The sequence below is a fragment of the Brevibacillus sp. MER 51 genome (assembly GCF_023714195.1).
Lineage (GTDB): Bacteria > Bacillota > Bacilli > Brevibacillales > Brevibacillaceae > Brevibacillus.
On record NZ_JAMAUS010000021.1, the window covers coordinates 1 to 56123 of the forward strand.

61 protein-coding genes and 1 riboswitch (1 of these 62 running past the window's edge) are annotated in these 56123 nt (G+C 47.4%); of the genes, 36 read left to right on the top strand and 25 right to left on the bottom strand.

The genetic code is table 11. The annotated features are described in order from the left end of the window. The first annotated feature begins 247 nt into the window (after positions 1–247). On the top strand, positions 248–1159 hold the full coding sequence (locus tag M3630_RS27305) for an aminoglycoside phosphotransferase family protein (protein ID WP_251254180.1): 912 nt from the start codon (positions 248–250) through the stop codon (positions 1157–1159). Between the two features lie 71 nt (positions 1160–1230). Here M3630_RS27305 and M3630_RS27310 read toward each other — a convergent pair whose 3' ends face one another. The 6 genes from M3630_RS27310 to M3630_RS27335 form a co-directional block, all read right to left on the bottom strand. Then, positions 1231–2286 (bottom strand): TolC family protein, encoded by a 1056-nt coding sequence (locus M3630_RS27310; RefSeq protein ID WP_251254181.1) that lies wholly within the window; start codon positions 2284–2286, stop codon positions 1231–1233. Positions 2287–2499: 213 nt separating this feature from the next. Continuing rightward, positions 2500–2646 (bottom strand): hypothetical protein, encoded by a 147-nt coding sequence (locus M3630_RS27315; protein ID WP_173609072.1) that lies wholly within the window; start codon positions 2644–2646, stop codon positions 2500–2502. Then, positions 2639–2830, bottom strand: a complete 192-nt coding sequence (locus M3630_RS27320; protein WP_173609071.1) for a hypothetical protein — start codon at positions 2828–2830, stop codon at positions 2639–2641. The genes M3630_RS27315 and M3630_RS27320 overlap by 8 nt, the downstream gene beginning before the upstream one ends. 136 nt (positions 2831–2966) lie before the next feature. Continuing rightward, on the bottom strand, positions 2967–3839 hold the full coding sequence (locus M3630_RS27325; protein WP_251254182.1) for a hypothetical protein: 873 nt from the start codon (positions 3837–3839) through the stop codon (positions 2967–2969). A 218-nt stretch (positions 3840–4057) separates the two neighbouring features. Further along, positions 4058–5506 (bottom strand): amino acid permease, encoded by a 1449-nt coding sequence (locus M3630_RS27330; RefSeq protein ID WP_251254183.1) that lies wholly within the window; start codon positions 5504–5506, stop codon positions 4058–4060. Between the two features lie 112 nt (positions 5507–5618). Then, positions 5619–5804: riboswitch (Lysine riboswitch) on the bottom strand. An 84-nt stretch (positions 5805–5888) separates the two neighbouring features. Next, positions 5889–6383 carry a DinB family protein gene (locus tag M3630_RS27335; RefSeq protein WP_251254184.1) on the bottom strand — a complete coding sequence of 165 codons (495 nt, stop codon included), beginning with the start codon at positions 6381–6383 and terminating at the stop codon, positions 5889–5891. A 168-nt stretch (positions 6384–6551) separates the two neighbouring features. Here M3630_RS27335 and M3630_RS27340 point away from each other — a divergent pair, with 168 nt between their 5' ends. Further along, positions 6552–7109: a CGNR zinc finger domain-containing protein gene (locus tag M3630_RS27340; protein ID WP_221867456.1), complete on the top strand. Its 558-nt coding sequence runs from the start codon at positions 6552–6554 to the stop codon at positions 7107–7109. A gap of 32 nt (positions 7110–7141) precedes the next feature. Here M3630_RS27340 and M3630_RS27345 read toward each other — a convergent pair whose 3' ends face one another. After that, positions 7142–7942: an inositol monophosphatase family protein gene (locus tag M3630_RS27345; protein WP_251254185.1), complete on the bottom strand. Its 801-nt coding sequence runs from the start codon at positions 7940–7942 to the stop codon at positions 7142–7144. Positions 7943–8194: 252 nt separating this feature from the next. Between M3630_RS27345 and M3630_RS27350 the strand changes: the two genes are divergently transcribed. Further along, positions 8195–8947, top strand: a complete 753-nt coding sequence (locus tag M3630_RS27350; protein WP_251254186.1) for an alpha/beta fold hydrolase — start codon at positions 8195–8197, stop codon at positions 8945–8947. Here M3630_RS27350 and M3630_RS27355 read toward each other — a convergent pair. The 3 genes from M3630_RS27355 to M3630_RS27365 all read right to left on the bottom strand — a co-directional run bounded on the left by M3630_RS27355 (position 8925) and on the right by M3630_RS27365 (position 10402). Continuing rightward, positions 8925–9323: a hypothetical protein gene (locus M3630_RS27355; protein WP_106841359.1), complete on the bottom strand. Its 399-nt coding sequence runs from the start codon at positions 9321–9323 to the stop codon at positions 8925–8927. The genes M3630_RS27350 and M3630_RS27355 overlap by 23 nt on opposite strands. Before the next feature lie 35 nt (positions 9324–9358). Beyond that, on the bottom strand, positions 9359–9883 hold the full coding sequence (locus tag M3630_RS27360) for an ImmA/IrrE family metallo-endopeptidase (RefSeq protein WP_173609064.1): 525 nt from the start codon (positions 9881–9883) through the stop codon (positions 9359–9361). A gap of 72 nt (positions 9884–9955) precedes the next feature. Then, positions 9956–10402: a helix-turn-helix domain-containing protein gene (locus M3630_RS27365; protein WP_173609063.1), complete on the bottom strand. Its 447-nt coding sequence runs from the start codon at positions 10400–10402 to the stop codon at positions 9956–9958. 180 nt (positions 10403–10582) lie between these two features. Between M3630_RS27365 and M3630_RS27370 the strand changes: the two genes are divergently transcribed. From M3630_RS27370 to M3630_RS27400, 7 genes are all read left to right on the top strand, one after another. Beyond that, a complete protein-coding gene (locus tag M3630_RS27370) occupies positions 10583–10777 on the top strand; it encodes a BhlA/UviB family holin-like peptide (RefSeq protein WP_012684855.1) in 195 nt (64 codons plus the stop codon). Positions 10778–11019: 242 nt separating this feature from the next. After that, complete coding sequence (locus M3630_RS27375; RefSeq protein ID WP_251254187.1) at positions 11020–11562, top strand: phosphotransferase; 543 nt, start codon at positions 11020–11022, stop codon at positions 11560–11562. Beyond that, on the top strand, positions 11495–11887 hold the full coding sequence (locus tag M3630_RS31265) for a phosphotransferase (protein WP_353057268.1): 393 nt from the start codon (positions 11495–11497) through the stop codon (positions 11885–11887). Before M3630_RS27375 ends, M3630_RS31265 begins: the two co-directional genes overlap by 68 nt. Positions 11888–11981: 94 nt before the next feature. Continuing rightward, the gene (locus tag M3630_RS27385) at positions 11982–12914 is read left to right on the top strand and encodes a hypothetical protein (RefSeq protein ID WP_251254189.1); all 933 of its coding nucleotides are present in this window, start codon (positions 11982–11984) and stop codon (positions 12912–12914) included. 190 nt (positions 12915–13104) lie between these two features. Beyond that, complete coding sequence (locus M3630_RS27390) at positions 13105–14271, top strand: dicarboxylate/amino acid:cation symporter (protein WP_251254190.1); 1167 nt, start codon at positions 13105–13107, stop codon at positions 14269–14271. 189 nt (positions 14272–14460) lie between these two features. Continuing rightward, complete coding sequence (locus M3630_RS27395) at positions 14461–14850, top strand: hypothetical protein (protein WP_232773585.1); 390 nt, start codon at positions 14461–14463, stop codon at positions 14848–14850. A 414-nt stretch (positions 14851–15264) separates the two neighbouring features. After that, positions 15265–15726, top strand: a complete 462-nt coding sequence (locus M3630_RS27400; RefSeq protein ID WP_173609058.1) for a hypothetical protein — start codon at positions 15265–15267, stop codon at positions 15724–15726. 97 nt (positions 15727–15823) lie between these two features. Here the strand turns inward: M3630_RS27400 and M3630_RS27405 are convergent, their stop codons facing one another. Then, entirely contained in the window at positions 15824–16261 is a 438-nt protein-coding gene (locus tag M3630_RS27405) for a Dps family protein (protein ID WP_237900111.1), read from the bottom strand. A gap of 87 nt (positions 16262–16348) precedes the next feature. Between M3630_RS27405 and mobA the strand changes: the two genes are divergently transcribed. Further along, positions 16349–16981: a molybdenum cofactor guanylyltransferase gene (gene mobA, locus M3630_RS27410; RefSeq protein ID WP_251254191.1), complete on the top strand. Its 633-nt coding sequence runs from the start codon at positions 16349–16351 to the stop codon at positions 16979–16981. Positions 16982–17077: 96 nt separating this feature from the next. Here the strand turns inward: mobA and M3630_RS27415 are convergent, their stop codons facing one another. Both M3630_RS27415 and fdhD read right to left on the bottom strand, forming a co-directional pair. Continuing rightward, positions 17078–17533 (bottom strand): hypothetical protein, encoded by a 456-nt coding sequence (locus M3630_RS27415; RefSeq protein ID WP_251254192.1) that lies wholly within the window; start codon positions 17531–17533, stop codon positions 17078–17080. 150 nt (positions 17534–17683) lie between these two features. Then, complete coding sequence (gene fdhD / locus M3630_RS27420; RefSeq protein ID WP_173609054.1) at positions 17684–18481, bottom strand: formate dehydrogenase accessory sulfurtransferase FdhD; 798 nt, start codon at positions 18479–18481, stop codon at positions 17684–17686. A gap of 403 nt (positions 18482–18884) precedes the next feature. Between fdhD and M3630_RS27425 the strand changes: the two genes are divergently transcribed. The 7 genes from M3630_RS27425 to M3630_RS27455 all read left to right on the top strand — a co-directional run bounded on the left by M3630_RS27425 (position 18885) and on the right by M3630_RS27455 (position 26261). Beyond that, positions 18885–20159, top strand: coding sequence for an L-lactate MFS transporter (locus M3630_RS27425; protein ID WP_285862619.1), 1275 nt, complete (start codon positions 18885–18887; stop codon positions 20157–20159). A 53-nt stretch (positions 20160–20212) separates the two neighbouring features. Continuing rightward, the gene (locus tag M3630_RS27430; RefSeq protein WP_012684864.1) at positions 20213–20578 is read left to right on the top strand and encodes a Na-translocating system protein MpsC family protein; all 366 of its coding nucleotides are present in this window, start codon (positions 20213–20215) and stop codon (positions 20576–20578) included. A 195-nt stretch (positions 20579–20773) separates the two neighbouring features. Next, positions 20774–23122 carry an FdhF/YdeP family oxidoreductase gene (locus M3630_RS27435; RefSeq protein WP_251254193.1) on the top strand — a complete coding sequence of 783 codons (2349 nt, stop codon included), beginning with the start codon at positions 20774–20776 and terminating at the stop codon, positions 23120–23122. 42 nt (positions 23123–23164) lie between these two features. Further along, positions 23165–24424 carry a molybdopterin molybdotransferase MoeA gene (locus M3630_RS27440; protein ID WP_251254194.1) on the top strand — a complete coding sequence of 420 codons (1260 nt, stop codon included), beginning with the start codon at positions 23165–23167 and terminating at the stop codon, positions 24422–24424. A 3-nt stretch (positions 24425–24427) separates the two neighbouring features. After that, complete coding sequence (gene mobB / locus M3630_RS27445) at positions 24428–24943, top strand: molybdopterin-guanine dinucleotide biosynthesis protein B (RefSeq protein WP_251254195.1); 516 nt, start codon at positions 24428–24430, stop codon at positions 24941–24943. 130 nt (positions 24944–25073) lie between these two features. After that, positions 25074–25562: a DUF2199 domain-containing protein gene (locus M3630_RS27450; protein WP_251254196.1), complete on the top strand. Its 489-nt coding sequence runs from the start codon at positions 25074–25076 to the stop codon at positions 25560–25562. A gap of 162 nt (positions 25563–25724) precedes the next feature. Beyond that, positions 25725–26261 (top strand): pyridoxamine 5'-phosphate oxidase family protein, encoded by a 537-nt coding sequence (locus tag M3630_RS27455; protein WP_251254197.1) that lies wholly within the window; start codon positions 25725–25727, stop codon positions 26259–26261. On the opposite strand, the gene pdxR is transcribed toward M3630_RS27455, so the two are convergent. Then, on the bottom strand, positions 26239–27681 hold the full coding sequence (gene pdxR / locus M3630_RS27460) for a MocR-like pyridoxine biosynthesis transcription factor PdxR (protein WP_251254198.1): 1443 nt from the start codon (positions 27679–27681) through the stop codon (positions 26239–26241). The two genes, M3630_RS27455 and pdxR, sit on opposite strands and share 23 nt — an antisense overlap. 232 nt (positions 27682–27913) lie before the next feature. On the opposite strand from pdxR, the gene hmpA reads away from it, so the two are divergent. Then, positions 27914–29131: an NO-inducible flavohemoprotein gene (gene hmpA, locus M3630_RS27465; RefSeq protein WP_251254199.1), complete on the top strand. Its 1218-nt coding sequence runs from the start codon at positions 27914–27916 to the stop codon at positions 29129–29131. A gap of 27 nt (positions 29132–29158) precedes the next feature. On the opposite strand, the gene M3630_RS27470 is transcribed toward hmpA, so the two are convergent. After that, positions 29159–29668: a Crp/Fnr family transcriptional regulator gene (locus M3630_RS27470; RefSeq protein ID WP_251254200.1), complete on the bottom strand. Its 510-nt coding sequence runs from the start codon at positions 29666–29668 to the stop codon at positions 29159–29161. A 164-nt stretch (positions 29669–29832) separates the two neighbouring features. On the opposite strand from M3630_RS27470, the gene M3630_RS27475 reads away from it, so the two are divergent. The 7 genes from M3630_RS27475 to M3630_RS27505 all read left to right on the top strand — a co-directional run bounded on the left by M3630_RS27475 (position 29833) and on the right by M3630_RS27505 (position 38373). Next, positions 29833–30774, top strand: a complete 942-nt coding sequence (locus M3630_RS27475) for an MBL fold metallo-hydrolase (protein WP_221867770.1) — start codon at positions 29833–29835, stop codon at positions 30772–30774. 125 nt (positions 30775–30899) lie between these two features. Then, positions 30900–32690, top strand: coding sequence for a M3 family oligoendopeptidase (locus M3630_RS27480; RefSeq protein WP_251254201.1), 1791 nt, complete (start codon positions 30900–30902; stop codon positions 32688–32690). Positions 32691–32870: 180 nt separating this feature from the next. Further along, positions 32871–33833 carry a metal-dependent hydrolase gene (locus M3630_RS27485; RefSeq protein ID WP_251254202.1) on the top strand — a complete coding sequence of 321 codons (963 nt, stop codon included), beginning with the start codon at positions 32871–32873 and terminating at the stop codon, positions 33831–33833. Positions 33834–34217: 384 nt separating this feature from the next. After that, positions 34218–35138, top strand: coding sequence for an ArsR/SmtB family transcription factor (locus tag M3630_RS27490; RefSeq protein WP_251254203.1), 921 nt, complete (start codon positions 34218–34220; stop codon positions 35136–35138). A gap of 51 nt (positions 35139–35189) precedes the next feature. Further along, positions 35190–36437, top strand: a complete 1248-nt coding sequence (locus M3630_RS27495) for an MDR family MFS transporter (protein ID WP_251254204.1) — start codon at positions 35190–35192, stop codon at positions 36435–36437. A gap of 371 nt (positions 36438–36808) precedes the next feature. Beyond that, complete coding sequence (locus M3630_RS27500; protein ID WP_251254205.1) at positions 36809–37981, top strand: bis-aminopropyl spermidine synthase family protein; 1173 nt, start codon at positions 36809–36811, stop codon at positions 37979–37981. A gap of 53 nt (positions 37982–38034) precedes the next feature. Beyond that, positions 38035–38373, top strand: a complete 339-nt coding sequence (locus M3630_RS27505; protein ID WP_237900120.1) for a DoxX family protein — start codon at positions 38035–38037, stop codon at positions 38371–38373. A 46-nt stretch (positions 38374–38419) separates the two neighbouring features. Here M3630_RS27505 and helD read toward each other — a convergent pair whose 3' ends face one another. The 6 genes from helD to M3630_RS27535 form a co-directional block, all read right to left on the bottom strand. Beyond that, positions 38420–40780 carry an RNA polymerase recycling motor HelD gene (gene helD / locus M3630_RS27510; RefSeq protein ID WP_251254206.1) on the bottom strand — a complete coding sequence of 787 codons (2361 nt, stop codon included), beginning with the start codon at positions 40778–40780 and terminating at the stop codon, positions 38420–38422. Positions 40781–41034: 254 nt separating this feature from the next. After that, on the bottom strand, positions 41035–41658 hold the full coding sequence (locus M3630_RS27515; RefSeq protein ID WP_251254207.1) for a DUF6143 family protein: 624 nt from the start codon (positions 41656–41658) through the stop codon (positions 41035–41037). 125 nt (positions 41659–41783) lie between these two features. Continuing rightward, positions 41784–42419 carry a hypothetical protein gene (locus M3630_RS27520; protein ID WP_251254208.1) on the bottom strand — a complete coding sequence of 212 codons (636 nt, stop codon included), beginning with the start codon at positions 42417–42419 and terminating at the stop codon, positions 41784–41786. A 12-nt stretch (positions 42420–42431) separates the two neighbouring features. Then, positions 42432–43562 carry a DUF4179 domain-containing protein gene (locus tag M3630_RS27525; RefSeq protein WP_251254209.1) on the bottom strand — a complete coding sequence of 377 codons (1131 nt, stop codon included), beginning with the start codon at positions 43560–43562 and terminating at the stop codon, positions 42432–42434. Beyond that, on the bottom strand, positions 43531–44100 hold the full coding sequence (locus tag M3630_RS27530; protein ID WP_251254210.1) for an RNA polymerase sigma factor: 570 nt from the start codon (positions 44098–44100) through the stop codon (positions 43531–43533). Before M3630_RS27530 ends, M3630_RS27525 begins: the two co-directional genes overlap by 32 nt. Before the next feature lie 133 nt (positions 44101–44233). Beyond that, on the bottom strand, positions 44234–44608 hold the full coding sequence (locus tag M3630_RS27535) for a DUF423 domain-containing protein (protein ID WP_173609034.1): 375 nt from the start codon (positions 44606–44608) through the stop codon (positions 44234–44236). 197 nt (positions 44609–44805) lie between these two features. Here M3630_RS27535 and M3630_RS27540 point away from each other — a divergent pair, with 197 nt between their 5' ends. After that, positions 44806–44988 carry a hypothetical protein gene (locus M3630_RS27540; protein WP_173609033.1) on the top strand — a complete coding sequence of 61 codons (183 nt, stop codon included), beginning with the start codon at positions 44806–44808 and terminating at the stop codon, positions 44986–44988. 134 nt (positions 44989–45122) lie between these two features. Then, positions 45123–46544, top strand: coding sequence for a SpoVR family protein (locus M3630_RS27545; RefSeq protein ID WP_232773599.1), 1422 nt, complete (start codon positions 45123–45125; stop codon positions 46542–46544). A gap of 68 nt (positions 46545–46612) precedes the next feature. Here M3630_RS27545 and M3630_RS27550 read toward each other — a convergent pair whose 3' ends face one another. The 3 genes from M3630_RS27550 to M3630_RS27560 form a co-directional block, all read right to left on the bottom strand. Further along, positions 46613–46978: a hypothetical protein gene (locus tag M3630_RS27550; protein WP_251254211.1), complete on the bottom strand. Its 366-nt coding sequence runs from the start codon at positions 46976–46978 to the stop codon at positions 46613–46615. Positions 46979–47452: 474 nt separating this feature from the next. Further along, a complete protein-coding gene (locus tag M3630_RS27555; protein WP_251254212.1) occupies positions 47453–48220 on the bottom strand; it encodes an SDR family NAD(P)-dependent oxidoreductase in 768 nt (255 codons plus the stop codon). A 24-nt stretch (positions 48221–48244) separates the two neighbouring features. Beyond that, positions 48245–48946: an SDR family oxidoreductase gene (locus M3630_RS27560; protein ID WP_173609029.1), complete on the bottom strand. Its 702-nt coding sequence runs from the start codon at positions 48944–48946 to the stop codon at positions 48245–48247. A 201-nt stretch (positions 48947–49147) separates the two neighbouring features. Here M3630_RS27560 and M3630_RS27565 point away from each other — a divergent pair, with 201 nt between their 5' ends. From M3630_RS27565 to M3630_RS27580, 4 genes are all read left to right on the top strand, one after another. Continuing rightward, on the top strand, positions 49148–50080 hold the full coding sequence (locus M3630_RS27565) for a 3-hydroxyacyl-CoA dehydrogenase family protein (RefSeq protein ID WP_251254213.1): 933 nt from the start codon (positions 49148–49150) through the stop codon (positions 50078–50080). Positions 50081–50321: 241 nt separating this feature from the next. Further along, entirely contained in the window at positions 50322–52301 is a 1980-nt protein-coding gene (locus M3630_RS27570) for a methyl-accepting chemotaxis protein (protein WP_251254216.1), read from the top strand. Between the two features lie 114 nt (positions 52302–52415). Beyond that, a complete protein-coding gene (locus M3630_RS27575; RefSeq protein WP_251254217.1) occupies positions 52416–52952 on the top strand; it encodes a GNAT family N-acetyltransferase in 537 nt (178 codons plus the stop codon). 94 nt (positions 52953–53046) lie between these two features. Then, entirely contained in the window at positions 53047–53388 is a 342-nt protein-coding gene (locus tag M3630_RS27580; protein ID WP_251254219.1) for a GRAM domain-containing protein, read from the top strand. Positions 53389–53456: 68 nt separating this feature from the next. On the opposite strand, the gene M3630_RS27585 is transcribed toward M3630_RS27580, so the two are convergent. Continuing rightward, positions 53457–53726, bottom strand: a complete 270-nt coding sequence (locus M3630_RS27585) for a hypothetical protein (RefSeq protein ID WP_064201727.1) — start codon at positions 53724–53726, stop codon at positions 53457–53459. A 167-nt stretch (positions 53727–53893) separates the two neighbouring features. Here M3630_RS27585 and M3630_RS27590 point away from each other — a divergent pair, with 167 nt between their 5' ends. The 4 genes from M3630_RS27590 to M3630_RS27605 form a co-directional block, all read left to right on the top strand. Next, positions 53894–54115, top strand: coding sequence for a hypothetical protein (locus M3630_RS27590; RefSeq protein WP_251254220.1), 222 nt, complete (start codon positions 53894–53896; stop codon positions 54113–54115). Positions 54116–54152: 37 nt separating this feature from the next. Continuing rightward, entirely contained in the window at positions 54153–54449 is a 297-nt protein-coding gene (locus M3630_RS27595; RefSeq protein ID WP_251254221.1) for a hypothetical protein, read from the top strand. Positions 54450–54552: 103 nt separating this feature from the next. After that, positions 54553–55254 (top strand): TerC family protein, encoded by a 702-nt coding sequence (locus tag M3630_RS27600; RefSeq protein WP_173609022.1) that lies wholly within the window; start codon positions 54553–54555, stop codon positions 55252–55254. Positions 55255–55256: 2 nt separating this feature from the next. Next, positions 55257–56123, top strand: the 5' portion of a protein-coding gene (locus M3630_RS27605) for a LysR family transcriptional regulator (protein ID WP_251254223.1). The gene runs 6 nt beyond the window's last position; the window shows 867 of its 873 coding nt (coding positions 1–867); its start codon is at positions 55257–55259; its stop codon lies beyond the right edge, outside the window.

Below are 56123 nucleotides of genomic sequence, written 5' to 3' on the forward strand. Positions count from 1 at the left end.
GCAGTCTACCACGCCCGCCTCTCCATATAAAGCAACAAGAAAAAAGAAAAAACGGGGCCGTCATGCTATTGACAGTCCTCGTTCATATCAGTGAAGCTGAAATTCCCCGCCATTTTTTCCGAAGCTGGGATGGGCTCCAGAGGCGCTTGACTGGAAATGCGCTTCTTCTTACGCAGCTGTGGTAAGGGAACACCTTGAAAGCTAATGCAAGAGGATGTTCTGCAAGTAGTTCGAGGAGGAGATCCTAATGATTTCACTGCCAACCCAATTTACCGAAACAATTATGGGGGTACATAAAGAAGCGGGGCGTCTCTGGCTGGATTCCTTTGATGAACTACTTGCCGATTGCGAAGCACGGTGGTCTCTAAAGGTGCTTGCGCAATTTCCACTCTCCTATAACTTTGTCGCACCAGTTGTGTTGAAGGATGGAACAAACGCAGTACTGAAGCTGGGAGTGCCTGGCGTGGAATGGCAAAGAGAGCTGGCAGCGATTCGGGGTTTTGCAGGGCGGGGAATGGTGCAGCTTCTCGATGCTGACGAGGAAAAAGGGATGATGCTTTTGGAGCGCATCGTGCCAGGAGAGACACTGGACAAGCTGAGTAGCGAAGACGAGCGAATTCAATGCTTGGCGACGTTAATCAAAAGAATGCATACACCCATTTCAAGGGTTAGCAAGCTTGCGTCGAGGTTCCCGACGATAGCAGACTGGGCTGTGGGACTGGAACAGATTCGCCCCCATTTCCAAGGGGGGACAGGACTGATTCCTGAGCAAATGGTGGAGCAGGCCATGCAATGGTACAAAAAGCTTCTCCCCACACAAAAAGAACCGTGCTTGCTGCATGGTGATCTTCATCATGAAAATATTTTGCGTGCAGAAAGAGAGCCGTGGTTGGCAATTGATCCGAAAGGACTGATTGGGGAGACGGAATACGAGGTGATTCCGTTTTTGCTGAACCATTTGCCAGAGGATGGGCTAGAAGAGGTAATGAAACAGCGGGTCGATGGGCTGACGAAGGCGCTGTCCTTGCAAAAAGAGAGAGTGTTAGCATGGGCGTATTGCCACAGTGTGCTGTCAGCTTGGTGGTTCATAGAGGATTTTGGTGCAGACGGTGGTCGTTTAGTGATGCCGAGAGTTTTTGAGAGGCTGTTAAATGAGTAAAGGCTTCACCCTGTGGGATGAAGCCTTCTTTATTTTAAATGAATAAACGAGATCTTTCGTGATACGAAATATTAATAGCCAGTTGACTGATTCAACGTGGCAGCAGCGAGATTGTATTGATAAACCGATTCGATTGCTTTTGTTTCAGAGTCAAACAGGTTTGCTTCGTCTTCCATCAATTCTTTCATCGATGCTTTCCCTAATCTATATTGATCGATTGTTGCCTGATAGCGCTCCAATGCGGTTTCTTTCTTTGTTGTACTTTCCTCTAATGCCTTTTTCGCTGCGAGTAGCTTCGTATAGTTGTCACTTACCTCTTGACCGATTTTCTTCTGTGTTTTTTGTTTTTGCAGTTCTGCTTTTTTGTGCTCATTTTTTGCGATTGTACCTTTATGTGTGCTGAGCGCGGAATACTCTGCCGTGTAATCAATTCTTACTTGGGCAAAGTCTATTTCTGCTTGTGCCTTGATCATCTCAGGACGTTTTTCAAAAGCTTTTGCTTGCCATTGCTCCAAGGAAAGCAGCTCGCCGTGAGTCAGATCAGTGGAGATCATTTTCCATTGTCTGTCTGCTTTTTCGTTCAATAAATCGTTGAGCTTGGCCAATGTTTGTTTGTAGCTGGCTTCAAGGGCAGCGAGATTTTTGTGAGCTTCTGTTTCTTGGGAGTCCAACCAGTACTGTCTTTGCAAGCTTTTCTTTTGCGCTTTGATTTTGGCCTCTAATGATTGGACCTCGAAGAATGCTTTTTGCACTTGCAATTGAACGGTGTTTTTTTGCGTATTCAGGGCGACTTCATCGACAACCACTTCTTTGACCGCTTTGGCAGCGTCTTCGAATTTCTTTTTGGCATCAGCCAGAGTCATGATGTCAGCTTTTTTGATTTCTTCTTTTTCTCTCAGTGTAATGGAGGTTTCGTACTTCGTAATATCTAATTCAAGCCGAAGCAGCTCCAGATCGACGCTGTTCTTTATTGCCTGTTCGACTGCGAAATCTAGCGACAAAGGGGAAACATCCGTCTGTTCAGCAGTGGCCACAAGTGGAGCAGCCAGAGCCGAATGGGCGCCACCTGTGAGGAGAGAAGTGACTAATGTTGTGCTGTAAATGTGTTTGAAGAGCCTGGATTTCATGGGGCAACCTCCTGATCATATATAAAAGAATTTGATAACGATTCTCATTATCAAATCCATGAAAAGTATATATTTCCAACTGAAATTCGTCAATAAAAAAATGTTTTTCACTATGTTCTTGGTCGAAATCAAAAGGAATCCCCTTCCGGAAAAGGCAAAAGGAGTATCTGCCTGTTTCCCAGAAGGGGATTTGCTTTTCTAATGGGAAAAGAACTATTCTTTGTCCCTGTTTTCTTTGTTTTCCGCAGCCGACTTGGCAGTTTGGTTCAATGTCCCTTCCTTTGGTGTAAGGGAATAACCATGCATATTGCTTCCGTTATAACCCATGTCAGGCTTTTCTTTTGAGATACGATCAGTCATTTGCTTCCCCCTTATTTTGTCCAGTGGGTGTAGAGTCTTGCTGCACATACGGATTGTCGATGTCATTTGGTTCCTTGTCCAGATTGGTACGGATCGCGAGGATTGGACTAGTTGGAGGTTGAGCGATCAGTCTGTCATCCAATTGTTTGAAATCAGGCAGGTCGTTTTCGCGATTGTCATCCATGTTCGTCTCCTCCTTTACGGGTTAGTATGTCCACCATCTGCCTGTCAATTTCCTTAAATGGAAAAGGAAACGGCACAAAAAAAACAGCCCCAGTCCCAGAGAAGCTCGGGCGGAGGCTGTAGATCATCTTGTGCAGTTAACTCGTTTTCTTGGACAGGATCTTCATAAAAGAGGCAAGATTCGTTTGAAGCAATGGTGTAAAGGAAGAAAAGGAAGCATTTTCAGCGAGCGTATTCATTTGACGAACAAATTCCGTGGTGTCCTTTGTATTTACATTCTCAAAACGGTTAGCGATTTTTGTATTTTTTAAATCAGAGAGAAGTGTAGCTTTTTCGTTCCGGTATTGTGCAATCCAGTCTGGACGATGTTGCAGCTTTTTGACGAATTGAATCAGCATGCTTACTTTCTCTGTTTGATTGGTGGTAGCCGCTTGCATTTTTTTGTAGGCTTCCGGGTCATACCGCTCCATCAGCTTGGATGGATTGACATAGTCGTTCGGCGCCCCATGTGGTTTTTGCGGAAGCTCTACGTAGCTGACACTGCCAGTCGCAGGGTCAACTTTTCGTGTTTTGGCAACGCCAGCGAGCAGATGGAGGGTATCCAAAAATTCAGCAGCATTTTTTTCATCAGCCATGTATTGGTCTGCCAAATATTTGCCTTGGGTTAATCCGACCTCTACCAAAGCAGCTCTTTCTTCATCGGTGTAGGTGGATTGGGAGTTGAAAAAATTACGTTCGAGGATCTGATCAAAGGCCTTGCGAGCTTCAGGTGGTTTATCTGCGAAAATTTTATCCAAGCGCTCGTTAATCTCTGTGCTAAAGAAAAATTGGACGCTGTGATGTTCGATGGCATCAGCAGGGAGCTCGCGTGCTTTGTGAGAACGAAGATCTACTGTATCGTGCTCGGGCAATCTGGGCAATTCTAAACGAGTTCCTGTCACCATTTTGGGTGCAAGTTGGTTAGTGGATAGCTGGGGGGGTAGGTAGCGGTTATTCGATTGGATGTGCATGTTCTACTCTCCTCACATGGATTCAAGTTCAGTCGTGAAGGCAGGAGATCATGGTTACCTTTTATCAGATGACTAGTATGAGTTGCGAGAACGGAAGGAAACGGATCTCTATTGCTTCTTTTCTATACTATCGGCTCTTTTCGGGCAATTATTAATATACTGTTTAGCATGAAAAAGGACTCCCGTTCAGATAACGGAAGTCCGTATTTTTTCTGCGATTATTTCGTGTATTCATCCATGCTGAAGTCAACTTGTTCAAGAGGGACGAGCTTTGTCTTTTGCGTGACTTTATAAGCGAGCCAAATGATTAAGAACAGAGGCAAACCAATGTAAGAGACCGCGACGCCATACCAGTCGATCGTTCCACCCAAGAATGCGGAGTAATTTTGCCCCAAAATAACGATACAGCAAATGATGAAGGCAAAAATCGGTCCAAACGGGAACCACTTTGCCCGATAAGGCAATTCGCTTAAGTCACGGCCCTGAGCGATAAACGCTTTGCGGAAACGGTAGTGACTAATGGCAATTCCCAGCCAAGCGATGAAGCCTGACATACCAGACGCATTCAAAAGCCATACGTACACTTCGCCTTCCCCAAACAGAGAGGACAGAAAAGCAAGGGCGCCGATGAGCGCAGTCAAGATCAAGGCATTGATAGGTACGCCATTACTTGTTACTTTTGCGAACCATTTTGGTGCTTTTCCTTCCTTCGCCAAGTTCCACAGCATGCGTGTAGAGGCGTACATGCCAGAGTTACCAGCAGACAATACAGACGTGAGAATAACGGCATTCATGACGGATGCTGCAAAAGCAAATCCGGCATTTTCAAATACAATCGTAAACGGACTGATCGCAATATCCGTCAGGTCGCCACTGATCAGATTTGGATTATCGTATGGAACCAACAACCCGATGATCAAAATAGCGAGGATGTAGAAGAGCAGGATGCGCCAAAAAATTTGACGGATGGCCTTCGGAATGTTGCGGGCAGGGTCTTCGCTCTCTCCAGCTGCGACACCAACCAGCTCCGTCCCTTGGAAAGAGAATCCGGCAATCATAAAGACACCGAGCAGGGCCATGAAGCCGCCATTGAATGGCGCGTCGCCTTTGGTGAAGTTTTGGAAGCCAACTGCTTGACCACCCATAATGCCAAAAATCATCAACACACCGACAATAATAAAGATGATAACCGTTACTACTTTAATCAAGGCAAACCAATATTCAGATTCTCCATAGGCTTTCACAGACAGGAGATTCAAGGCGAACAGCAATCCGAGGAACAAAGCGCTCCACACTATCGCTGGGGTATCTGGGAACCAATATTTCATAATAAGTGCGGAAGCTGACAGCTCGACGGCAATGGTAATGGCCCAGTTGTACCAGTAGTTCCAACCGAGAGCAAAGCCGAGAGATGGATCGACGAACCGTGTGGCATACGTCGAAAATGAACCGGAAACAGGCATGAAGGCCGCCATTTCCCCCAAGCTGGTCATTAAAAAGTAAACCATGATACTAATAGCGAGATAGGCGACTAACGCTCCACCTGGTCCGGCAGAGTGAATCGAGCCCCCGCTCGCGAGAAACAATCCCGTCCCAATCGACCCGCCAATGGCGATCATCGTCAGGTGTCGGGCTTTTAAACCACGTTGCAATTGATTTTGTGACATAAGCTGCTTGCACGACCTTTCTTGATTTTTGAGAAGGAAGGTCGGAAATTAAAAAACCGCCATAGCCAAAAAATGGCATAGGGCGGTATCATCCAATCCCCACCAAGCCTTCACTGAAGATAGCTCACCACGTTTGCTTGGCGTGCAAACGTGACAGTTCTGCCCCTTTCGAGTACAGCCCCAACCCAATCGCACAGAGACGCGATATGGGCTTCGGCGGATTTTCCTTACCTGGAGTCATTGATTTTCTCTGAATCTCGTACAGGATGATATAAAAGCCGCGACCTCTATCCTCACCGTGAAAGATGAGGATAACATGTATGAAATTATGTGATTCATCAAATATAAAGGATTGTTCGGGATTAATCAATGTGAAATTTTGTTATTCAAATGAGCGTCTGGCAGGCCAAGAGCCTTGCAGCTTGCGAATTTGGACAATTTGTCCCGTATGAAACGCATCATGCAAGACAAGACTCATGACGTTTTGGTAAATCGGTGTATAGGTAGCCTTCTCGTTTAGCTCTTCATCCGTCAGCAAGGAAAGCTGTTCATGAATGTTGCGATGGACGCTTTCCATTCGCAAAAGGGTAGCTTGCCAAGCGTCTTCGTCATCAGGACCGCCGGATGGGGTGAAGGTATCATCGTTCGTCTCGGCAGAGCCATGAAATTCGGTGTCCAAAAGACGATGCAACAGACGTTCTTTGTAATAAAGAAGATGACTGACGTTTTCCCAGATTGTGTTAGCTGCTTCTCCTACAGGGCGCCAGCTAGCCTCCGCTGCTGATACTCCGGAAAGCACTTCTTTTAAGGGGGGATACCAGTCTTCCTTCTCATACGCACATTCCCATCCGTGCAAAAGCAATTCCTTCCGATTCATACGCTTCCTCCTCGTCTGTGAAACAGATTGATGAAACGCTATAATAACAGTAAGAAACGAGTGTGTAACCAGTTAATTTAATTATGGTGGTTACAAATAGAGATTACCATATCCTGTATGGTCATACAAGAGAGAAAAATGAAGGGTTTCGTCAGGAGAGATGATGCCATGGACTGGCTTTGTATCGATTTTTTAAATAGTGATTGGAGGGATTGGCGCGGTTCTGGTCGTTGGGAAAATCGTCTGGAGAACCAGGAATGGCTGTCATCCTTTTTGCAAACATACAAGCTAACCGCTCCGCTACCTATGGATGAGGAGTATGCTGTGTCTCTTTTGCAGTTGCGCGAACGTTTGAGACGTATGCTGGAAACCGTTGTGCATGGGGACCGATTCCAAGAGGAGGACCTTGTGGAATTGAACAAAGTATTGGCCCTCGCCCCATTTCATAGGCAGGTGTTGTTTGTAGAGGAGGAGGGCGGCTACAGGCAAAAGCAATCCAGCTCAACAGAGGGCTGGCCGCTTGTCATGACACAAATTGCTGCTTCTTTCGCGGAGTTGCTTGCCCCACAGCATCTTGAGCGAATCAAAATATGTGACAACGAGGATTGCCGCTGGGTGTTTTATGATGAAAGCCGCAACCGGGTGCGCCGCTGGTGTGATGACAAAATGTGCGGAAACTTGATGAAGGTCCGCCGTTTTCGTGAACGGAAAAAGGAAAAAGGGTGAAGCGCTAAAGCTCACCCTTTTTATCTGTTCATTTATGAAGCTGGGGTCAATTGGACCAGCTTAGGGTAGATGGACGAACCTGCTGCTACGATGCCTGAGCTTTTCCAGCAAAAATCGTTTCCTTGCGTATCCGTAATTTTGCCTCCGGCTTCCTGGACCAAAAGTGCACCAGCCAGCCAATCATACACCCCTTCACCGTATTCCCAGTAACCGTCGAGTCGCCCGCATGCCACATAGGCCAGATGGAGTGATACCGCGCCTTGCATGCGGATGGCAAAAGCCTCTGGCATCACTCTTGTCAAGGAATTTGCTGTATACTTACCGACCAAGTGGTTCATTGGCTCGGAGGAAGCAAAGAGTGTACCTAAAATGCACTCACTCAGCTGCGATTTGGCTGAGGTACTGATTTTTTGTCCGTTTAGAAAAGCTCCACCCCCGTCAATTGCTGTAAACAGTTCATCACGGCATGGATCATAGACAAAAGAAACAACCGTGCGTCCTCCGTCAATCAGGCAGAGGGAAGTAGCCCACATCGGCATACTTTGCAGAAAATGAACTGCTCCATCGATTGCATCCATCACCCAGTAAGGACTTGCGAATTCAGGCTGTTCCTGTGCAGCCAGATCGAATTCCGCGTCAGAGAATTCATAGGTGGGAAAACGCTCGGATAATGATTGCTTCAATCGAGCTTCAACCACGGCATTTACCTCTTCAAAGCGTTTAGCCATTGCTTCCTTGCTGTGGCAGGGCGCGCCATTTTCAAATTCCACTAGCAGCTCCTTTCCAACACTTCTTACCAGTTCCTCGCAAAATTGTACATCCTGTAAATTCATAACAATTCTCATCCCTTCTCTTTTTGGTAAAAATCGAGTAGTTTCCATACTTTTCAGCAAGTTCAGGACCAAAATCAGTCTCAGTCTCGATATGCTGCACGAGAAATTAAGTAGTATGTTTGAATACTACTATGAAAAGATTAGTTCGTCAACACCACGAAAATGTCGAGATTCACAAGTTATGCACATGTGCAGAGTGTTTGAGACATAATAAGTAGCATCATACGTGGGAACGGAAATGAGGTGGGTAGGATGAGTCAAGCACGCAAAAAATGGTTTCAGGCACTGGTATTGGTGACACTAGGGGCGATTTGTCTGGCTATATGGTATTTGCAGCCATATCAGCCCGATCAGGCAGCGTTAACGGCCATGCAAGGCGGTGAAGGGATTACGGTCATGGATACGAATGACTGGATTATCTTCCAAGGCGGGGAATCACGCGAACCGGGACTCATCTTATATCCGGGAGCACTGGTCAAACCGGAGAGCTATGCTCCGATTGCCCGTGCCTTGGCAGGCTACGGCTACCATGTTTTTCTCGCGCGAATGCCGCTGAATTTGGCCGTAAGCGATATGACGCGAGCGACACAAGTATTGAAGGCCTACCCAAATAAAACGTTTGTCATCGGAGGACATTCGCTCGGTGGTACCATGGCAGCTGAATTCGCAGCTAACCATCCGGACCGAATCAACGGTGTGTTTTTACTGGGAGCGTATCCGAACAGTCAGGGGAACTTGAAGAAGGTGAATTTGCCGGTGCTGTCTTTACTCGGATCTCGCGATGGAGTGATTAATATGGAAAAGTTTTTGGAGAGCAAGCAATATTTGCCGGAGCGTACGGTGTACATGTCCATAGAAGGGGGAAACCACTCTCAGTTCGGAAGCTATGGATCGCAGGAGGGCGACAAGCCCGCTGCCATTACTCCTCAGGAGCAGTGGCAGCAAACGGTGGCAGCAATCAAGGATTGGCTGCTTAATGATGTCATGATGATGAACGTGGAATAATACCGGATACAACACCTGTAATGCGAATGTTTTCCGAGGGGAGCAGCATAGGCGTATCTTGCTCGCGTGTGGTTGTAAACAAACATTCCAATGGATTGACGTCTGCTGCGATGCGCACAAGGAACTGCCCCTCTTGTCGGATCAACACAGGTCTGTCTTTTACGGGCTCCATCGAAAAGTCTGAGATCAATAGGGCGTCTCCAGGAAAAATACCGAGACCACTAAGACCGTCATCTCGCATGATGAGGGCAAAGCGGGCCACGTGATAGCTGGCTACCTGCAAAGAGGGCAACAGCGACAGCTCCTCGTCTTGGTCCAAGGCGAGATCAAAAAAATGAGTCGTGTATGCATCACCGGCAATAAAGACTCGTTTCATCAGGTATCCCTCCTGCATAAAAATAGCGTCATAATTTACCCATAGACGGGAAAACCTTTGGCATACATACGGCTAAGTATGCGCTCAAAACGGGCACGGGCAAGAGGCATCGGCACCTGAAAGCGCTGAGCCAACATCGCCGGTGCGTTGTATCGCGAGCAATCGGCCAAAAGGGGGCTCATCATGTAAATGGGTAGCAGCAAATGCTCGGCAAAATGATTCGCCTGCGATTCTTGCCAGTCAATCATCCATTCGCTGCTCTGGGGCTGAATGCCTTCATGAAGGAGCAAATGTCCGAGTTCGTGCGCGATTTTTACCCGCTGGGTAGCCAGATCAAGTCGCTCGTCCACTGCAATGATATAACGTCCTGGCGAAAACGGATGCGCGTGTGCACGACTCCTGCCGCAAATACGATGGACCTCGATGCCGTACGTCTCGCACAGCAGATGCAGATCGATTTGTTCAGGCGAATCGATGCCGTGATGCTGAAGCAATAAGTACACGCGACTCTCGAGCCATGTTTGCGGTTCGCAGATTTCTTGCAAAAGGGAGTGAAGCATCAAGGACCTCCTAAATGAATGGTAAGGAACGTACGTTCTGTTTTTTGCTGAAAAGAAAAACCCGCACTGGGGTTATTTTTTTTTGATGTCTTCCGTGATGTCAAACAAGGACGGAGGTCTTTCTTCGCGTACTCTACGGACTTTCCACTGTTTCTTCAAGTCGTACCAGTAGCGGCGAATTTCTTTTTTCTCCTCTTCTGAAGCGTCTAGGTACCCGTCTAGGAAATAGTAGTCGTCCGGGTCATCGATCTTTTCCTGCAAGAGCTCGTCCAACGAACGTTGATTTGTCTCTCCTGATGCGGGGAGAATATAGGCCGTGACTTCATCTGTGCGGCCCAACAACCAATCGGTCGTGACGTCCAGCACATCAGCCAATTGCCGCAGCATGTCATTCGGTGGTGTGCTGTGGTTGTTCTCGTAGTTACTGATCGTCCCCTTGGTCGTGCAGACATGCTCTGCCAACTCTTCCTGGGTCAGACCTTTTGTCTTACGAGCTGTGCGTAAGCGCTGAGATAGCATGAGCGTGCCAGTCCTTCCTGTGAGGATGTACAAATTTATTGTACTAAATGAGAAGGAAAAAGAAAAGTATGGATATAAATTTTGTTTTCAACGAATTATGTACAAGCCTTTTGTACAAAATACAGATAAGGACGATGCGGGAACACTCGTTCTGTACAGTGACAAAAGGGGAGATCAAACATGGAAGACCAAGTAACAACCGTATTACTTCAGCAAGGGCCATTTGCTGCTTTGTTTGTCTGGTTGTTGTTTTATATTATGAAGGCAAATCGAGAACGCGAGGGGCGTTTGCAGGACTTGCTGGACAAATACAGCGACAAATACGATTTGATCCTCGAGGAATTGCGAGAGATCAAGGGAAAAGTGAGGAAATAACGCTTTTTGACTTTATGTTGCCCAATTCCTTGAACAGCTTATTCATGAAAGGGGACAAATCGTTGTAACCTGTGTCAGACCTTGATCGGCCTTTTGCCCTTCCAGGTCTTTTTTTCTTGCTGTGTCCTTTTCCCCATTCACACGTCGTCTACTCAACCATCTGTGAAAAAGCATTACAGAAAGTACTTCAGGAAGCATATCCAACCGAACAAATACAATCGGTTCACTACATGCTTCGAGGCATGAACGATACGTACCTCGTGCAGACGATCGATCAAAAACGAATTTTCAGGCTGTATCGCAGTGATTGGCGAACAGAGGAAGCAGCTGTCGCGTTCGAGATGGAGCTCTTGCTCTATTTGAAAAGACAAGGAGTATCTGTATCTGTGCCAATTGCGGACGGTTCAGGAAACCATGTCTTGAGACTGCAAGCAGCAGAGGGCAATCGCTTTGGTGCGTTGTTCACTTTTGCCTGTGGCAAGGAGCAGGAGATCGATACCGAGGAATTGAGCGAACGATTCGGCAGAGCCGTTGCCGAGCTGCATGTCAAATCAGAAGGCTTTTTCACACAGCAAGCTCGCGAGGTTTGGGACGCCAAGGCGCTGATTCATCGCCCGTTAGCCATTATCGAGACACGTTTGCAGCATCGGAAGGAAGATTTTCAATTTCTCCAAAAGCTGGCGATGGAGCTGGAAGACAAGCTGAACGAGCATATCCTTGCCGGACTCGACTGGGGGATTTGCCACGGAGACCTTCAAGGGAATTTTAATCACGAACTTTTGTGAGGACAACGCTTATACTCACTTTGATTTCGACCTGTGCGGATATGGCTGGCGGGCGTATGATCTGGCTGCTTTCAAGCTGAGCCGAATATTGATCGAAGAAGATGACGAACTGGTCGAGGCGTTATGGAGTGCTTTTCTAAAAGGATATACTGAGGTTCGTCCCTTATCTGAAAACGATCAGGCTGCGGTGTCGCTTATGACAGTCATTCGCCAATTGTGGCTAATGGGGCTGTGCATGCATGATCCTCATATCATGGGTAGCAGTGATTCGGATGATGCTTTCGTGAGTGAGAAGATGGAATTTTTTAAAAAATATTTCGCGTGAACGAGAAGCGTTTTGCAAAGCGTTGTCAGAAAAACATGCGCCCCGAAGTCAATGATAGGTAAGTCATACATTGACGAGAAAGAGGGAGAAAAGCATGTTACCGTACATCGGAAGTGGCCCATACTGCTACGCAAATTCTTCAGCTATGCTTTTGGAGACAATTGGGGAGAAGGTATCGCCTGCTGTACTTGAAGTCCTCTCTGGCGTAGGCATCGGGGCGATGTGGCATGAGGAGCAGAAAGTCATTTATTTCGGTCAAGAGATTCCCGACCGTGGTGTCAGTCATGCGTTGGAGCTGCTAGGGTTTAGCTGGACGGAAAAGTCAGCGGATGCTGAGGGAGAGCCACCATTGGAGGAATTACGGCGTGACGTGGAACATGGACCCGTTTTGCTCGGACCACTTGATATGGGCTATTTGACGTATAATCCCAATGCTGCTTATTTGGGGGGCGCAGACCATTTTGTTCTTGCATACAGGATGGATGAGCAAGCAATCTACCTGCATGATCCGGCAGGATTCCCTTTTGTGAGCTTGCCATTGTCCCAGTTTGTCTTGGCATGGAAAGCTGAAAAAATCTTCGATCGCCTCTTTTCTTATCACTACTGGACAGCACCAAAGCGTGTAGGCAGTCCGTCAGAGGAGGAACAAGCTGCAAACGCCCTTCGTTTATTCCAAGGGATTTATCAGGAATGTGCATCGGCTAAACCAAGCACTTCGGTCCTATACGGAAAGGAAGCGATCCTGCGGATAGTGAAACGGATAGAAGAGGAGGGCGGCCTCTCCCCAGCAGAAATTGGTCATCTCTCCTATTTTGCTTTCCAATTAGGGGCGAGGCGAGCCATGGATTTCGCTGTGTTTTTCTCGAAGCATGCGCCAGAGCTGGCGGCAATTAAAGAGAGGCAGGCGAAGCAATTTGGACGTTGTCACACACTGATCGTGGAAAAGAATGAGCAAGAGCTAGCGAATGCCATGCGCGTATTGGCAGACATCGAAGAGGAATTTCGCCACGTGCTTTGCGCCAAATAATATTGTTCCCCCAAGTGAGTAAGTAATGCTCATTGGGGGTTTTCTTTAATTTGAATATTATTACTTTTTTATGACTCATGACAATCTCATCCCGGATGTGTTACCTTGTTATTCATTAGTCCGCGTTAAGGAGACAAAGTCCATTCCACGTGGACGTTATTTATTAAAAATTAACGGAGGTTTACTATTAATGAAAAAGCTAGGTTTACTACCCAAAATCCTGATCGCCATTGTCCTCGGGATCGGGATCGGTTCTATATCGCCGATTTGGGTTGTGAAAGGATTGGCTACATTTAGTGGCCTGTTTGGAAATTTCCTCGGATTTGCGATTCCGTTGATTATCATTGGATTTATCGCGCCAGGCATCGGTGAGCTGGGCAAAGGGGCAGGGCGTTTGCTTGGGGTAACCACAGGGGTTGCTTACCTGTCAACGATCCTTGCAGGAACGCTTGCTTATTGGGTCAGTACGAGTATTTTTCCACACATTCTTGAGGTAGGTGGACTGGTGAATCAGTATGCCAACCCGGAGGAAGCACTGGTGAAGCCATTCTTTACCGTGGACATGCCGCCGATTGTAGGTGTGATGACAGCATTACTGCTTGCCTTTACCCTTGGTCTTGGAGCGACTGTCATCAAAGGGAATGCCCTCCAAAATGTGATGGTAGACTTGAGAGATATCGTCGAGAAGCTGATTGCTTCCGTCATTATCCCGTTGCTTCCCTTACATATTCTGTCTGTATTTTCCAACCTGACCTATGGTGGACAAGTCACCATCATTCTATCCGTCTTCGTGAAAGTTTTCGTCATGATTATCGCCTTGCATCTATTCTATCTGTTCGTGCAGTACATGATAGCAGCCCAGATGGGACGCAAAAATCCATTTACGCTGATAAAAAATATGCTCCCCGCTTACTTCACAGCGATTGGAACGCAATCATCTGCGGCCACTATTCCTGTAACACTGAAGCAGACCAAGAAAAACGGTGTGAGCGAAAAGATCGCAGATTTCGTCGTTCCACTCTGTGCGACAATCCATCTTTCCGGAAGCACGATTACGCTTGTCAGCTGTTCCATGGCAGTCATGATGCTAAATGACATGACGACATCCTTTAGCGTGATGTTTCCGTTCATTTTGATGCTGGGCGTAACGATGATCGCCGCACCAGGTGTGCCGGGTGGTGCAGTCATGGCAGCACTCGGATTGATGGAGTCCATGCTTGGATTTACTACTACGTTGACTTCGCTGATGATTGCTTTGTACATCGCGCAGGATAGCTTCGGTACTGCTTGTAACGTAACGGGTGATGGTGCGATTGCGGTGATTACGGATCGATTGAGTGAGGAGAAGGCGGCATAAAATTGCTGTTATTGGGAACGAGAACCTGTCCAGATGTGGATGGGTCTTTTTTGTAGATAAAGGCATGAGAAATTATCATTATCAAATTTTTACTAAAAACGACAATATTATTCAAGAAATATTATATTTTGACAATTGATGGAATTGGTGTTATATTTCTCTTAACCCAAAATATAGGAGGTTATTTTCGTGAAAAAAGTCCTACTAGCATTGACTCTAGTATTTGCTGTATCGTCTTCTGCATTTGCTGCAAGTTCGGAAACAGAGCCTAACAATACCTTTGAAACGGCTGATTCCTTTACAATAAACACAAGCATTTCAGGAACTACTGATTTCGATGACCGAGATTATTTTGTTTTTCAAGCAAACAAGACTGGGAAAGTTCGCGTTACCCTGACACATACGAATGACAAAGGGGCCCCAGCATTCCAAGTATATGAACAAGACCGCACTAAGATTGGAACGTCTGACTACAGCACTCCGATGGAGATCAATGTAGTTGCAGGTAAAAATTACTATGTGCAAGTATTGGGAATAATCGGTTACCCATCCTATACTGTATCCGCTGAAAATCTGTAATCAAGGATTGTCTAAAAAATAGATAACTCAGTTGCAGAACAGCTTCGGTACGGCTTAAGACATATGCGACTTGTGATTACGGATCGATTGAGGAAGACAGCTTGATAATCTACAGAAGGAACCTGTCCAATTGTGGATGGGTTTTTTTCTGTAAATAATAGGACAAATAACTTTCGCAAATTATCGCTCATATCGGCGGTGCTGATCCGGAAGCGAGATTGACGATCATTAAGATGCACCGTGTAATCGTTAAAGGAATTACTGTTGAAGCTCGGAAACGTTCGTGTGGAGTGTAATTTGCACGTGTGGATGGAGCGGGGCCAAATTCCCCCGTTTCCAACTAGTTCGAATTATATTATCATTGGATATAATTCCATCATTCTACTTTTTGCGAAAAGGGGAATACATAACGCAATGTTTAACGAACGGAAAGCGTTACAAATGACATTGCAGGCCATGCTAGAGCAGCGTATGGCACTGCGTCGACATTACGTCGATCAGGACAAGCAGTTGGGAGCTGACATCAAGCAGCTTTTGAGCCGCATTCGCGAGTTGGATAACGAAGCCGGGATCGGAGACGAAGAGAGCCCTGACGATGTAACTTTGGCAACAGAGGAATTTTCGGATGATTTGATGAAGCGAATGAAGGTGAGAAAGGCGCACATTCGTCATGATTATGTGGAAGTTGCGAAGCACATCGAAAACCTGTTACGGGAAGCGATGTCTCCAATGTCATTGGCTGATCTCTGCTCCGTGTTGAAAGCACGGCACCAGGTAGAGTTTGCGAGTCCCTACATTGGTGTACAGAAGTCATTAAAGTATTTGCCCCAAGTAAAAGTAGAAAAGGACGGGCGGAAACTGATTTTTTCACTCTAGGCAATCAGGGTGAGAGAGGCAGTTTCACGGGAGGCAAGACCCAAAAAAGGCGATGTGTCTATGCACAATCGCCTTTTGGTGTCTATGATTGTCTTGCTTATTGCAAGAAGGATTTGAGCATCCAAATGTGTTTTTCCAGGCTGCTGCGGATTCCCAACAGCATATCGGCTGTCCCTTCATCGTCCGCTTGATCAGCTGTTTCCATAGCCAGCTTCAACTCGTCTACAAGAATGGAGAAGTCTCTCGTGATCGTTTCTACCATTTGCTCAGCTGTTTCGTCTCCCTCTGCTTCGGTGATGCTTGCAGTGTTCAGACATGCAGCCAGAGTCGCTACAGGCTTTCCACCGATGGAGAGGACGCGTTCAGCAAGGGTATCGAGATTTGCTGCTGCTTCGTTGTACAATTCCTCAAATTTTGCGTGGAGTGTAAAGAAGTGAGGTCCTTTTACATTCCAGTGAAAATTGTGTAGTTTCGTATAGAGGACTGTCCAGTTCGCCACTTGTTTATTGAGAACGCTGTAGAGTGTGTTTTCCATCGAGAATCTCTCCTTGTTTATAATTATTATTTATTTAAACTTATTATAAACTAATAAGAATTATTGTCAACACCCAGGAGGAAATTTATGTCGCAGCTGCGTATCGGTGCGGTTATTTTAGCAGGCGGAAAAAGCAGCAGAATGGGCTCTCCAAAGCAAAAATTACCATGGAGGGACGGAACCTTTTTAACAGAGTTGGTAAAGGAGGTACAAGCGATTGGCTTGTCTTGTTTCATTGTAGCGAACGATTTTTCGGGCACTCAAGTGACACAAAAGGAACAAATTGATGAACAGCCCGTCACAATAACTCCTGATCTGGTACCATCCTGCGGTCCTGTCAGTGGGTTGGTTACTGCTTTTCGCGTAAGTACCGAGGATGCTTTGCTGGTGTTGTCCTGCGACCTACCTTTTATGGATCGTGTACAAATAGCGAAATTCATTGAATTTGCCAGGGAGAGGGACGAGTGGGATGTGATTGTTGCCCAATCAGAAGGCCGAACCCATCCATTATGTGCTGTGTACCATCGGAGAACGCAGAGTAATTGGGAGCAGGCTCTTTTGAATGGACAGCGAAGATTAATGCGAACTTTAGATGAACTGCGAGTGGTGCCCTTGCCTGATGAATGCTTGGACCCTTGGGCTGTATTTAATGTCAACACACCTGAAGAGTACGAGCAGGCAAAACTTGAAGAAAAACGCAGAAAGACAGGACATGCTTGAGACGTGTCCTGTTTTTTGTTTGGAAAAAAGGGGCTTTTCATAAAGGGCTATCATACAAGCGTTTCTCGGGACAAACCGTATGAATAGTAGTGATGGCTAACGAAAGGAGGGAGCGCAATGACAAGAAAGTGCAAAAAACAAGGCAAACACCACGGTCACCACTGTTGTTGCAAAAAACCCGACAAATACGACCACCACTGTTGCGGCAAAAAAACCGAAAAGAATTACGACCACCACTGCTGTTGCAAAAAAACCGACAAATATTACGATCACCACTGCTGCTGCAAAAAACGTGACAAGTATTACGGTCACCACTGCTGTTGCAAGAAACACGACGATTATTACGAGCCACAATGCTGCTGCAAAAAGCATGAACATTGCCACGATCACTGCTGTTACTGCAATGACCATGATTGCAAAGGCACTGAAAAACATGACCACCACTGTTGCAAGAAGCAAGACATAGATGATGAAGACGAAGAAGAGGACGACGACGAAGACAAAGATGAAGAAGATGATGAGGACGAAGACGAAGACGACCACTGCAAGCATAAAAAGAAACAATGCTGCTGCAAATAAAAAATTCCCACGTTGAAAGAACAAAAGCCCGAGATGCTAACTCGGGCTTTGAGATTACCAGATGAAATAACATAGAAAAGCGGGAAGGCTCTAAGCTTGTCCCGCTTTTGATTGATTCCTTCTTTAAGGCAGAAGAATTCTTTCGGCTTGTGTATACACGTTCATTTTGTCATTGCGGATAAATCCGACTGCGGTGAGCTTCAGCTCATCTGCCAGTTGAAGGGCGAGATCAGTTGGAGCGGACTTGGACAAAATGATGCCAGCACCAATCTTGGCAGCCTTGAGCAGCACCTCAGACGAGATGCGTCCACTAAATACTAGAATTTTGTCCGTGGTGGAAATGTTATCTTGCAAGCATTTCCCATAGATTTTGTCGAGCGCATTGTGCCGCCCGATATCGGAGTACTGAAGCAAAACTTCATCCGGTGTACAGAGGGCTGCATTGTGGACACCACCTGTTTGGCGGTGAATCTCAGACGACGCTTGCAATTCCTTCATCAGGCGCATGCATTGGGCGGGGGTGACAGTTGTTGTGCTTTCAACAGGCTTTGCTGTGCGCGCATCGCTAAAAAAGTAAAAGGACTGTCTGCTTTTTCCGCAGCAGGAAGTAATTCTGCGTTTGGAGTAAAAGCTCTGGGACAAAATTGTTTCTTTATGCAAATCAACGTAAGCAAATCCTTGGGCCTCATTAATCGTAAGCTGCTTTATTTCCGAGTAGCTCTTGATGACGCCTTCGGCTGCGAGAAAACCGATGACCATCTCTTCCAGGTCGGCCGGAGTACATACGATTGTAGCGAATTCCTCATCATTGAGAAAAATCGTGAGGGGGTACTCGGTGACGATTTCGTCGTCTTCCCAGCCATGTTGGTCAGCCGAAATTTTTAACACGGGCAGTCGGGTGGTGATGGTTAGATCGGACATACGGGCCTCCTTTTTGTCGAAATTATGAAGTTTTCATGGCTATTTTGTGAGGAAAATATTGTCGAGTGAACGCTTACATGGTAGTATACTATGTGAGATGAAAAGTGTCATAAAATTTTCGTCTTTCCATGTATTCATAGCGTAAGGACAGATTGACACGGAGCAGCGACCCTGCCACCGATTATTTTGTAGCCTTGCAGCGAAAATTACATAGTGAACACAATGCTTGTTGATGCTGATGTAGCGTTCCTGCTGATGATTAACTGCTGTGTTTCATCGTAGTCCTCGTTTCCATTTGTGGAGACCTGGGTGAGTCGGTGAAATCGGCAGTTTTTCTTTTTTTCGAGAAGGCTGTTGATGGATCCACAGCATGCTCAAGACCATTGCAAAGGAGATGAATGATTTGGAACAAAAAGTGAAAAACCGCTGGCTTATCGCGTTGGCTGCGGTAGGCATCCACATCTCGATTGGGTCGGTATACGCCTGGAGTGTATTCACCAAGCCAATTACCGAGCAATTCGGCTGGGACTTGCCGGATGTTCAATTTACGTTTAGCATTGCGATCTTGTTCTTGGGGCTGTCTGCTGCCTTCCTCGGTCATTATGTCGAAAAGCACGGCCCGCGTAAAGCTGGTATTCTCGCATCGATCTTTTTTGGAGTAGGAACTGTCGGGGCTGGATTGGCGATTCAATTGAGCAGCTTGCCTCTGTTGTACGTATGTTATGGAGTGCTGGGCGGTATTGGACTTGGGGTAGGTTATATTACGCCAGTATCGACTCTGGTCAAATGGTTTCCGGATCGCCGCGGTTTAGCAACGGGTCTTGCCATTATGGGCTTTGGTTTTGCTTCCATGATTGCCAGTCCGATTATGAACGCTTTGATTGCAAATGTAGGAATCGCGAACACCTTTTATATTTTGGGCCTTATATATTTCGTTGTAATGTTGGCTTCTGCTCAATATTTGGCTCCACCTCCAAAAGGCTGGGTACCGGCTGGATTTTCCGCTGAGGGAACAGTTGGCAGCAAGCAAATCAAAAAAGATTTGTGCCAATTGACTGCCAACGAAGCGATCAAGACACGCCGTTTTTACTGGCTGTGGCTAATGCTGTTTATCAACGTGACATGTGGGATCGCTGTTATTTCGGTAGCATCGCCGATGGCGCAAGAAATGGTGGGGATGTCTGTCGGAACAGCAGCACTGATGGTAGGGCTAAACGGTTTATTCAACGGTGGTGGACGAATCGGCTGGGCGTCTCTGTCTGATTTCATTGGACGACCAAATACGTACACAGCTTTCTTTGCTATCCAAATGGTATTGTTCTTCTTGTTGCCGAATATGTCCAATCCGATCTTGTTCATGGTAGCGATGTTCATCATTATGACCTGTTACGGTGGTGGCTTTGCATCCATTCCGGCGTACATTGGTGACCTGTTTGGAACGAAGCAATTGGGCGCAATTCACGGTTATATTTTAACGGCATGGGCTGCTGCCGGCTTGGCAGGACCGATCTTTGCAGCATGGGTTCGCAAGACGACAGAAAGCTATACAGGAACCATGAGTGTTTTCGCAGGAATGTTCGTTGTCGCTCTGGTGATCTCGCTAGTAATCCGTCTGGATATCAAAAAACTGAAGGAAGAAGCCAAACAAAGAGAAAAGTCTGTTGAATTGGCTAGTTAATCAATGGTAAAGTTTAAATAGAGAATGATTTGAAGTAAAGGTGATTTTCCTCGATGAATAAGTTCGAAGCAGAATTCAGTAATTTGGTCAGGGCTTTCCGAAAGCGCCATATGGGAAAGGGACCTAGCAAGATCAGCACCACGTTCTGCAAGAACTGGGCGATCTGCGAGATGGAAGGCAACCTTTCTCCGGTGGAAAAGTTCATCGCCACTTCGGAAGACGGAAAGCAGACATTACGAGCTGCCCGAACCGAAATGGTCAAAGAGATCTATCGGAAACACCAGCCAGTTGACATGGAAGCGTTTCTTGGAGCAAAACTCGTTGATCTATTCGTCGATATTGACATCGAACGGGATTTTGGAATGTCGATCTTTGTTTTTGATCAAGACATCGAAAAGAAAATGAAAAACGAACCGTAAGTCTAAACGAAGCAGCGTCCCTGTTCACCGGCTTAGACGTAACGGAATTCGCGAAAAGCAAACACGAAGTTGAGACTAGGTAGCGAACCTGCCGTAGACAACCACCGTGAACACGCTCTTTTCCTATAGGACAAGGGACGGTTTCATGGTGGTTTTTTCGTCTCAATGGAGTTTATTAGAGGGGAGACTAAAGAAATGGGCAAGACCAAGCATGGCGGACCAATTAAGCTGGATACTTCGTGGAAGCCTTCCTTATGGGCTTCACTGATGCCGATGGGGCTCGGGAAAATCAAGCCGCATCACATTCGGGATACGATGAAGGTGGCCTATGACAATCGCGATAATTTGGGTTATGCCTATCGCATTTTGACACAAGGGGTATGTGATGGCTGCGCTCTCGGCGTATCCGGCCTCTACGATCAGACGTTGACTGGTCCGCATTTGTGCACCACGCGACTGAACGTCCTGCGTCTCAATACCATGCCTGCCATGGATGCCAAATGGTTTGAGGATGTAAATGCGCTGCGTAAGCTATCCAGCGAAGAATTGCGCAAGCTGGGAAGAATTCCGTATCCGCTTTCAAGAAAACCAGGCGAAAACAAGTTCACCCGCATTAGTTGGGATGAAGCGTTAAACCGCATCGCGAGAAAAATCAAAAACATCAGCCCGAAACAGCTGGCCTTTTTCTTGACCGCTCGTGGGATTACCAACGAGGTATACTACACAGCAGCTAAAATGGCTCGTTTCCTCGGAACCAACAACATCGACAACGCATCACGTATTTGTCACTCACCGAGTAAGACAGCACTGAAGCGTTCGGTTGGGATTGGTGCATCGAGCTGTAACTATCAGGATTGGATCGGTACCGATGTGCTCGTATTCTGGGGCTCTGTACCAGGCAACAACCAGCCTGTATCAACGAAATACATGTATGCTGCGAAAAAAGCAGGAACGAAAATTATCCTGATCAACCCGTACAGAGAGCCAGCGATGGAGAAGTACTGGATTCCATCTGTACCGGATAGTGCTTTGTTCGGGACGAAGATTGCGGACGATTTCTACCAAGTGAACATTGGCGGCGACATCGCATTCATGAACGGTGTGATGAAGATTTGGTTCGAGATGGAGGAAGCCAAGCCAGGTTCTGCGATCAATCATGAATTCATCAAGGAGCACGCGAACGGAATCGAGGAGCTGCGCAAGCATGTGATGAATGAATCGTGGGATAAGATCGTAGAATCCTCCGGTCTCAGCCGCGAGCGTATCAAAGAATTCGCAGAACTGCTCGCCAACTCCAAAAATGGTGTATTCGTATGGAGTATGGGTCTGACCCAGCACAAATTCGGTACGGACAATATTTCTCAAGTAGCCAATCTGGCCATCCTTCGTGGATTCTTGGGTCGCAAGCACACTGGTCTCATGCCGATTCGCGGACACTCCGGCGTACAAGGCTCCGGTGAAATGGGTGCCGATCCGTTCAGCTTGCCAGGTGGAGATTTTGAAGAAAAATCCTGGAACCGCATTGAAAAGATCTGGAACTTCCCGATCCCGAAATGGCAAGGAGATATCGTCGGTATTTCTTTGGAAAATGCAGTGTTGCCGGATGGACATGAGCGTAAGACGAGATTGTTCTATACGAGTGGCGGCAACTTCCTGGAGACGATGCCAGATCCGGACTTCATGCAAAAATGCTTGGAGAGCATAGAAGTGCGTGTACATCAGGACATCATTTTCAACACATCCACGCTGGTGGATGCGAAGGAAGAAGTCATCGTACTGCCAGCAATGACTCGCTACGAGCAGCCGGGTGGCGGTACATCGACAAGTACAGAGCGTATGGTTTACTTCAGTGCCGAAGTGGAAGGGCCTCGTATTGAAGAAGCTCGTTCTGAATGGGAGATTTACGTAGATCTGGCGGCACGAGTCAATCCAGAGAAAAAGCATCTGATGCACTTCTCAAGCGCAGCTGAAATTCGCGCAGAGATTGCCTTGGCCAATCCGAACTACGATGGTATCCAGCATCTGAAAAACCGTGGAGATGTTTTCCAATGGGGCGGTGCATGGTTGTGTGAAGGCGGCGTATGCCCGACACCGGATGGCCGAGCGAATCTGATTCCGATTGAGATTCCGGATTTGAACAAGCCAGAGGGACACTTCTATGTAACGACTCGTCGCGGTAAGCAGTTCAACTCGATGATTTATAGCAAGAAAGACCCGTTCAACAATGCAGACCGTTATGATATCCTGATCAATGCAGAGGATGCAAAAGAACTGCGCATTGCAGAAGGCGAAAACATCGTCGTTTACAATAAATATGGAACGTTCCAAGGACGTGCCAAATTCGAGGACACCAGACGCGGAAACATTCAAGTGCACTGGCCGGAAGGGAATGTACTCATTCCGAAGGGTGTATACGAGACATACGCAGGTATTCCCGAATACAATACAGCCGTGAAGGTTGAAAAAGCGGACACTTTCCACGCCAACAAAGATTTGAAATATGTGGAGAGAGAAGTAGAAGATTTGGAAGTAAACGTCGGCTGACGAGCTGCAGCAATGGGTGGTCAAGATTAGGGGGAACAAGCCATGCGTTTTTCGCGACAAACACTCTCGGTTGAGGAAGCGATGAGCAAGCTGTTGGCTAAATTGCTAACGGGGAGAACGGAACAAGTGCAGATCGGGGAGGCATACGGGCGGATACTTGCCACTGATCTACGTGCAACATACGATTTGCCGCACTTTGACCGCTCGCCGCTGGATGGATTTGCTGTGAGAGCTGACGATACGGTTGGGGCCTCCGTTGATCACCCGATTACGCTAACAGTGCTAGAGACGGTTGCGGCCGGGCAAGTACCTACCAAAGAATTGAAAAAGGGCTGCGCGACTCGGATCATGACAGGCGCGATGATGCCTGCGGGTGCGGATGCGGTCATCATGTTTGAGCAAACGTACAACCCAGCCGAAGAGGCGGATGCTGTGCGAATCAAGCGGGAGATGAAGCCTGGGGAAAATGTATCGCGTCGCGGTGAAGAGATGGCCAAAGAAACGATCATTGCCAAGGCGGGCGAGCGGATTAACGCAGGTACTCTCGCCAGCTTGGCTACGTTTGGCTATTCGCAGGTAGAGGTGTTCTGCAAGCCGCGTGTCGGTCTGATTTCGACTGGAAGCGAGCTGTTGGAGATTGATCAGCCGCTTGCTCCAGGCAAAATTCGCAACAGTAATACGGTGATGCTGACTGCCTTGATTGCCGAGGCAGGGGGCATCCCTGTTTCGTTTTCAAGATTGCCGGATGATTTGTTGGTGGCGAAGGCGAAAATTAGTGAATGCTTGCGGGACGTGGATCTGGTCATTTCAAGCGGCGGTGTGTCCGTTGGGGATTTTGATGTGATCGCGGCTCTAGTGGATGAGCCTGAGGTGGAGCTTTTGTTCAACCGGATCGCGATACGTCCAGGAAGTCCGACGACGGCCATGATCATGGAAGGCAAGCCTTTTATTGCCCTGTCAGGGAATCCGGGTGCCTGTTTTCTCGGATTTGAGTTATTTGCGCGGGCAGCCATTCGTCGCATCTCGGGAGAAGCCCATGTGGTACAGCAGGTGATAAAGGCGAGACTTGGCGTCGATTATACGAAGCCTTGTCCATACCCGCGTTATCTGCGAGGGAAGCTCCTCGAAAAAGACGGGGCTTTGCACGCAATCCCTGATTTCAATGAAAAGGCAGGGAATCTGGGGACGTTGAAGGACAGCGAATGCTTTATGATCATACCAGCTGGGGGAAGCGGGAAAAAAGCAGGAGAGCTGGTTGATGTTCTCACCCATGCGGCCCCAACCTGGAGAAGAGAGGGATAGCGTATGGTCAAGCCACCTTGTGTTTTGCAGATTGTCGGTTATTCAAACAGTGGCAAGACGACGCTGCTCACTAGGCTCATTCCGATTCTCGAAAAGGCTGGGATAAGAGTTGGGGTCATCAAGCATGATGGCGGACACGATTTTGAGTGGGATCAACCTGGGAAGGACACTTGGCGTTATCGTGAAGCCGGGGCCTCGCTAGTGGCTATCACATCCAAAACGAAAACGGCCATCGTGGAGCAAAAGCCGCAAGAGCTGTCCGTCCTGATCCAGCGTCTGGCAGATGCCGGGGCCCAGCTCGTTTTGGTCGAAGGCTTCAAGCGTGAAGGCTATCCAAAGCTCGTCCTGCTTCGCAGGCCAGAAGATGAAGAGCTCTTATCTATCGTTACGCATCTGGTAGGGATCGTAGGTTGGTCGGACAAGCGTCAGCCGGGGTTGCCCTTTTTCGATATTAATGACATAGACAACATAGCCAATTTTGTAAGGGAACGGGTTTCCGTTTGGCGTTGTCAAAACTGATTAGAAACATTGAGATCATTCCAGATTGATTCGGGATGATCTTTTTTTGTAGCATGGCAGATGATCCATGTAATGAAAAATGTGGTAATGTAAATAAAAAATCGGCGAGAAATGATAAGGAGCAAAGAACATGAAATGCCCTCATTGTCACAACGAATTAAATGAACTGCCTTTCTGTTACGGAATAGAAGCGCCACATTATTTTTACATGGTACCAGAAGAGAAACGAACAGAATTAATAAAGGACTTTTGTGTAATTGATGAACAGCATTTCTTTATTAGAGGACATATTGAAATACCAATAATAGATAGTCATGAGAAATTTATATGGAGTGTTTGGGTTTCTCTTAGTGAAGAAAACTTTTTGAGATCAAATGAATTGCTGCACGTAGAAGGAAGAGAAAATGAAGAACCTTATTTTGGGTGGTTATCGACTGAACTTTCCATCTATCCAGAAACTACCCTATCCTTAAAGACTTGGGTACATACACAAAAAGTTGGTGCGGTTCCCTTCATAGAATTAGAACAAACGAGTCATCCACTTGCGGTTGAACAAAGGGATGGAATTACAATGGAGAGAGTGAAAGAAATTGCTCATTTCATCAATCATACCGAGTAATCAGAAAATGCCTGCTGCCGGGATGTTCCGGCAGCTTTTTCGTTTTCTCATGCTTTAGACGGTAGCTTATGGATTGCTTCAATTAGGTAGTTTTGGACGTATATATTCACTCCAATGGCTGATAAACTTGCAGCATATTTCAAAATAATAGGAGTGATAACAATGGATGGAGTGCGTTACAAAATAAGAGAAGTATTAGATGAGAGCAAGATTGAGACATTTTTGCAGCAAGCTAGAATCGGGCATCTTGGAATGGTCGATGGTCATCTGCCATATGTAGTTCCGCTCAATTTTGTTTGGACAAATGGGAAGCTTTATTTCCATGGTGCCACCGGCGGGAGAAGAAATCAGGTTATGGATGCTAATCCAGAGGTCTGTTTTACGGTTTGCGAAGAATATGGAACGATTACTGATCCGGTGCCAGCTAAGACGGACACAGCGTATATGAGTGTAATGATTTTTGGCAAGGCACAGCCTATCGTTGATCTGGATGAAGCTACACACATGTTGCAAGAAATGATGAATAAGTATGTGCCAGGCTACTATAATCGGCCTTTACCCAAGCAGCACGTAGACAAATATCGTTCGGCAGTATTCGGTGGTCCGGTTCAGGTGTACCGGATAGATCCACAGCATATCACTGCGAAAGAAAATCCAATGGAAGAAGAAAAAATGTTCAAACCTGGTAAAACCGTATAATCTCCGCAAGACGAAAAATGCCTTCTTCAATGGTGGATTCATCTACTTTAGCAAAACCCAGTACCCATCCTTTTCGATCGCATCTCAAACAATACTTGCTAAGAGGATAAACACGGATTCCTTTTTCTAGTGCCAGGATCGTCGCGGCTTTTTCATCAAACGATTTATCAGCTTCAAGAAGGATATGCAACCCCGTTTCTACGCCGCTTAGTGTGAAGTGTTCGACGAGACCTGTCGTGATGATGGCCTTCGTCATGGCTTCATGTCTGCGCCGATAAACATTTCGAACCCGTCTCATATGGCGCATGAAATGACCATGCTCAATAAAATGAGTAAGCGTTAATTGCTCCATAATCGGAAGATGTCGATAGGTTAATTCATGGACGTGGGCGAGCTGACGAATGGCCTCTTTGGGACCAACGATTGCCGATATCCGTATACCAGGAGCAATCATTTTGGAAAAACTCATCATATACAACGTGTTCTGAGGTCGTTGACTGAACAAGGTCGGAAGTGGGTCGCCGCGATAGCGAAATTCGCTGTCGTAATCATCCTCAACAATCCAAAACTGTTGCTCGGCAGCCATGTGTAACAATTGTTGCCTGCGAGGTTCGGACATAATGACTCCAACCGCACACTGATGCGATGGCGTAACATAGACAAGCTTGGACCCCGGATGAATCTGGTCTGCGCATAACCCGTACTCGTCAACTGGAACGGGGACAACCTGCATACGCCGATACTTCATTGCCATCCAGGCAGCAGGGAAGCCAGGATCTTCTACAGAAACGGTATCCCCTTCATGTAAAAGGGCTTGGGCGATCAGATCGATGCTATGTTGTGCACCTGAGGTTAACATGATTTGATCGATATTTACATGAATGCCCCGTTCAAGTGACAAGTAACGTTGAATCTGTTCTCGTAGCGGTTGGTATCCATAGGCATTGCCATAAGCCCAACTGTCCAGATTCGTTTCTGTGGAAGCCTGTAAAAACGAACGTCTCCAAATCTTTTGAAAATGTTCGTCCAAATATGGCTCATGGGGACTGAAATCGACCTCAACCTTTTGACGATCTCTGTCCCCGAACCAACCGTGCAAATGACAGATTGTAGCGTTTAATAAAGGCAATTCGGGAGGGGCAGGTCCTTCGGGCGCAGCAACCTCTGAAGGACGAGTTGCATAAATCCATTCGCTAACTCTCGTTCCACCGCGGCGAGAGGTGACAGTGTAGCCGCGGCTGAATAACTCCTCATAAACAATCTGTATGGTTGAACGGGAAACGCCAATTAGAGAAGCGAGTTCGCGGGAGGGTAGTAGCAATTCACCTGGCTGCCATTTTCCAGAGGTAATATTATGGATCGCTTGGTCCAGCAGTTGCTGCCAGATTGGGCGTTCGTCATCTCGGTTTACGGTTAGCATTCATTCACCCTCAGTATTTTTTATGGAATTTAATAACAATCCATTGGTTGATATGCTAACATGGCAAACATTTTTTTTGCAACAAGACGGTTGGGGGACGACTTTTTCTTATGGTGTTTTGAAATTGTCACAAATCGTTTCGATTTCCTGTGACCAGAATCACATGTGCATGCGTGAACCTCCCGTACACTTGAAATATAGAAAGAACGAAGCACTTCAAGGAGGTTCTATAATGTTAAGCCAAAAAACCATTGAAATCATAAAATCAACCGTTCCTGTGCTAGAGGTGCACGGAACTGCCATTACAAAACGTTTTTATCAAATGATGTTTGCCAAGCACCCTGAGCTTCTCAACATTTTCAACCACGCCAATCAAAAGCAGGGAAGACAGCAAACAGCTCTGGCCAATGCGGTGTATGCTGCGGCTTTGTATATTGATAAGCTGGAAACAATTTTGCCTGTTGTGAAGCAGATTGGACACAAGCACCGCAGCTTGGGAGTAAAGGCTGAACACTATCCAATCGTCGGGGAAAACCTGCTTGCTGCGATTAAGGACGTACTTGGCGATGCCGCTACGGACGAGATTTTACAAGCGTGGGCAGAAGCGTATGGCGTCATTGCGGATGCCTTCATCGGTGTAGAACACGAAATGTATGAAGAGGCGAGCGGGCAGCCCGGAGGATGGGTAGATTTCAGAGAGTTTATCGTCCAACGCAAGGTGAAGGAAAGTGACGTAATCACTTCCTTCTATCTGGTTCCGGCAGATGGTCAACCGATTTCCAGCTATCAGCCAGGGCAGTATATCAGCGTCAAGGTAGAATTACCGGGTGAGGAATTTACTCACATTCGCCAGTACAGTCTCTCTGATGCGCCAGGGAATGCGTACTACCGCATTTCTGTCAAACGCGAGGATGCGATGCAGGATAAGCCAGCAGGAAAAGTATCCGTTTATTTGTCTGAAGAAGTGAAGGAAGGAGATAGCCTGCAGCTGTCTGCTCCGGCCGGAGATTTTACTTTGCAGCAAGAGGACAGCCGTCCGGTTGTGCTACTCAGTGGCGGTGTAGGATTAACCCCAATGATCAGCATGCTGAACACACTGATCAAATCGGGAACAGACCGTCCGATCACCTTCATTCACGCAGCCAAAAACGGAAATGTGCATGCCATGAAGCAGGCAGTAGAGGAGCTGGCCGAAAAACATCCACAGCTTTCTGTTCACTGGTGCTATACACAGCCGACCGAACAAGATCGATTGAACGGTGCTTTCCAGAAAGAAGGATATATCGATTTGCCGTGGCTGCAAAAGGTCATCGATACAAAAGAGGCGAGCTACTATTTCTGTGGTCCAATTCCATTCATGAAGACGATCAACGGTGCTCTGTTGGAATGGGGAGTGCCAGCAGAAGACATTCATTTTGAGTTTTTTGGTCCGGCAGCGACCTTGGCATAAAGAGGCTCTCACGAAAAAAACTCAAGCTTACTCGCGATTCGCAGCTTGAGCCCGTAGCAGTCGATTTACTGTCTCGCGGCGAAGCCCGATGAGCTGACCGATTTCATCCTGAGTCAGTAACTCCGAAAGCGAGGCGACAGGGATGAATGACTGAAACCAAAGCTGGAGCTTGCGAAGCTTTTCTGCAGGAGAGACTTCGGTCAGTTGGTCGATACGCTGCTGCATCATCCGCAGCTTCCCTTGCAGCTGTAGCGCGATATCACGACACTTTTCAGGATGGTCATCCAGATGGCGATACCAATCCGGGGCAGACAGCACTTCGATCTCACAGGTCACGAGAGCGATTGCTGTCCCGTAATAGGGATTCGGGCTCATCAACGAATGATGGGGAATAATCTCATCTGGCACGATGATGTTGACCAGCGTCAATGCTCCGTCTGCATGTACCCGAACGATTTTTAACAGACCGCTCTTCAGATGATAGAGCGGTCCAGTTTCTCCTTGTCGAAACAGGACTTCTCCCTTGTGCAGGATCATGGGTTTCTCCTCGATTCTCTACGTTTTTCTCTAGCAATTATAGCAAGCCCGGCATGAGGAAGTAAGCAAGCGAAAAAGCAGTTTGCCGCTTTTTTAGGCTTGCTACAGCAATAATGCCTTTTGCTATAATGGGGAAATCACAGATGGATAAAGGGAGTTGTCTGATGCTCAACTTTTTTACATGGGTCGGCTTCGTAGTGGGGGTACTCACGCTCGGATTGATTGGCTATGTGGCTTACCGCTACTGGTACCATATGGGACAGCTTCCGAAGCCGGAGTTTCGTCATTTGGACACGAAAAAGCCAATGCCTGCCGACTGGAGTCATGATGAGGTTACATTTACATGGATCGGCCACTCGACGATTCTGTTGAATATGTTTGGTACGAAAATACTGACGGATCCGGTTTTGGGCGAGAAGCTCGGGATTAAGCTTGCGGGTGTCCATTTTGGTCCCAAACGCTTTACGCCTCCTGCCCTCGACTTTGCTGAAATTGGCGAGGTAGATATTATTTTGCTCTCGCATGCTCATTTGGATCATGTCGATCTGCCTACCTTGCAGAAATTAGCGAATCGCTCCACACATGTCATTACAGCGCACCAGACGAGCAAACTGTTCAAGCATATGCCATTTGGTTCGTATGAGGAAATGCAGCCGGGAGAAGTCATTACAACGAAAGAAGGAATGACGATTACGGCGATTCCTGTCCGACACTGGGGCAACCGCTTTCCATGGAATCATGAATATGGCTACAACGGCTATATGATTGAGAAAAATGGCGTGCGTATCCTCTATCCAGGCGATACGGCTTATATCTCCATGGAAAATTTGCCGAAGCAATTCGGGCCTATTGATCTGGTGTTCATGCCGATCGGCGCCTACAAGCCGGACTCGTATCAAGCCGCGCATTGTACGCCAGAGCAAGCATGGCAGATGTTCAAGGAGACCAAAGCCAAGTGGCTGGTGCCTATTCACTGGAATACGTTTGTGCTCTCGCGTGAGCCAGTCGATGAGCCGTTCGAGCGTCTGTTGGCAGCAGCGGGGGACGAGAGAGACAGGATCGTTGTTGAAAAACAAGGGGAGACGTTTTCGATCCCTGTTCAATAGGTGTGAAAAGTTGGCGACTGCTTATATGGCAGTCGCTTTTCTAACGATATGAATAAATGGGGAGGGAATAGCTACCTTATTATAGAAATATTTTTATCGAAGGAGTTTTTTGAGGAGGGGTACAGATGACAAAAGCATTGCCACAACGCTGGGATATGGATGCAATTTTTCCTGGTGGCAGTGAATCAGAGGATTTTCGAGCGTTTTTAGGGACTGTGGAAGGGGATATTGCGAACCTGAAAGCGCGTTTCGAGCAATCTGGCGCTGGTTTGCATGAAACAGTCGCTTTCAAGGAAGTGATCACTCATGTTCAAAGCATTGCAGTCCGTGTGAGACAAGCAGGTGCATTTATTTCCTGCCTGACTGCTCAAAATGTAAAGGATGAGCCAGCCAAGCTGCTGGGTGGTCGTGTAAAGAGTATCTCGGCTGCGTTTGGTGCAGTATTGACGCGCTGGGAAGAGCAACTGCTGGCTATCGACGAGGCTGCATGGGAGAATCTGTTGGCAGACGAAGACTTGCAACCTCTTGCTTTTGTGCTGAATGAGCGCCGCCGCCGTGCACAGGAAAAGCTGTCGCCTGAACAAGAAGTGCTGGCAAACGATTTAGCCGTAGACGGGTATCACGCTTGGCAAGATTTGTACAATGCGGTTGTGGGACGTATGAGTATTGAGGTTGAGGTCAATGGAGAGACGAAGCAGATGTCCGTCGGGCAAGCTTCTAACCTGATGAGCAGTCCTGACCGTGCTGTTCGTGCCCAGGTTTTTGAAAAGTGGAAAGAAGCTTGGGGCAAGGAAACGGAGTTGTGCGCCCAGGCGCTGAATCACTTGGGTGGTTTCCGTCTCTCACTGTACCGTCATCGCGGCTGGGATTCCGTCCTGCGTGAACCGCTGGATATTGGACGGATGCAGGAAAAAACACTCGACGCAATGTGGCAGGCCATCGACAATCGCAAGGATCGTCTGGTTGCCTACCTGGAGCGCAAGGCAAAGCTCCTCGGGGTAGACAAGCTGAGCTGGTACGATGTAGGAGCTCCAGTCGGCAAGGTACATAAAGAAGTGTCTTACGATGAAGCGGCTGCGCTGATCGTTGAGCACTTCAATCGTTTTAATCCGAGCATGGCTGAGTTTGCGCAAAAGGCATTCGACGAGGGGTGGATCGAGGCAGAAGATCGTCCTGGCAAGCGCCCAGGCGGATTCTGCACGAGCTTCCCAGTCAGCAAGCAGTCCCGCGTGTTCATGACGTATGCGGGAAGCGCAAGCAATGTATCCACACTGGCACATGAGCTGGGGCATGCGTATCACCAGCAAGTCATGTGGGATTTGCCAGCCCTTAACCAAAACTATGCGATGAACGTAGCGGAAACAGCATCGACCTTCGCAGAGATGATCCTCGCTGACGCTGCTGTGAAAAATGCAGCGAATGACGATGAGAAACTGGTGCTCTTGGAAGATAAGTTGCAATCCATCGTCGCATTTTTCATGAACATCCACGCTCGCTTTATTTTCGAGAAAAATTTCTACGAGAAGCGCAAAGAAGGTCTCGTTAGCGCGGCTGATCTCGACCGAATCATGGAAGAGGCGCAAAAGCAAGCGTACAACGGCGCTTTGGCAGATTATGAGCCGCACTTCTGGGCGTCCAAGCTGCATTTCTACATCACGTCGTATCCGTTCTACAACTTCCCGTACACATTCGGGTACTTGTTCAGCATGAGTGTCTATGCGCGTGCGCTCGAAGAAGGTGAGAGCTTCGCGCCGAAATACGATGCACTGCTCCAAGATACGGGCCGCCTGATGGTGGAAGACTTGGCGAAGAAGCATCTCGGTGAGGATATGACGACAGTTGAGTTCTGGCAAAAAGCTGTTGATCTGGCTGTGGCAGACATCGACGAATTCCTGCGCCTGACGGAAGAAGCATAAATTCACGAATAAATAAGCACCAAGCAGTCTGTCACTATTCTGACAGGCTGCTTTTTCGTTGAGAGATTGTTAATGTTACAGAAGAAATCTTCGGATAACATTTACCTGCGGTTTATAGAATCCTCGCTATTTTTTCGTACAGTAAAAGGGAAGGGAGTACTTGTAAAGGGAGGCATCGTAATGGACACTGGTAGTCATCTTTTGTTGGGTGTCACACTGGCGGGGTTAGCTCATATCACGCCGGCAGTGGCGCATGATCCGGCGCTTGCTCAGGCGCTGATGGTCGCAACGGTAGTGGGTTCTCATGCCCCGGATTTCGACACTGTGGCCAGACTTCGCGGTATTTCTTTTTACATTCGCTTTCATCGGGGAATTACCCATTCGATTCCCGCCTTGTTTCTATGGCCCCTCATTATCAGTCTTCCTCTTGCCTGGGGGTTTGGTCTCATGGGGCAGCTCGGGATTTTGTACGGATGGACGCTGTTGGCTGTTGTGCTGCATGTTTTTCTCGATATGCTAAACGCCTATGGAGTTCAGTGTATTCGCCCTGTTAGCAGGCGCTGGGTGCATTTGGATGTACTTGCGATTTTTGAGCCACTGGTGTTCTCGATCCATCTGGCAGCGGCGATATGGTGGATAGCTTTTAGAGGAGATCCCAGCGTGCTGTTTCCGGTAGCATATGGCATGACGCTCGTGTATATTGGCGTGCGGGCTTGGCAGCATCACCGTAACGTCAGACGGGTAGCAAGGGCATTGGAAACAAGCGGCATATCCCATGTCTTCCCGAGCATACATCCTTTTCACTGGCGATTCGTCGTAGAGACGGAAGAACGGTTTTACACAGGGAGAATCGAGTATGCACGCGTAATAGTGGAGGATATGTATCCGAAGCAGCAGCGTGATGCAATCATTCAGGCTACTGTCGGTGTGGATGGTGTTCGTGCTTTTCTCGGATTTGCTCAACGAATCCACGTCACGTGGAAGGAGATTGCCGACGGTTACGAAGTCACATGGAGCGATGTGCGCTTTTGGTACAACCGCAAGCTGCCTTTTGGCGTAGATGTTGTCTTGGATCGTGATTTGAACGTCGTTAATCATCGGTTGGGGTGGCGAAAAAAAGCGTGGGACCCACCGTTTGTATAAGGGAAGTAAGTATAGGTAAGCCTCGTCAGTTAGTGAAGCTGGGGGCTTACTTTTTTTGTGTGAACAAGGCACCTCAGCGTCTGCTTCTTACATTGTTTCAGTAAAGCTTTTGCCAAAGGTTTAAGTGGTATCGATAAACCAACAAAGCTGGTAAGAAGAAAAAGCACAGGGCTCGTAGACCTTGACAACGCCTCCCCTTTTGGAAGTGGAGACGGACAGTGAATCCCTGCTGGCGTGTCAGAGTCGAAGAGCACTGGCTTTTTCTTCTCCTCCACTATGTTGACCCCATTAAGGACCTTTATAGCTATTCTAACGAAATGGTGCTAGGCAAAATCTAACAAGAATGATACACTGAAAAAAAACTAAATGTTCGATGGTGATAGAATGAATGGATTATATTCGATCAGAATAGAATGGTCTCCTGCGTATGAATGTATCATTAGCCTCTACACTTACATTCACGAAAAGGAGCGCAAGCATTGTTTGCTTGGTACGGCTTGGTTTGAGGAGACAAAACAAAAGCTCCCGGCGTCTTTTGCAGATGAACTCGCAGATGAACGCTGGGAGGTACTTCACCGCTTGGTGCTGCTAGTAGCGCAATCACCCCAGACCAAATCCGTTGAAGAATTTCTTGGGTGGCTGGAAAGCATTCCTCCCGGTGAAATTTATGAGCGTCTCGCGCCATGGGTGGAGACGATTCCGCTGAACTTGGGGGAAATCCGCGATCGCAGCCTATTGTTGCTTACCCAGTGGAATGACCATTATTTTTCGAAGGTGGACCCACGCATTTTGGAGAGTTTGCAACGGAGCGCTGATGAGCTGACAGTCCGCGCCAAAGAAACGCCTCCAATTGATTTGGTCGATCATGTTACGAACGGCATTTGGATTGAGCCGATGGCAGATTTGCGAGAGGTTGTTCTGATCCCGCAATACCATTGTGCCCATTCTTCTGTCCTCGACTTTTATCGGGGGCTTGCCACTTGTATGTACCCTGTTAAAGATGCGGCAACAGCCAAACCACAGCCGATCCTCGAGCTGTTACCCATCACACAGTGCCTGGCTGATGAGAAGCGCCTGCAAATCTTGCGCTGCCTGGCAAAAAAGACGTGCACTCTCGGGGAACTACAGAAGCAAGTATCCTTAGCAAAAAGCACCGTCCATCATCATGTAACCGCGTTGCGCAGAGCGGGACTGATTCGTGCTCATTACACAGGAAGTACGACGGTTTCCTACTACAGTCTGCGAGAAGCCTTTGTCGAGCGTCTCCCGGTCTTGCTTCGTTCCTTCTTCCATACATCAGAGTAATTTTGCTTTTGAAAATAGCATGATTTTGTTGAGAGGGTAGGTTGAATCAGAATGAGCAGTGTGAGCAAAATGAGGCAAGTGTGGGAGGCGTACCACCCGATTGTTCATCTGTTGATGGCAGGGACGGTGTTCGTTCAGCTCACCCAATCGATGAGCATCCCTTTTCTGGCCATCTTTCTCGGTGAAACGACGAAGCTCTCTCACGCCTATATTGGACTGATTATCGGGGCAGGTCCTTTGGCTGGAACAGTAGGGGGATTTGTTGGCGGGATTCTCTCGGATTTGTTTGGCAGACAAAAGCTGATGTTCTTTTCCTTGCTTGCTATGGCGTGCTCGATGATCGGCTTCATTACAGTGGCTCATCCGATCAGTTTGCTGTTAATCAGTTTGGTTATGGGATTGGCGGCATCTATTTTTGCGACGGTTTCAAAAGCGCTGATGGGAGACTTGACCCCTGAGCATAAACGTTTTCGTGTGTTCTCGAATCGCTATCTTGCGAACAATCTAGGTTTCGCGATTGGTCCTATGCTCGGTGCTTTTTTGGGGATTTCCGGCAGCAATCTGGCGTTTATTCTGACTGCGGTGTCCTTGGTGAGCTTTGCCGTCATTTTATTAGTGGCATGTCGAAGATGTGGCGTCACTGATGACGGTGGGGGGAACGGAGAGGTAGAGAGAGCCAGTTTGGGTGAGATCTGGCAAGTACTCAGAAGGGATGTCGTTCTTCTTACCTTTGTTACAGGCGGAATCCTGTTAGTGACGGTGTACGGTCAGATGTCTGTTACGCTCTCCCAATACTTGCGGGAAAACTTTTCGGAGGGAGTCGCCTTGTTTGGAACCTTGATGAGCGTCAACGGATTTACTGTCCTGCTTTTGCAAATTCCTTTAACGAGGCTGGTTGAGCGTTTTTCCTTGTTTGCGAGGATAGCAGGCGGTGCTGTATTGATGGCCATAGGAGAGGTCGGCTTTGCTTTTTCGCCAGATTGGACGTGGTTTATTACAGCGATGATCGTTTTTACGCTTGGGGAAATCTTGATCATACCGGCGGAGTATGCGCAAATCGACGAGATCAGTCCCGCGAATATGAGAGGGACTTACTATGGGGCACAAAGCGCAACGATGCTCGGCAGTTTTCTTGGACCATGGGCAGGTGGGATGGTGCTCACCGCATATGGTGGCCCTGTGATGTTTATGGTTATGGCAGTATTGGCGCTGGTCAGCTTGATCTTTTATTGGCTGGGACGCAGCTTGCATGAAAAGCGGAAGCAGCCCAGAAATGCAATTGTAGAGACTTCCATGTAGCTTCTTGCCGATTGATTGCGATTGCCGTATAATGGAAAGTATCTTTTTCAAAAGGGGACGTTTTGATGTCGGTGTGTGTTCTTAACTAAGCAACTGGATAGGGTACTCCCAGTATTTTGGCAAAAACCACATTTCATGTCGGCTTATTTGCTATGGAAAAAGGGAGGCCTTGATTAGTTAAGAACTTACGGTCATCCATCTACCCATTTGCTCGACTACGGGAACCGTGCTCTTACGCACGGTTTTTTTGCGTGACTATCCACGCGCACGTAGCGAACGTATGCCCTCAAGGCGGAGATGAACGAATGTTCATGCTCTGCCTTTTTGCATGGCATCGATGGGTCCATCCCTTTTGAAAAGAGGTTCTCTACATGAAAAATTATATCGAAGACACCTATAAAAAAGTCCGTTTACAAGAAGGACAACGAGTGATCGAACAATTTTTGCTCGCGTGTTATTTTCAGCCGGGTTTGCCTACGAAAGAGCTGGCGAGAAAGGTACTCTTGCCTGTACCTGTGGCGACTGCGATCAAAAAAGAGCTGATCAAGGCAGGTGCCATACAGCAGGGGAGCGGGGTGAGATGCACCGCAGAAGGGGAGGCGTTCATTGAACAAAAGCTAGGGTATGGTGGGCTGGATCGAGAGCTGTACGAAAAGCTGATGATAGACGATGAAGCTTGGAAAACAGAACTGGCTGACTTGCAAGCGGAGATGGAGACGATTTTTGCTGGGCGTCCGCAAGTCGATGTACAGATCGATCAGTCCAAATGCACAGTCGAGACGAGCTTGCGCAGGGCAATCTTATGCTTGCGGCATCAAAGCTTGGTGGGCAAAAAAATATTATGCGTCGGGGATGATGATTTGGTCAGCATCTCACTGGGGCTTTTGCTCAAGCGCTTGTTTCCAGGGAATCAGCAACGTCCAGAGCAAATTGACGTAGTCGATATCGATGAACGCTTTCTCCAGTACATTACGGATGTGTCAAAGCAAAATGCATTGTCCGTAGCCTGCCATCAGGCTGATTTGCGGCAGCCGCTGCCGAAGAAGCTGCAGGGTGGGTACAATTGCTTTTTTACTGATCCACCTTACACACTGCAAGGAATGGCTCTGTTTTTATCCCGCGGAATTAGTGGGCTGCAAAAGCAAAAAGGACTGTCCATCTTCCTGTCCTTTGCACATAAATCGCCTGATTTCACGCTGAATATGCAACGGGAGTTCGTGCGGGCAGGCTTGACCGTACGAGAGGTACTCAGTCATTTCAATGAATACGAAGCGGCGCAAATGATTGGAAACAAGGGGCAGATGATCGTGCTTACCACAACAGAGCTGACGGCTCCGACGATCAAGCATCCATTTTTGGAGTCGCTGTACACAGGCGAAGAGACTCCTTCCAAGCGTGAGTATCAATGCAAGCGCTGCAAAAGATCAATCCAGGTAGGGGCACAGGCAAAAATAGTGACGATCGAACAATTGAAAAAACGCGGCTGCCCTCGTTGCAAGCACCAAAGCTTTGAGCTGTTGTCCCGCCGAAGAGCACAAGACTGATTGTACGCAAGTGGGCATAAGGTAGTGGTGGAGGGGAGGGAGAAAAAGAGAAGATGGCTTACGAAAAAGCGTTTGTTTTATTGCGGATCGCGACGGGAATCTTGTTTTTCATCCATGGCATAGCCAAACTTCAAAAAGGGATGGCTGCTGTTGTGACGACGTTTGGTGATCTCGGTTTGCCGGGGTGGCTGGCGTATGTGGTTTTGATCGTAGAATTGATCGGCGGTCTCGCGCTGATCATCGGAGTCGGGGCGAGATATGCTGCCTGGGGATTAGCTGCGATCATGGCAGGAGCGATTGTGACAGTGAAATGGGCGAAAGGCTTTGTCGGCGGTTATGAGATGGATTTGATCCTGTTGCTTGTCACGATTTGTGTGGGGCTAAAAAGGTGAAAAAGAGATCCGGCTGAACCAGTAAGCGGTCAGCTGGATCTCTTTTTTAAACAAACAGCTCGTAATACGCAGGAGAAACGTTATCTAAAAACGGACTTTTTTCACCCGAATAGTATAGGTGCAGCTCGTGCATGGCTCGTGTACATGCCGTGTAAAAAAGCTTGCGCTCACTTTCTTCGCCGTAGCATGCAGCGGAAGCATCATAAAGGATGACCGCATCGAACTCCACCCCTTTTGCCAAGTAAGAGGGTATGATCAAGATTCCTTTTTCAAAGGAAAGAGTAGCGGGCTTGATCAGGCGAATTGGCAATTTCTCCTGCAAAGAGTCATGAACGACTTGGGCTTCCTCTAGCGTTTTTGTGATAACAGCGATCGTTTGATGACCGCGATCTGTGAGCTCACGTATGCGTGCTTCGATTTGGTCGGTATGAGCTTGAGGTGATGTCACTTTGGTTAGCGTTGGCAAGCGACCTTCACGCATAAAAGGCTCAATCATATCCCCATCTCGTAGCAGTTGTCGTGTAAACAAGACGATGGGATAGGTGGAGCGGTAGCTTTTGGTCAGGACGAAGGTCTCCGTCTCTTCAGGCTCAAACAGGGATGTGACAGCATCAAAGCTATTCTGGTGATACGCATGGGCGTAAATCGCCTGATTCCAGTCTCCCAGCACGGTCATTTTGGCACGGGGAAACAAGCTTTTGATGAGAGCAAACTGAAAGGCGGAGTAGTCCTGGGCTTCATCGAGAAAGACATGACGGACGAGGTTGTTCGTCTGCTTGCCCTCCAATCGTTCCTGCAAATACAAATAAGGAGGGATATCTTCACATGCCAAATACTGTTGCTCTAAACGATCTGCTGTCTGTTCGCACACTGCGGGCCACTTGTCTAATCCATCATGTTGGAGAGTATTTGGAGCAAGCGTCCCGAGCAAGTCAGGTGACAAGAAGAGCTGGCGGTAAATAGCGCGAGTATCAATAAATTGTAGTTCCCGGATAAAATCGCGCAGAGGCTGAAACTGTTTTTTGACGATCCAGTTGGCTAAGAGCTCCTGCTCGCGTTCGAAGTCATCAAAGGTATCCTCCCGAAACTGCTTTTTGCGGCGCAGCGATTGATAGGCAGCCACGTAAGCGTCTCGGTCTAGCAGCTCCATTTCATCTTCTACCCATGGTTTTGAGCGTTCGCGCTGTTCCAGTTTTTTCAGCTCGGTCAGCAGTGATTTCGCAACGAGTACCATCCGATTGGGGATCGGCAGACTCGTATCGAGAGAATAAAACAGCTCATGGATGTGAGCTGCACTGATCAGAGTCTGGTTTCTAAATATAACGGGGCGAAATATGATTCCAGATTGCTTCAAGCTATTCGCGTATTCATCCATGGCCTGCAAAAACAAGGAGCTTGATTTGAAACGGATTCCTTCCAGCCGCGCCGCGTATCCTGACTGATCACTTGCTGTCAGTACATACTCCATCTGTTCAAGCGGGTTTTCCAGGCGGAAGTCGTCACCGAGACGATGCTCCGCGTATTCCTGAAAAGTTGTTTGCTGCATATTTTCCTCGCCGAGCTCAGGAAGAACGGTCGAGACGTAGCTGTTAAACAAAGAGTTGGGTGAAAACAAGACGATTTGCTCTGCCGTCAATGTCTTGCGATAACGGTATAGCAAATAAGCGATTCGTTGCAAAGCCGCAGATGTTTTTCCGCTGCCGGCAGCTCCGGAGACGATGACGAGTCGGCTGCGTTCATTTCGGATGATGCGGTTTTGATCCCGCTGGATCGTGGCCACGATGCTTTTCATCTGCGAATCAGCCTGTTTGCCGAGTACTTCCTGAAGCAGTTCGTCGCCAATCGTCACCCCCGTATCAAACAGATGCAGCAATTTGCCGTCGCGAATGATGTATTGTCTTTTGCACGTAATCTCTCCATTAACGCTTCCGCTCGGGGTATTGTACGTTGCTGGCCCCGGCGAGTAGTCGTAATATAGACTGGAAATCGGAGCGCGCCAGTCATAGACGAGAAACTCCTCGTCGTTTTTATCCAGCAAAGAAGCAATGCCGAGATAGATGGCTTCTGGCTTCGATTCCAGCTCTTCTTGAAAATCAATCCTGCCAAAATAGGGAGAGTGCAACAAGCGCTGCAGCGTACGCAACTGATTTTGGGCATGGCGATGGATGCGTTCACGCTCGGACAGGACTTCCGCTTGCTGCTTGATACTGGCGTAAGTCTCGACAGCTTCGATCGCATCCTCGAAGTTGACTGTCACGTCGTCCCAAAAATGCTTGCGAATTCCGATGATATCCTCGCTCACGACATTCACATGCTCTTTGAGGTCATCTATTCGGTTCTTTATCTCTGAGATGACTTGTTCAACACGTTGTTGTTCGTTTTGCCTATCTTGATCAGTCACGCTCATGGTACCGCTCCTTTTTCGTTCCCCATTTTTTGACCTGAAGGTTTGACAATCGAAAGTGAATGTGATACTATTATATTGGAGATAAAATAGCTATATATTATCAATTGACCGACAGACCAATTCTCATTTTATCATGTGATAATTGGCTTTTCAACATGGTATAGGAAAAATACAAAGTGAAATGACAGGGAACTCCTTTGGGGGTTCCCTTTTTTGTTGCGGTTAGACTTGTCCGCCAAGGATTCCGGCGAGAGCTACCCATATACGGGTTGTTCCCACCAGTCTATTGAAAAGTAAAAGGATGTTATCTCACCTGCGTTTGGAACGCGAGCGATGAGAGCCATTCCAGGTCCGAGAATCCACTGTCCGCCAGGGGTCGCCTCAACGGTGGAGGAGGCCGGAATGATTCGCGTGGAGGTATGAATGTGATCAGAGAGTGTATCCGCCATACCAGCGCCATGCAAAAGTTGCCCTTGGGCGGTGGGACAAGACGGGAGTTGAACATAGCCGGAAGTCACTTGACGTGAGAGAGTCGTACCTGTGATTGAGGAACCTTTGCCAAACAAGAAATGTGCTTCTATCGGGTGCGGGGATGGATTCGTGATCATCCAGTGGTTGACAAATAAATGAACGCCGGAGCGTAATGGGTTCGACAAGGCAGCGATCCCGTGAGCTCCATTGCTCACTGTGATTTTATCCGATTGCCCCATGAAGTATTTGCATTGATCCGCCATCGACATCGCATACGGAATGTGAACACTCCGGCTCAGCTGTTCCGTAGCAGAAGGAGTGGGAAACGGATAGTACCCCATCTGCATGTAGACATCCGGTATTCCGCCAAAAAAGTACGAGGGGCGAGTATAGGAGGGCTTCGTCATGATTTCCTCTCCTTGTGTGTGGGGTAACTGCTAACCCTACAGCATATGGCAATCGTCCATGGAGGGTGTCAGGAAGCAAAAAACAGACACCATTGTAGCTGGTGTCTGAACGAGTTTGAAATGGATTACTTTTTCTGGCTAGGAAGACGAACGCGATGGTATTGCTCCAGGCGGCCGTCTGAGTCGATGGACAGTTCAATTTGCTCCTTCTCGGCTTTAAAAGTAATCCCGCCTAGCTCTCGTGTAAATCCGTTCGTATCTCCTGTTTCTATGAATTGGTTGCTAACGGTTTTAAACTGCTTCGTATTTTCGCTGCCAAGTATTTGGTTCATAAGCTCTTGTCCACGTTGCTGGTAGTAATCCTTTTGGCGGGACGCTACTTTCGCTGCGGGAAAGGGACCACCATGATAATGCAGCAAAATGCCTGTCGTGCTGTCGAATTGCATTTCGGCAAAACGTTTCCCTCTATCCGTTGCATTCCCTGTCTCATGCAGGGTAATCGTCCATACACCCCGAATGTCTCCTGACATAGACAGGGGAGACTTATGCATCCCCATGATTTTCCACGTTTTCAGCGAGGGCTCCACTTCAAGCAGCTTTTGAAAACTGGCCTCTACGAGAGCAGGTAATGATTCCAGCTTGCTTGCATCAATTGGCTGCGCGGTGGGAGCATGCCCCGAACTTACAGTCGCGACTCCTGTCAAACCGATAACAGCTGCCAACAATAAGCTGCCGATTGCTTGAAAAGGTTGTATTTTCATGGTCGATCTCCTTTACTGTAACGAAATTTTTACTGCTTTATCCGGTTCTGCTTCCCCGTTCATATGCGGGATTAATTGGATGTAAGCGGGTTTTTCCTTGAAGGAAACGATAAATTTTCGCGAAATCCCATTCTCGTCATAATCAGTGCTTTCCTCCTCAATATGAATTTCCTTACCATTGGGAGCGAGGAGAGTATAAGACGGCTCATATAGCTTGTCGTCAGGCGGAATTTCTTTTAGTACAACCGTTGTGGATACCGGCGTGAGTGTAACCTCTTTGACTTGAAATGCAAAATTACTCCGCAAGGTTTGGCTGATGTTAGGCGTGAGGGTCTTACTGTCAATCTTCGCAAACTGCTTCACAACAGGAAGTTTCAGGTTCCATGTGCTTTGTGCATTTTGATAGTCATATAACTGCGCCTGCATCGTAAACTGATCGGGCCAAGTTCCATTGAGGGTAATGGTAGTAACACCTGCAAACAAATAATCTTCCATCTGTTTGACCTTACTGCTCCAGCCAGCTCCAGTGCTATCTATGGGCTCAGCCAAGGTAAAATCCTTTAGCACGATTCTTTCTGCGATTTCCTTGGCGGCTGCTTTTTCGGTCGTTTTGGGCATCTGAATCAAATAGCCAATACCCAATTGTATCCCATCGTAAAATACTTCGTTGACCGTTATCGTAATGCCATTGACCACTGCGCTTTGGTTGACCGCGGTAATTAGCCCTTTTTCGTTGGCGATTTGTAGAGCATTTTCTTGAAACAGTTCAAAGACAGAGCTGATGACCGGTACATGCTTCAACTTTTCTGCCCATGTGGGTGAGGAAAATCCGAGCGCCAGAAGGGTGAAAAGCAGGAAGGACGCAACACTAGCAGAGGCCATGAAAATCTTTTTCATGCGGATACGGGAACCGGATGGCTGCTCTTGTGGCATGGTTGTGAATAAATTGCTTTTCATCCGTGCAACGGTTTCTTCGTCCGGGGTGTGTATTCCGTTTTCTCGTTCGAGCTGTTTGACGATGTCAATAAGCTCAGATGCGTTATAGGCCAGAGCCCCGTTGCGCAACTCCGAGTGAGGCGCCTCCAGCCACTTGGCAAAGCTCTCGATTTGTTCAGAAACAATCTCGTCTGAATTGCGCTTCATAAGAATCCTCCGATCCTCGTAGATTTCCTTTTACCTTTTCTAAGGCGCGATACAGGCGATTTTTTACGGCACTTTCGCCCATTTGCACGATTTGTGCGATCTCGGCAAAGGTACATTCACCGAAAAATCTAAGCATGATGATTTCCCGTTCGATCTCATTGATTTGCTGTAGGGCAGAAGTTAAATCGAGTTGAGTGGTTGCATACTCTGAATAGCAGGCAGACAAATTGGCAGAGAGAGAATCAAGCTCACATTCTCTCGGGCGCCGCTTTTGCTTGCGTTGTTCGTCCATGAGCGTGTACTTGGCAATCTGAAACAGCCAGGTGAAAAAAAGCGACTCTTCCCGAAAGCTGTCAAGCCGACTCATTGCTTTTAAGAAGGTTTGCTGTGTCAGATCCTCCGCTAGCAATTTCCCCACTTTGAATGAAAAATAACGGTAAATTCGCTTTACATAATGATCATAAATAGGAGCAAAGTCCTCTCGATTTTCTTTGGCACGCGAAATCCAGTACTTCTCATCAAAAGGTGTAGATTCCATTTTCTCCCTCCCTTCTTCAACAGAATTAGACGTCAAGCGTTGGAGAATCGACACAACTGGCTTTCGATTTTTTGCATAGAAAAAAGGCTGGGAGCAAGATCCCAACCTTTTGCAAGCATATGAACTCTTTCGTTTACGACACCGTTTTCCAGGCATGAATGGCAAGCAGCGCCCAGCCAGCGAGGAACAAAACTCCGCCAATCGGCGTAATCGCACCGAGAACCTTAATACCAGTCATCGCCAGCGTGTAGAGACTGCCGGAGAAGATCACGGTTCCGGCTGCAAAGCACCAGCCTGCCCAGACGAGGCCAGAAGAATCCGGGTACCACTTCAGCAATAGAGCAACCAGCACGAGAGCCAGCGCATGTGTCGTCTGATAGGTCACGCCCGTATGGAAAATGCCCAGCGAATATTCGTCCAGCTTTTCCTTCAGTGCATGTGCCCCGAATGCTCCCAACGCAACCGAAAGAAATCCACTGATACTGCCTAGCATCAAAAACAGCTTCATGAGTGCGTCACTCCTTTTTTCGCATAACCTGTACATCTGTCCGACCTCTATTTTATCGTAAAAAGGTAGGCATTGCCCAATTGTAATTTGGTGAACACGCCTTGGACTACCATACAAGCCGCTTGTCAACCTCCTACATAGAGTAAAGTATCGCAGTGGCAACGCTTACAGGCTACTGCGACGGGAGGTGACGTAATATGAACAAATGGATTTCCAACGTAGGAGGGCTTCTTGGTGGCTACGCATTGTTGAAAGCGCCGCTGGAAGGTTCCTTCCTAACTGGGTTGGACCCGGTGGTGGATGGAGTTGGTCTGATCACTGTGGTCGTATTCGCGGGAGCTCTTATTTATTCTGGTGTACGCGACTGGTTCCAAGGCTAAGAAGGTAGGACAAAAAACAAATCAAGGGTGTCTCCAGTCGGAGATGCCTTTTTTCTTCGAAAGGCTGGCGTCTTTTAGCGCGCTCCCCCATATACATAAAGTAGACCGACGGCAAAAGGGGGAGGCGAAACGATTTGACCAACGACGAGCGAAAAGAACTGGAGCGATCCATTGACGAAATTACCGAGATCGCCAAAGGGTTCAATCTCGATTTTTACCCGATGCGATACGAGATATGCCCGTCTGACATCATTTATACATTTGGCGCGTATGGAATGCCCACCAGATTTTCTCATTGGAGTTTTGGGAAGTCCTTTTACAGGATGAAATTGCAGTATGACCTGAATCTGAGCAAAATCTACGAGCTTGTCATCAACTCCAATCCTTGTTACGCGTTTCTTTTGGATGGAAATTCCTTGATTCAAAACAAGCTTATTGTGGCTCACGTCCTTGCTCACTGCGACTTTTTCAAAAACAATGTGCGCTTCTCCAACACCAATCGGGATATGGTCGAAAGCATGGCGGCCAGCGGAGAGCGGATTCGCCAGTATGAGATCGAGTATGGCAAGGAAGCTGTGGAGAATTTGCTCGATGCGAGCTTGGCGATTCAAGAGCACATCGATCCGAGCTTGCTGCGTCCGAAGCTGCGTTGGAAACGAGAGCCAGAGGAGCCGAACAAAAAGACAAAGAACGAACGGCAATCCCCTTATGACGATCTCTGGGGACTGGACCGCAAGGCAAAAGAGGAAGCTGAGCCGGTAAAAGCACCACGCAAATTCCCTCCGGAGCCGGAAAAAGACCTGTTGCTGTTCATAATGGAATACAGCAATATCCTGGACGATTGGCAGCGGGATGTGTTGACGATCATCCGGGATGAGATGCTGTATTTCTGGCCGCAGATGGAGACGAAGATCATGAACGAAGGCTGGGCTACCTACTGGCATATGCGCATCCTGCGGGAAATGGAGCTGACAGAATCGGAGACGATCGAGTTTGCCAAGCTGCACTCCTCCGTTATTCAGCCTTCGACGACGAGCATTAATCCGTATCATTTGGGCCTGAAAATTTTGGAGGACATTGAAAAGCGCTGGGATAATCCGACGAAGGAAGAGCAGGAGCGTTTCGGACGCAAGCCAGGAGAGGGACGCGCGAAAATTTTCGAGGTGCGCGAGCTGGAGTCCGACATCAGCTTTATACGCAACTTCCTGACGAAGGAACTCGTCAGTGATCTGGATTTGTATATGTTCGGGAAGCAGGGCAACGATTGGGTTGTCGCGGAAAAGCAGTGGGAGAAGGTACGCGATGGTCTGGCGGGCACACGGGTTAACGGGGGATTCCCTTATGTACTCGTGCACGATGGGGATTACTTACGCTCCGGCGAGTTGTACTTGAAGCATCATTTCGAGGGGCTGGAGCTGGACGTCAAATACGTAGAAAAAACATTGCCTTACATCTATACCATGTGGGGAAAATCCGTTCACCTGGAATCGATGGTAGAGGATCGACAAGTATTGTTTACGTACGATGGCAAGAAAGTGCATCGCCGCTTTTTATAGGGAAAAGGCCGCATGCCCGGTGGAAGCTAACCGAGCGCGCGGCTTTTTCTATGTGTCCGAACTGCTTATTAAGTACATTTTTTCTCAACCTCCATCGCTTCGTCCAAAAAGGCTTGCCTTGCTTCTTTTACTAGGAAAACAATCAGGATGAAAACAAAGATGTAGGCAAAGTCGAGAAACCAGATAAGCCCCAAGGGGTGAGAAAGCATGGCACCTAGCATAGGTGACATCAACCCGCCCATTACTCCAGCCATTACTCCTTCAATAGAAGCGGTAAGAGAGATCATTTTCCCCGAGATAAACCCAACCACCATACCAATTGCGACAGCGATGATCATGCCATCCATACAGGCAAGCTCGGACCGATTTTTGTAGGTATAAAGGATACTGCTAACCGTCACTAAACTGAGAAAAATCATGTTAAGGAATAGCATATAATCCTCCTAATTCGCTGCTATTTTCCTTCTTCGCCTGCATCCACATCTGCAAAAGATCGTGCATCTATTGCCTCGACAAAGACATCTGTTAGCCACTTAGACCACCTCCTGCATTAACATATGAGGTGGTCTAAGAAAGTTGCCAGACTTCGGATTGGTATTTACACTAATTATTTGAAAATGGATTGAATTTTTTGTATGAATTTCAAACAATTGCCATTAATATAAGGAAGAAGACTGATGAATGAGGTGATACTATCAGAAAAATTCTCTTGGTTTTACTTCTTGGGCTGTTAGCATTCAGATTTTTCGATCTAGACGTTAGCATGGGAATAAATAGAAAGGTTTCAGTAGTCATCACAGTTGCGGTGGCTTTCTGGATGTTTTATTTGGACTATAAGGGTAGAGGAAAGAAAGGCCGCATGCCCGGTGGAAACTGATCGAGCGTGCGGCTTTTTCTATGTGTCCGAACTAGGACAACTGATCCGTAATTCCAATATGACTGCAGATCCCGCCGTCCATGGTGATACTCGCTCCATTGATGTACCCGCTATGCGGCCCGGCGAGATGATAAATCATCTGGGCGATTTCCATCGGCTGAGCTACCCGTTTCACCGGGCTTTTGGCAATGACCCGATTCATGTAATCCGAAATATCCTCCGGACGTACGCCCATTGCGGTATCCACATATCCGGGACAGATGGCATTGCAAGTAATTCCATGCTCTCCCCATTCCGCAGCAATTGTTTTTGTATAACCGATCATGCCATGCTTGGAAGCGACGTAGGTGGATGAATGTGCAGAGCCTAGCAAGCCCTGAATGGAAGCGATGTTTACGATCCTCCCGTAGCTCCTGTCTTTCATCTTGGGCAACAGGTTTCTGCAAAATAGGAATACACTCTTCAAGTTGGTATTCATGATCCAATCCCACTCTTCATCGGAGACTTCGTCGACTCGGTGGAATGGACCGCCAACTCCGGCATTGTTGACCAAGATAGTAATATCTCCGAAATGCGATTCTACTAGCTGGATGGCTTCCTCTACTTGCGTTCGTTGACCGACATCACAGCGAATGGACAAGGCCTGACCGCCTGCCTGATTAATTTCTTGGGCGACTAGCTGTGCCTTTTCTTCTTGTACATCAAGAACAGCGACACGTACCCCATGCTGAGCCAAAAGCTTTGCGGCTGCTGCCCCGATCCCATTGCCTGCTCCTGTGATGATTGCTACTTGCTGCATTTGTAAACTCTCCTTATTCATCTTTTAGAGAACGCCTTTAGGCGGAAGGATTTTGACTTCATCGATTCGAACGTGGAGGGGACGGGAGGCGATATCTAACACGGTATCCGCCACATCTTTTGGTACGAGCATCGCACTCGGATCAAAAAAATGACGCTCCTCTGTCATATTTGTATGAACGGCACCGGGAAAAATGGTGGAGACTCTTACATTGTCGTTTTTCCATTCTTCATTGCAAATTTGGGAAAAGCCTTGGACGGCAAATTTCGAAGCTCCATAAACACCGTTTTCCGCAATGGGAATATACCCTGAGACACTAGAGATATTGATGATACGGCCTCCGTGAGCTTTCATTACCTTGTATCCTTCGCGGCTGCAAAGAAAGAGTCCCGTTACATTGGTGCGAAAAACATGCTCCCATTCATCTACGCTTGTTTGTTCGACAGGTTTAAACACGCCGACTCCTGCATTGTTGACAAGGACATCTAAACGTCCGTATAACCTTTGTACTTGCGCAAATAAGGCAAGGACACTTTGCTCGTCAGTCACGTCTAGCTGTACATTCGTCACACTTCCCGGCTCAGCTTGTGCAATTTCGTTCGGATGAGGCGCGGTTCGAGAGGTTGCCCAAACGATCGCTCCTTCTTTTGCCAAAACATTTGCCATCTCAAGACCCAATCCTTGACTGGCTCCTGTGATGACCACGATTTTATTCAGTAGTTTCATGTGTGCCTCCGTATATAAAACGTCCATTCCAATAACGGGGTTTACTAAACGTTTTTTAATGGTACAAAACTTTATTCCTGCCAACAAGCGCCATAGGAATGAATTTCGATAAAAGTAGTAGGAGTTTATTGGGCAGGAACTAGGTATTTCATCGTGGAAAGCTTTGTAAGTAAACCTAATTCACCCTGGGGGGCTCTTTCTATGGAAAAGCATGCGGCTGTTATCGGATCAGGTGTTATGGGACATGGAATCGCGCAGCTATTCGCTTTGGCTGGTTTTCGTGTTTCTCTTTACGATTTGCAGGAAGAGTTTTTGCTGAAAGCGAGAGCAAGCATTGAGCACAGCCTTTCCCTTCTGGTTGCAGAGGGAGTGATTGCAGACGAGTCTAAAGTAGCAGCGCTCGAGCAAATCGTCCTGACCACGGATTTGCAAGAGGCAGTATCTGCTGCTGAAATCATCACAGAAGCGGTACCAGAAGTCATCGAGCTAAAGTGGGAGCTGTTTGAAAAGCTGGAGCAATACGCGAGACCAGATGCGATTATTGCTTCCAATACGTCTACGTTTTCGATTGCGCGACTGATCGAAAAAGCAACCACGCCTCAGCGCTTTATCATTACACATTTTTTCAATCCAGCCCAATTGGTTCCGTTGGTCGAGGTGGTCAGGCACGAGAAGACCGCGGAGGAAGTGGTTCAAAAAACGATACAACTGATGGAAGAGATCGGGAAGTCTCCGGTTTTGTTGAAAAAGGATGTACCGGGTTTTATCGCCAATCGGCTGCAAACAGCTTTGATGAGAGAAGCTTTTCATTTGCTCGCAGAAGATGTGGCAGATGCAGCCCAGATCGATACGGTAATGAAGAACGGAATTGGCTTTCGTTGGGCTTTCGTCGGGCCTATTGAGACGGCGGATTTAGGTGGACTCGATACGTGGAAGCGCGTGATGGATAACCTGGCGCCAGAGCTGAATGGCTCGACAAAAGCACCCGCCATCATTGAGGAACGAGTAGCAGAAGGCAATCTCGGCACCAAGACCGGAGCAGGTATTTACTCGTATAAGGATGCATCTGTCTCAGAAAAGCTGCGTGTACGTGACGAACAGTTTATCCGTTTAGCGAAAATGAAGCGCGTTTGAAGTAACTTACAATAAATTTCGCTACTAAATAGCAGTCAATACCGACCGTCCTGTCTATCGTACGTAAGCAGGGCGGTTTTTCTATGTACTTGGGGGCGGTATAATCCCCGCTTTTTATACCTATTACAGTTCTATATATTTTTTGCTTAATTAACCAACCTTCGTTACCGATATAAAAAATTAGGACTTCACCAACATGAAACGTTTCCCTAAATACAACTTAGAAAGAAGATGAAATGAAGTGAAAGTTGACTTGCGAAATTGGTTTCGAAGCTATCGAACCAAACTCATCATCACATTTCTCTTGATTCTGTTAGTCCCTTCCCTTGTCGTTGGAAGCCTGGCTTACAATCAAGCGAAACAAGAAATTGCCAAACAGATCATGGATAGTGCCAACGAAAACGTCGATTTGGTCAACTCCATCGTCAGCAGTACGTTTGAGGGCAAAAAGAAGGATGCTGACTATTTGGCTAAAGATATCACACCTGGCGTGAAATCAGCTGATGTTCAAAAAGAAATCATGCACCATTTGGATATGTATATGGGTATGCATGCGGACGTGTCCAGTATCAGCTTGGGAACAGTTGACGGACAATACTTCCGCGCTCCCAAGCAAGAAGTACAGGCAGGGTTTGATCCGCGTACGAGAGACTGGTACAAGAGAGCGATGGAAAACAAGGGAACTGTCGTCGTTACGGACCCATATATTTCGGCGGTATCAGGTGAGGTTTTAGTAGCGGTAGCAAGAACGACGGAGGATGGCGCTGGGGTTATCTGCATTACAGTTGGGATTGAGCAGATCAAACAACTGGCAAACTCAGTCAGCATTGGTTCGGACGGAGATGTCATCGTAGTGGACAGCAATAAGAAGTATGTCGTCCACCCGGAAAATCAGGCAGGAACTGTGGCACAAGAGAGTTTTTACGACAACTTGTACCAAGGAGAAACAGGTCATTTCAATTACGAGGAGCAAAGCATCCCGAAACAGATTTACTATGTAACGAATCCGGCTACTGGCTGGAAAATTGCTGGTTCGATGTACTTATCAGAGGTTGAGGATGCTGCACAGCCGATTTTCGCGCAAACGTTTTGGACGATTACGATCTGCTTGCTGCTGGGAGCACTCATTGTAGCAGCTGTACTGCGTTCTCTTCTCCGGTCCATCCAGGAAGTGAAGGTACATGCGGTTAGAGTGAGCCAAGGTAATTTGACTGACCCGATTAAAGTACGGTCAACTGATGAAATCGGTGAGCTCGGCCATGCGTTTAATACGATGCAGGATAACCTGCGGGCGCTCATCTCAGATGTCGAGACTAGAGCAGAGCAAGTAGCCGCGTCTTCGGAGCAATTGACTGCGAGCGCGCAGCAGACGAGCATTGCAACCGAGCATGTAACGACTGCTGTTCAGGAGGTAGCTGGCAGCGCGGAACAACAAACAAGCGGAATCGACCAAAATGTGCGCTCACTGCAGGACATTGCGGAAGGGGTCACACGGATTGTAGAGAGTGTCAATGTGTTGTCGGATACTGCTCAGCAAACGACGGTTCAGGCAGAAGAAGGTGGCAGCTTTGTCGAACAGGTCATGAGTCAAATGAAGTCGATTCATGAATCAGTAGAACAGTCTGATCGCATGACCAAATCGCTCTATGATCGTTCGAAAGAAATTGGGACGATTTCGGATGTCATCAGCGGGATTGCCCAGCAGACGAATTTGCTGGCATTGAATGCAGCGATTGAAGCGGCACGGGCTGGTGAGCATGGCAAAGGCTTTGCGGTTGTAGCTACAGAGGTGCGACTGTTGGCTGAGCAATCACAATTGTCGGCTAAGCAAATTTCTGAATTGATCACAGAGATTCAACGGGAAACTAAGCAATCCGTCGACAACATGGAAAAAGTCAGAATGGATGTTGAAGCAGGCTTGAACGTTTCAGAGGAGACGATTCACAAGTTTGAAGGCATTATGGAAAGCACCAGAATGACCAACCCACATATCGCAGAAGTATCCTTGATCGCACAGCAAATCTTGGCTGCTGTTCAGGAAGTAACTGCGACAGCCAATGTGCTCGTCACCATCGCGAAAAGCAACGCCGAAACAGCCGAGGAAGTAGCAGCCTCTACCGAGGAGCAGCTCGCCTCCATGCAAGAGATCTCATCCTCCGCTCAATCCTTGTCGTCACTGGCGGAAGAGCTGAAAGTATTGCTCAATAAGTTTACCTATTAATCTGTGTCCGAAAACAAACGAAGCGCCCTGTCTCTTGCAAACGAGGAGGGCGTTTTGCTGTATAGATGTGATACCATATTGGCAACACAAGCGATATGGGAGGAGATGTGAACGATGAACATGAGGATCAGAATAGAACAAGTAGATGATTATTCCGTTACTGAACAGGTCGTAAAAAGTGCATTCGCGAATGCTGAGTTCAGCGATCGCAAAGAACATGAATTGGTGTCTCGCATCAGAAAATCGGATGCATTCATCCCCGCGTTATCTCTAGTCGCGATTGATGATGAGAATCAAAAGATCGTGGGACATATTCTTCTCTCGAAAATAAACATTCGCAATGACAATCAGAGCATAGAGTCACTCGGGCTTGCCCCAGTGTCAGTCCTGCCCGATTACCAAAGCAAAGGCATAGGAAAGAAACTAATTCTCGAAGCCCTCCAAAAAGCCAAAGAACTGGGATACCAATCTGTTGTCGTCCTCGGGCATCCCGAATATTACCCGAAGTTTGGCTTCCAAAAAGCCTCCCGTTGGGGAATAAAAGCACCTTTCGAAGTACCAGATGAAGTATTTATGGCATTGGAGCTGCAAGAAAATGCCTTGGCCAATGTTTCTGGAGTTGTTGAATACTCTCGTGCATTTTTTGAATAGGTAGGGATCGTTAATGATTCCTAATTATGGTACTATGAATTGCCTACCAATTCGAAAAAAAATGGAATCGCATGTCGGAGGGAAAAAAGAAGCAATGGAACTCAGGGGAAACGAATCGATCGTGCAAGAGAATATAGCGGCAAACCTATTCAGAGGAATGGAAGGAGTAGGTGGGAGGTTAACGATTACGAGTGAAAGACTCTATTTTCAACCACACAGTCTCAATATTCAAACACAGCCTCTCGAATTAAACTTGAATGATATTGCATCCGTTGAAAAGCGAAATACACTATTCGTGATCCCAAACGGAATGAAAATCAAGATGCATAACGGACAAGAGCATAAATTTGTTGTATGGAAACGAGCGGAGATCATCGAAATCATTCAGGATACAAAAATGAAGCAAAAAATGAAGGTAATCATTAAGACGAGGTAAGCGGCCCGTTCAATAAAAATCGCCCTGTCACAAGCAATACCTGAGCTGAGCAGGGCGATTCCCTCATCTTACAAATTTCTTGCAATGTGCGGTTTGCTATAATGACTGGTACCCCCACCGCCAACCAAAACTCTTCCACCTTGTCTGAAGATGAGCAATTTCCTAGATCCATCTGAGAGCAGTACTGTGACTTTAGCCCGATTCGCTGTTGCAATATAAATAACGTAACCACTTCGGGAGATTACCGTACGCCAGTTGCGATCGAATTCAGAGCGCAGAACCCGATTGGAATACACTTGGTTTTCTACGCGTCTCGCGGTGATTCTTTTGTTTTTCATCGAGTAACAACACCTCCTGTCAATCTATCCTATTCATGGAAGAGAAAAAGGAATGGACAAGAGGTGTAGGCGATTTTACTATTTTCGTTGCAACCATACAGGAAAGGTTCTATGATAACACCAAGGACGGTATTCATTGTAAGAGCCATAAAAAGGAGTGAAAGACAATGGCAAAAAGCCCAGCACGCAAGCAACGGGAAAAGCTGGCCCGTGAAGGCAAAAGAAACCCGGAGCTCAACAGAAGCATTTTCGCATTCGCTGATATGAGACAACGGACGACGAAGACCCGAGCAGAAAAACTGAATCAACAGAAACACAAAAGGTCGTTATCCTACCAAAGTGATGATGGCCTTTTTTGTTTGCGTGCGAAGCTTGCTGCAATCGTTTAACATAAAGTCATCCCGTACCAAAGTGAGGCATGACATCATGAATAATACCATTCACCCAGAATGCGCGAGAGCCATTCAACATCTCCTCCAACTGAAGGACCCAAAACGCGAAGATTTTCTGGCGCTGAAAACGTACGGAAATGACCGTTATTCGACTATGGGATGGGAGGAGCTACAGATGTACATCAATGAAAAGACCGTCATCATTGTCGAGCAGTTTGAAAATGAACAAAATATTATGTCTGCCCTGCGCTGGGTAGCGAGAGGGTTGCCAGTCTGGCTAGCAATTCGAAAAGTGCGGGCGGATTATTCGGTGTATGGATACAAGAAGTAGTCTGTCTTTCAAAAAAAATATATGCAAATAATAGAAATAATACTGCACGAAGGAAAAGATAGGTCTATTATTGTCAGTATTAGCAATTTTGGAGGGAGACATCATGACAGATTACTTACTTAGCTTACTACAAATTATTATGATCAACCTGGTGTTGAGCGGAGACAATGCAGTCGTAATTGCTCTTGCCTGCCGCAATCTGAGCCCAGAGCTGCAGAAAAAAGCTACTTTTTGGGGGAGCTTCGGTGCAATTGGATTGCGAATCATCCTTACCTTCATTGCCATCTGGCTGTTGAAAATTCCGTTTGTCCAGGTCGTCGGAGGGCTTTTGCTGATCTGGATTGCGGTCAAGCTGTTAAAAGGTGAAGATGAGGACAGTCACATTGGTGGGGGAGCGAGTTTTGTTGAGGCACTCAAAACCATTATTTTTGCCGATCTGATTATGAGTCTGGACAACGTCATCGCTGTAGCCGGAGCAGCGAACGGGAACCTGGTTTTGGTCATCATCGGACTTGCCATCAGCATTCCGCTCATCATTTGGGGAAGCCAGTTGCTGATGAAGCTGATGAACCGTTTTCCCATCATCGTATTGTTGGGGGCGGCTTTGCTCGGATATACAGCAGGAGAAATGATTGTAGGAGACAAAGCAGTAGGCAGCTTCCTCGAGGGGGTAATGCCTTCGCTGCATATGATTTTGCCGGTAGCATTGGCACTTCTGGTCATTGTGATTGGAAACTATTTGAAAAGAAAGGGGAAAAATGTATTAAATAAAGAAGTGACAAATAACCATGCGGAGACACTATAGCTATGGAATATCGAGATTGGTACATTCTCCAAACCTTGTACCAGGAACAAAACATTACAAAGACAGCCGAAAGCCTGTATTTGTCCCAGCCTGCGCTGACCAAAAGATTGCGGCAGATTGAAAAAGAATTTGGCGTACAGATCGTGCAACGGGGGAGCAGAGGTGTTCATTTCACTCCTCAAGGAGAGTATTTGGCCAAATGTGCGGATGAAATGCTCCTTAGACTGCGCAATATCAAGGAGCATGTCTTGAACATGGGCAACGAGGTCAATGGGACGCTCCGGTTGGGGGTTTCCAACTATTTTGCACGGTACAAGCTCCCGATGATCTTGAAAAAGTTCAAGGAAGCTTATCCAAATGTCGAGTACAAGGTAATGACCGGATGGAGCAAAGACGTCTACAAGTCCGTGTATAATCAGGACGTGCACGTAGGCTTCGTCCGGGGAAGCTACAACTGGTCCGATCAAAAGCACTTGCTGTTCGAGGAATCGGTCTATGTCGTTTCCACGGAACCTATTCATATCGACGACCTGCCCACTCTGCCACGAATCGACTATGAGACGGATCCCATGCTGCTGGCATTAGTGGACAGCTGGTGGACGGAACGATTTTCTCAACCACCGCTGATCGGCATGGAGGTCGACAAGGCGGATACATGTAGTGAAATGGTAGCAAACGGTTTGGGTTACGCCATCCTTCCACGAGGCGTGCTGAATGGCAAAGACGATCTGCACATGATCGAGCTGACCACAGCCGAGGGGGAGCCGATCAAGCGAAGTACCTGGATGTTTTATCATGCCGACTCAATGGAATTGCAAATGGTCAAGGCATTTGTGCGCTTCGTAGAGCAGGGTGAGATAGCATTCATC

What these genes read in the sequence shown, in the direction of transcription:
- M3630_RS27305 (WP_251254180.1), top strand. Translation starts at nt 248, where the DNA reads ATGATTTCACTGCCAACCCAATTTACCGAAACAATTATGGGGGTACAT.
- M3630_RS27310 (WP_251254181.1), bottom strand. Translation starts at nt 2,286, where the DNA reads ATGAAATCCAGGCTCTTCAAACACATTTACAGCACAACATTAGTCACT.
- M3630_RS27315 (WP_173609072.1), bottom strand. Translation starts at nt 2,646, where the DNA reads ATGACTGATCGTATCTCAAAAGAAAAGCCTGACATGGGTTATAACGGA.
- M3630_RS27320 (WP_173609071.1), bottom strand. Translation starts at nt 2,830, where the DNA reads ATGGATGACAATCGCGAAAACGACCTGCCTGATTTCAAACAATTGGAT.
- M3630_RS27325 (WP_251254182.1), bottom strand. Translation starts at nt 3,839, where the DNA reads ATGCACATCCAATCGAATAACCGCTACCTACCCCCCCAGCTATCCACT.
- M3630_RS27330 (WP_251254183.1), bottom strand. Translation starts at nt 5,506, where the DNA reads ATGTCACAAAATCAATTGCAACGTGGTTTAAAAGCCCGACACCTGACG.
- M3630_RS27335 (WP_251254184.1), bottom strand. Translation starts at nt 6,383, where the DNA reads ATGAATCGGAAGGAATTGCTTTTGCACGGATGGGAATGTGCGTATGAG.
- M3630_RS27340 (WP_221867456.1), top strand. Translation starts at nt 6,552, where the DNA reads ATGGACTGGCTTTGTATCGATTTTTTAAATAGTGATTGGAGGGATTGG.
- M3630_RS27345 (WP_251254185.1), bottom strand. Translation starts at nt 7,942, where the DNA reads ATGAATTTACAGGATGTACAATTTTGCGAGGAACTGGTAAGAAGTGTT.
- M3630_RS27350 (WP_251254186.1), top strand. Translation starts at nt 8,195, where the DNA reads ATGAGTCAAGCACGCAAAAAATGGTTTCAGGCACTGGTATTGGTGACA.
- M3630_RS27355 (WP_106841359.1), bottom strand. Translation starts at nt 9,323, where the DNA reads ATGAAACGAGTCTTTATTGCCGGTGATGCATACACGACTCATTTTTTT.
- M3630_RS27360 (WP_173609064.1), bottom strand. Translation starts at nt 9,883, where the DNA reads ATGCTTCACTCCCTTTTGCAAGAAATCTGCGAACCGCAAACATGGCTC.
- M3630_RS27365 (WP_173609063.1), bottom strand. Translation starts at nt 10,402, where the DNA reads ATGCTATCTCAGCGCTTACGCACAGCTCGTAAGACAAAAGGTCTGACC.
- M3630_RS27370 (WP_012684855.1), top strand. Translation starts at nt 10,583, where the DNA reads ATGGAAGACCAAGTAACAACCGTATTACTTCAGCAAGGGCCATTTGCT.
- M3630_RS27375 (WP_251254187.1), top strand. Translation starts at nt 11,020, where the DNA reads ATGAACGATACGTACCTCGTGCAGACGATCGATCAAAAACGAATTTTC.
- M3630_RS27385 (WP_251254189.1), top strand. Translation starts at nt 11,982, where the DNA reads ATGTTACCGTACATCGGAAGTGGCCCATACTGCTACGCAAATTCTTCA.
- M3630_RS27390 (WP_251254190.1), top strand. Translation starts at nt 13,105, where the DNA reads ATGAAAAAGCTAGGTTTACTACCCAAAATCCTGATCGCCATTGTCCTC.
- M3630_RS27400 (WP_173609058.1), top strand. Translation starts at nt 15,265, where the DNA reads ATGTTTAACGAACGGAAAGCGTTACAAATGACATTGCAGGCCATGCTA.
- M3630_RS27405 (WP_237900111.1), bottom strand. Translation starts at nt 16,261, where the DNA reads ATGGAAAACACACTCTACAGCGTTCTCAATAAACAAGTGGCGAACTGG.
- mobA (WP_251254191.1), top strand. Translation starts at nt 16,349, where the DNA reads ATGTCGCAGCTGCGTATCGGTGCGGTTATTTTAGCAGGCGGAAAAAGC.
- M3630_RS27415 (WP_251254192.1), bottom strand. Translation starts at nt 17,533, where the DNA reads ATGCTTGCAGTGGTCGTCTTCGTCTTCGTCCTCATCATCTTCTTCATC.
- fdhD (WP_173609054.1), bottom strand. Translation starts at nt 18,481, where the DNA reads ATGTCCGATCTAACCATCACCACCCGACTGCCCGTGTTAAAAATTTCG.
- M3630_RS27430 (WP_012684864.1), top strand. Translation starts at nt 20,213, where the DNA reads ATGAATAAGTTCGAAGCAGAATTCAGTAATTTGGTCAGGGCTTTCCGA.
- M3630_RS27435 (WP_251254193.1), top strand. Translation starts at nt 20,774, where the DNA reads ATGGGCAAGACCAAGCATGGCGGACCAATTAAGCTGGATACTTCGTGG.
- M3630_RS27440 (WP_251254194.1), top strand. Translation starts at nt 23,165, where the DNA reads ATGCGTTTTTCGCGACAAACACTCTCGGTTGAGGAAGCGATGAGCAAG.
- mobB (WP_251254195.1), top strand. Translation starts at nt 24,428, where the DNA reads ATGGTCAAGCCACCTTGTGTTTTGCAGATTGTCGGTTATTCAAACAGT.
- M3630_RS27450 (WP_251254196.1), top strand. Translation starts at nt 25,074, where the DNA reads ATGAAATGCCCTCATTGTCACAACGAATTAAATGAACTGCCTTTCTGT.
- M3630_RS27455 (WP_251254197.1), top strand. Translation starts at nt 25,725, where the DNA reads ATGGATGGAGTGCGTTACAAAATAAGAGAAGTATTAGATGAGAGCAAG.
- pdxR (WP_251254198.1), bottom strand. Translation starts at nt 27,681, where the DNA reads ATGCTAACCGTAAACCGAGATGACGAACGCCCAATCTGGCAGCAACTG.
- hmpA (WP_251254199.1), top strand. Translation starts at nt 27,914, where the DNA reads ATGTTAAGCCAAAAAACCATTGAAATCATAAAATCAACCGTTCCTGTG.
- M3630_RS27470 (WP_251254200.1), bottom strand. Translation starts at nt 29,668, where the DNA reads ATGATCCTGCACAAGGGAGAAGTCCTGTTTCGACAAGGAGAAACTGGA.
- M3630_RS27475 (WP_221867770.1), top strand. Translation starts at nt 29,833, where the DNA reads ATGCTCAACTTTTTTACATGGGTCGGCTTCGTAGTGGGGGTACTCACG.
- M3630_RS27480 (WP_251254201.1), top strand. Translation starts at nt 30,900, where the DNA reads ATGACAAAAGCATTGCCACAACGCTGGGATATGGATGCAATTTTTCCT.
- M3630_RS27485 (WP_251254202.1), top strand. Translation starts at nt 32,871, where the DNA reads ATGGACACTGGTAGTCATCTTTTGTTGGGTGTCACACTGGCGGGGTTA.
- M3630_RS27490 (WP_251254203.1), top strand. Translation starts at nt 34,218, where the DNA reads ATGAATGGATTATATTCGATCAGAATAGAATGGTCTCCTGCGTATGAA.
- M3630_RS27495 (WP_251254204.1), top strand. Translation starts at nt 35,190, where the DNA reads ATGAGCAGTGTGAGCAAAATGAGGCAAGTGTGGGAGGCGTACCACCCG.
- M3630_RS27500 (WP_251254205.1), top strand. Translation starts at nt 36,809, where the DNA reads ATGAAAAATTATATCGAAGACACCTATAAAAAAGTCCGTTTACAAGAA.
- M3630_RS27505 (WP_237900120.1), top strand. Translation starts at nt 38,035, where the DNA reads ATGGCTTACGAAAAAGCGTTTGTTTTATTGCGGATCGCGACGGGAATC.
- helD (WP_251254206.1), bottom strand. Translation starts at nt 40,780, where the DNA reads ATGAGCGTGACTGATCAAGATAGGCAAAACGAACAACAACGTGTTGAA.
- M3630_RS27515 (WP_251254207.1), bottom strand. Translation starts at nt 41,658, where the DNA reads ATGACGAAGCCCTCCTATACTCGCCCCTCGTACTTTTTTGGCGGAATA.
- M3630_RS27520 (WP_251254208.1), bottom strand. Translation starts at nt 42,419, where the DNA reads ATGAAAATACAACCTTTTCAAGCAATCGGCAGCTTATTGTTGGCAGCT.
- M3630_RS27525 (WP_251254209.1), bottom strand. Translation starts at nt 43,562, where the DNA reads ATGAAGCGCAATTCAGACGAGATTGTTTCTGAACAAATCGAGAGCTTT.
- M3630_RS27530 (WP_251254210.1), bottom strand. Translation starts at nt 44,100, where the DNA reads ATGGAATCTACACCTTTTGATGAGAAGTACTGGATTTCGCGTGCCAAA.
- M3630_RS27535 (WP_173609034.1), bottom strand. Translation starts at nt 44,608, where the DNA reads ATGAAGCTGTTTTTGATGCTAGGCAGTATCAGTGGATTTCTTTCGGTT.
- M3630_RS27540 (WP_173609033.1), top strand. Translation starts at nt 44,806, where the DNA reads ATGAACAAATGGATTTCCAACGTAGGAGGGCTTCTTGGTGGCTACGCA.
- M3630_RS27550 (WP_251254211.1), bottom strand. Translation starts at nt 46,978, where the DNA reads ATGCTATTCCTTAACATGATTTTTCTCAGTTTAGTGACGGTTAGCAGT.
- M3630_RS27555 (WP_251254212.1), bottom strand. Translation starts at nt 48,220, where the DNA reads ATGCAGCAAGTAGCAATCATCACAGGAGCAGGCAATGGGATCGGGGCA.
- M3630_RS27560 (WP_173609029.1), bottom strand. Translation starts at nt 48,946, where the DNA reads ATGAAACTACTGAATAAAATCGTGGTCATCACAGGAGCCAGTCAAGGA.
- M3630_RS27565 (WP_251254213.1), top strand. Translation starts at nt 49,148, where the DNA reads ATGGAAAAGCATGCGGCTGTTATCGGATCAGGTGTTATGGGACATGGA.
- M3630_RS27575 (WP_251254217.1), top strand. Translation starts at nt 52,416, where the DNA reads ATGAACATGAGGATCAGAATAGAACAAGTAGATGATTATTCCGTTACT.
- M3630_RS27580 (WP_251254219.1), top strand. Translation starts at nt 53,047, where the DNA reads ATGGAACTCAGGGGAAACGAATCGATCGTGCAAGAGAATATAGCGGCA.
- M3630_RS27585 (WP_064201727.1), bottom strand. Translation starts at nt 53,726, where the DNA reads ATGAAAAACAAAAGAATCACCGCGAGACGCGTAGAAAACCAAGTGTAT.
- M3630_RS27590 (WP_251254220.1), top strand. Translation starts at nt 53,894, where the DNA reads ATGGCAAAAAGCCCAGCACGCAAGCAACGGGAAAAGCTGGCCCGTGAA.
- M3630_RS27595 (WP_251254221.1), top strand. Translation starts at nt 54,153, where the DNA reads ATGAATAATACCATTCACCCAGAATGCGCGAGAGCCATTCAACATCTC.
- M3630_RS27600 (WP_173609022.1), top strand. Translation starts at nt 54,553, where the DNA reads ATGACAGATTACTTACTTAGCTTACTACAAATTATTATGATCAACCTG.